Genomic DNA, 56,442 nt, shown 5'->3' with positions numbered 1-56,442 from the left:
GGTCGCATAATGGTGCTAGGGCTTTTTGCGCTTCTACAGTTAGCATTAGGCTTTATCTACGCAGTAACCGAGTGGGTCGAACATTGATCGAACGACGCCAATTCAGCGGAGGCATGAAGGGAAAAAATCTCCGCTATCTGAATGAAAACCCTGATGAGCCTGCTCGAATGACCCGGGCAGGCTTTGTGCTGCTCGAGCATTTTTCGCTGCCCGCGTTCACCCAGGCACTGGACACCATTGTCACCGCGAATCTTCTACGACCCAGGTTGTTCTCTTCGCGAACGTTCGGTTTGAACGACGGCGAGGTCATCAGCGATTTGGGGCTGGTCATCCGGCCGGATGCACGTCTGGATGCTTCAGCCATTCACGACCTGGATCTGCTGGTGATTTGTGGCGGCTACAGGACAGAGCTCAAGGCTGATGACGAGTTCATCAGCCTGTTGCGTATGGCGGCGAACCAGGGTGTCTGCCTGGCCGGGTTGTGGAATGGCGCATGGTTTCTGGGCAGCGCAGGTTTGCTCGATGGGTATCGTTGCGCCATTCACCCCGAACATCGCCCCGCACTCGCGGAAATCTCCAAGGCGACGCAAGTCACCAGTGAACCCTACGTCATTGATCGCGACCGCCTCACCGCGTCCAGCCCCTCGGGGGCATTTCATATGGCGCTGGACTGGATCAAGGGCCTGCACGATAAAGCCCTCGTCGAGGGGATCGAGGACATTCTGGCGTTCGAGGAGTCTCGCTATCGGCGCATCAAACCGGCTGAAAATATCTGTGTGAGCGCGCCCTTGCGCGAGGTGGTCAAGCTGATGGACGCCAACCTCGAAGAGCCTCTGGAGCTGGAGCAACTGGCGGCCTATGCCGGACGTTCCCGGCGGCAACTGGAACGCTTGTTCAAGGAGCAACTCGGTACAACGCCGCAGCGGTATTACATGGAACTGCGCATCACCGAAGCACGGCGACTGCTCCAGCACACCGAACTGTCCCAGGTCGACGTGTTGGTGGCCTGTGGTTTTGTGTCGCCCAGTCATTTCAGCAAGTGTTATAGCTCGTACTTCGGGTACAGACCTTCCAAGGAAAAGCGGCTCGTTAAATAAAGGCTTTCCTTCACCTCTGCGCACCTGACTTCCGGCCCGATTGCTGCCCCGTCCCGCAGGGCAGCCATCGATCGGCTTTTGACGCTATTTGTAATGCTGCTCAAACATCGCTACCTGATCCGGCGTGATCAGCTGAAAGGGTACCCAGACATCCGCTTCGACCGGCTCGCCCTTGATCATCTTGATGGCCGCTTGTACCGCGCTGGTCGCCTGGGCCTTGGGGTCTTGAAAGACGGAGGCGACCAACATCCCGCGCTTGATCGCCGCCAGGCCGTCGGGCAGGCCATCGATGCCGACAATCGCAATCTCGCCCTTGGCTTTGCCGGCTTGCTGCAGTGCCATGGCCGCGCCGATGGCCATCTCGTCGTTGTTGGCGACGATGGCATCGAAGCCAGTGCCAGCCAGCAGCCAATTGCTGGTCAAGTCCATCCCTTTGTTGCGCTGCCACTCGGCACTTTGCTGTTCGATGATTTTGATCCCGGGGTAGTCCTTGAGCACCTGTTTGACCCCTTCGGTGCGGTCGTGCGTGGAGTTCTGTGCCAGGTCGCCCATGATGATCGCGATGTTGCCTTTGCCCCCCAGCTTGTCGGCCAGGTAGCGCATTTGCAGTTGCCCGGCCTCGATGTCATTGGACGCCACCGTGACCACGCCTTTGGGCAGCACGCGTTCGTCCGGGTGGCGGTTGACGTAGACCAGAGGAATCTTCGCCTCGACGGCTGCGCGGGTCATGTTGGCGGTGGCGGCGGTATCCACGGGCAGGACGATGACGGCATCCACCTTTTGACCGAGAAAGCCCTGAATCTGATTGAGCTGGCGAACCACATCGCCCTGGGCATCCTCGAACTGGATCTGGACGTTCTCCTTCCTGGCAGCATTTTCCAGGCCGCTGCGCACATAGGTCATGAAGTTGTCGTCAACCCTGGCAATGCTGACGCCGATGCGATAGCTGGCGGCGGCCCATTGGCTGGCGAGTAATAACAGCGTGGCAAATAGAAGTGTGCAGCGACGCATGATGGTTTTCCTTTTGTTGTTATGAGAGATCCAAAACGTAGGGGCTGGTTACGCTGTAGCAGCTGTCGAGCCCCAGCGAGGCTGCGTTCGGCTGCGCAGCAGTCGTCAAACCAGAAGTCGCGGTGCGTCAGGCAGACCGCGTCAGCTGGATTCACGACGGCTTCGCCGTCGAACGCAGCCTCGCAGGCTCGGCAGCGGCTACAAAGAGAGCGACATTTCAATCAAGCGTGAAGGCTTGCCGAAAACGCTCAAGTGCCACTTCGCTGTCACCGCTGGCCCAGCCCTCGAGCCCGACGACCCCGGTGTATCCCATGCCGAACAAGGCCTTGGCAATGGCCGGATAATGGATTTCACCGGTGCCGGGCTCCATGCGGCCGGGGACATCGGCCACCTGGATTTCGCCGATGGCGCTGCCGGCGCGCTGGATCAGTTCGATCAGGTTTCCTTCGCCGATCTGCGCATGGTAAAGGTCCAGGTTCATCTTCAAATGCGGGCTGCCCACGGCTTCGATCAGCGCCAGGGTATCGTCGGCGCGAGCGAAGGGTGTGCCAGGGTGGTCCACTTCGGTATTGAGGTTTTCCAGCAGGAACACTCGGCCCGCGTCTTCGCCCAGGCGAGCGATTTTTTCCAGGGTCTTGCAGGCGCTCAGCCACATGCGTCCGGTGGTGTGGGCCACGGGTTTGACCGGCAAGCCTTTATCGCCCAGGCCGGTGCCATGCAGGTTGAGGCTCGGGCAATTCAGTTGTGCGGCGACGGCCAGCGATTCCCGTGCGCTGTCGAGCAGATGCTGGATGCCTTCGGCGTCGGTCAGGTTGCCTGAGATGTAGCCGGTCATGGAGGTGAAGTCGGCGCCGGTGGCGACCAGGGCCGGAATGTCTTTCTGGGTCCAGTCCCAAATTTCGGCGCTGAAACCCAGCGCGTGAATCCGTTTGACGCGTTCGGTGAACGGCAGGTCGAGGAATACCATCTCGGCGCTGATCGCCAGTTTGAACGGGATAAAACTCATGAACGGGCTCCTTGCACGCGCACTGCTTTGCCCTGTTGGACGGACTCGATACACGCGCGGGCAATGGCCAGTGCCGCTCGGGCATCTTCACCGCTGGCCAGTGGTTTTTCACCGGTGCGCAGGCAGTCGACAAAGTGATTGAGCTCGGCCACATAGGCATCCCGCAACAGGTCGGTGTCCATGCGTTGGGTGTCGGCCTGGATGCCATTAGCCAAGTAGCGCACCAGGTCTGAGTCATTGACGCTGCCCATGGTCAGCATGCCGGCGCTGCCGAACACTTCCCCTCGAACATCGTAGCCATAAACGGCCTGGAAATTGGCCTCGGCCGTGGCGATGGCGCCGTTGTCGAAACGGATCGTCACCACGGCGGTGTCCAGAAACCCTTTGCTCTTGTAGTCCGGTGCAATCAGCGCATCGGCCATGACATAAACCTCGACCGCTTCGGTGCCGGGATTGAGGTAGCGCAGGGTATCGAAGTCATGGATCAGGGTTTCGAGAAAAATCACCCACTGCGGCGAAGCGGCGGGATTGTTCAGTGCCGGGTCGCGGGTCAGCGAGCGCAGCAGTTGCGGCGTACCGATACGGCCGGCGACCACGTCCAGATGGGCGGTGCGGAAGCTTTTGGCAAAACGACGATTGAAGCCAACCTGCAGCGGCACGCGGGCATCGGCGGCTGCGGCGATCGCGCGGTCGGCCTCGTCGAGGGTAATGGCCATGGGTTTTTCACAAAACACACCTTTGCCGGACCGGGCCGCACTGATCACCAGTTCGGCATGGCTGCGGGCGGGGGCGGCGATCAGGACGCCGTCAATTTCCGGGTCATCGAGCAGTTGCTGTGGATCGGTATAGACCTTCTGCACCCCCAACTCTGCCGCCAACCGAGCGGCCTGGCCGGGTGTCGGGTCGGCGATGGCGGCCAGGCAGGCGCCGGGGATGTGCCGGGCGGCCGTCTGGCCGTGAAAACTGCCCATGCGGCCGGCGCCGATAAGGCCCAGGCGGATGATCTTGGACGTACTCATGAATTGACTCCCTTTTATTGTTGTTCAGTGACTCGGCCGCAGGAATGTCCTCGGCTGGCATAACCTTTTGAGCAAGCGCTGTGCCAGTATTTAAGTCTTTGATATTTAAAGGGTTAATCAATATTTTTTGAAAGAAGTGTTCATTCGCAGGACATGTCTACACTGACATGTCTAAAACATGAACATGGAAGCGGATGTCGATGATGGTCAACCCACAGGTAACAGCCTTCAGCGCGCAAGACCTCGATTACATCACCGCTCTCGGCCCCGCGTCGTTGAACGAAGGCTCGATCGCCGCGCTGGAACAGGCCTGGCTGGCGTGTCTGAACGGGCGCACCGATCGACCTGCCGGGGTCAGGCAGGTGATTTGGGATTCCTGGCGGCGCAGCGTCGGCACCGGCCTCGATCCTGAGGATGGCGAATATCGATTTGTTGCTCCTGCCGTTCTGGCCGCGACGCTGGCGGCCAATCGCACGTTGATTGCAGCGGCGGCGCAGGTCATGGGGGGATTGCTGGCCTACAACCCCAGGGGCCATATCAACCTGACCGATGCTCAAGGCACGACCCTGTATTTCTGTGGTCTGGACCTCACACCGGTGGGCAGCCGATTGCTGGAGTCGGTGCAGGGCACCAACTGCACGGGGCTGGCGCTTGCCGAAGATCGCTTGGTGTATGTGCTGGCCGAGGAAAACTTCGCCAGCGGCTTGCGTCGACGGCGCATGCACTGCGCCGCCGCGCCGATCAGGGATGCGCAGGGCAGGACGCTCGCCATGCTGACCCTGACCGCTGAGCCGGGCTGGTTTCATTTTCATACGCTGGGCACCGTCCAGGCCGCGGCCGAAGCGGTCTCGCGGCAGATGGCGCTGCAGAGCCTGCTGGAAGAACAACAAACCGTGCTTGAAGTGCTCAACGAGGGACTGGTGGTGCTGGATGAGCAGGGCTGCATCAAGGCGCTCAACCGTTATGCCCGGCAATTGTTCCGCGTGGGCCAGGATCTGCTCGGCAGCCCGTTCCGTCGTCTGGGGCAAAGCGAACTGACCGATAAGATTCTGCTGCATGGCGGGGAAGGGCTACGAGATCTGGATTGCACGTTTGAACTGCATGATCGCAGCCATTTGGCGTGTCTAGTGTCGGTGTGCCCGCTGGAGCAGGGTGGACGGATTGTTTCGTTGCGTGAGAACCGGCGCATCCGCGAAATTACGCGCCGGGTCATCGGCACTCAAGCCAGCTACACCTTCGAGACCATTCAAGGTAATTCGCGAGCGATACAAGACGCCTTGCGCCTGGGACGGATCGCCAGTCGCAGTGAATCGACCACGCTGATTCTGGGTGAGAGCGGTACCGGCAAGGAGCTGTTCGCCCAGGCGATCCATAACGCCAGCGAGCGTTGCGACGGTCCTTTCGTGGCGGTCAATTGCGGAGCCATTCCGCGCGATCTGGTGCAAAGCGAACTGTTTGGTCATGTCGAGGGCGCCTTCACCGGATCGGCTCGCGGCGGATCTGCCAGGAAGTTTGAGTTGGCCGATGGCGGCACAATCTTCCTCGACGAAATCGGCGACATGTCTTTCGATGCCCAGGTCAGTCTGCTACGGGTCTTGCAGGAAGGCGAGGTGACGCGCGTGGGGGCGAAAAAATCGCAGCAGGTGGATGTGCGCATCATCGCCGCCACCCACCGCAACCTGAGCCAGGCGGTGGCCAATGGCGCTTTCCGTGAGGATCTTTACTACCGGCTCAACGTCCTGAACCTGACGGTTCCGCCGCTGCGGATGCGCCGGGAAGATGTGCCCTTGCTGGCGCGACATTTTCTCGCTCGTTGCGCGCGGTCATTGCGCAAATCGGTGGAGGGCATCTCGCCAGAGGCGCTGGATATTCTTTCGGCCTACAGCTGGCCGGGTAATGTTCGGGAGCTTGAAAATACCATCGAGCGCGCAACCAATCTGGCGATGACCGAGATGATCCAGCCGGGTGACCTGCCACTTGAAATCAAGCAAAGGCTGCGGCCATCGGTGCCGGGAAGTGTGCCCGAACCCCGGGCTGCGCTTGACCTTGGCACCCATGAAATGAACGCGATCATCGCCGCCCTCAAGGATGCCCGAGGCAACATCCGCCTGGCCGCCCGGCAACTGAACGTTTCTCGTGGCGGCTTGTACAACAAGATGAATCGGTTCGGGCTGAGCGCCGATGCTTTTCGTGCGAGCACCGACCTCTGATGGGTAATGCTGTTCACTTAAGCCGTAATGCGATCTGTAGCAGCTGCCGAGCTTGCGAGGCTGCGTTCGGCTGCGCAGCAGTCGTAAAACCAGAACTCGCGGTGTGTCAGGCATACCGCGTCAGCTGGATTCACGACTGCTGCGCAGCCGAACGCAGCCTCGCAGGCTCGACAGCTGCTACCAGCGAACGCAGCCTCGAGCGTTCTCTGAGGTAATGATCTGCAACGGGATATGCACCCGATGCCGGAGCGGATCGAAGTCCGGCGTGGTCTGTAACTCGACCAGCAAGTCGACCAGCGCGGCCGCCAGCAATCGCGGCTGGGAGTCGATGACCAGGTCGATCAACCCTTGATCCAGTGCTTGTCGCGACAGCTCGGTCGACTCCTGCAAAATGCAGCACAGCGACGGCCGCTTCGGCAGCTGCGACAGGGCGCTGATAATGCCGTCGCCGCCACCGCCGACCACGCACAGCCCTCGCAAGTCAGCATGGCGCGCGAGGAGTTCCAGCGTCGCCTCTTCGGTGACGTCGCAGTTGTCCAGGTTGATCACCGCTTCGAGTAGCCGCAGCCCCGGTGCGCGCTCCGCCAGGTAACTGCGCAACCCCTCGACCCGAGCCTGATGACCAAGAAAACGATGACCGCCGAGCAGCACGCCGACGCTGCCCTTGCGTGCACCGCAGGTGTGGGCCAGCAGCCAGCCCATGGTGCGCCCGACCTCATGATTGTTCAGACCAACGTAAGGTTCTTCCGCCGCCTCGTGGATGTCGGACAGCAGGGCGATCACCGGCACTCCCGCTGCTCTGATTTGCGCGATGGCGGCATTGATCAGCGGGTGAGCGAAGCTGACCACCGCCAGGCCATCGCACTGCACCGCCAGTTGTTCGATCTGGGCAATGATGGCGCCGGGTGTGCGATCGAAGACGTATTCGAACTGGCAGCTCAGGTTCGCGCCGGTCTGACGCTGTGCCGCCTCGGTGATGGCGGCGGCAACGTTGGCATAGAACGCCTGGGCAGTACCGAGCAGCAGGATGCCGAAACGATAGCTGGGACGACGTTCGCGAATGCGCTGGCCGATCAGCCGGGCGGCGAAATAACCGACCGCTTCGGCGGCCTGGAACACCTGCTCGGCGGTGGCTGGGCTGACCGGAGCCCGGGCGTTGAGCACCCGGTCCACGGTGGCGACACTCAAGCGAGCGTGCTCGGCGACGGTGGCGATGGTTGGGCGTTTATTGTTGTTCATGAGGGCCCCGAAAGCGCTTTGATAGAAAACTATCAAGCTGTACTGGGCCTGGATGATAGCTTGATAGGGAATGTATTCAAGGGCTTGAGGGGGATTTGCGCGCTCCCTATATTTTCTCCAGCGATGCCATCCCGCATCGAAAGCAAGTGCTTAAACCATCAAGCTTGCGGAGAACAATAAAATGCACGAACACAACGCAGCCTTTGAAAAAACCGATAAACCCGTGCCAAGGGATTATCGATTGACCGGTCCCGAAGCCGCCCGAGCGGCGCAAAAAGGTTTGGTATCGGCAACGTGGTACCAATCGCCCATCTCCCGCAAACGCATGAAAGAATTGATGCAGCGTCGCGATGGCCCGGCCCTGCGTGATACCGCCATCTGGCTGTCGGCGATGGCTGTGACCGGCTTCGGTGGCTACTGGTTCTGGGGCTCCTGGGCCTGCGTTCCGTTCTTCTTCGTCTATGGGCTGCTCTATGGCACCGCGTCCAATGCCCGTTGGCACGAAACGGGTCACGGTACGGCATTCAAGACCCGCTGGATGAATGATGCGGTCTACCAGCTGTCGAGCTTCATGTTCATGTTTGAACCCCAGGTCTGGCGCTGGAGCCATGCGCGGCATCACACCGACACCATCATCGTTGGTCGCGATCCGGAAATCGTCGAGCCGCGTCCACCGAGTCTGACCATGATGGTGCTGAGTCTGTTCAGAATGCCTTACGCGTTGAAGACGATGGGGTCAGTTTGCCGGCATGCAGTCGGGCGGATGGGTGAAGAAGAGCAGACCTTCATCCCCGAATCCGAATGGCCCAAAGTGGCGCGAGACGCACGCGTTTGGCTGGTCATCTATGGGCTTACCGTGGGCACGGCGCTTTTTCTGCAGAGCTGGTTGCCGCTGATGTTTATCGGTCTGCCGACCCTCTATGGCGGTTGGTTGTCCTACCTGTTCGGCCTTTCGCAGCACGTCGGCCTGGCGGAAGACGTACTCGATCACCGCAGCAACTGCCGCACGATTTACATGAACCGACTGCTGCGTTTCCTGTACCTCGACATGAACTATCACCTGGAACATCACATGTATCCGATGGTGCCTTTTCATGCGCTGGCGCAGCTTCACGAAGAGATCCGCCGCGACTGCCCGCCGCCTTACGGCAGCCTGTCCGAGGCCTTCAAGGAAATCATCCCGACTATCTGGAGGCAGCGCAAAGACCCGAGCCATTTCGTCTGTCGTCCTTTGCCACAACGCGCAGCATCGGCCGCCACCGTCCAGGCAGAGCCTGAAGTAACGCCGGCCTGACACCTTCCTGTCTGTACCACTACCAGAGAAAACGCCATGACCGATCAATGGATCGATGTATGTGCCGTGGGCGATATCAACGAAGAAGATGTCATTCGTTTCGACCATGGCCCGCACACCTATGCCGTCTACCGCTCTGCCAACAGCGAGTTTTTCGCCACGGCGGGCCTATGCACCCACGAGTCCATTCACCTCGCCGATGGCCTGGTGATGGAGCACGTCATCGAGTGCCCCAAACACAACGGGCGTTTCGACTACCGCTCCGGCAAAGCCCTCGGCGCACCGGTGTGCGTCAACCTCAAGACCTATGAAGTCCGGGTCGAGGCGGGGCGTGTGTTGCTCGCCATCACGGTTTAACTGCACGGAGTCTGTGCCATGAGTCCTGCCAATGCTCCACTGGTCATTGTTGGCGCCGGGCATGCCGGTGGCCGCGCGGCCCTGACCCTGCGCGACGAAGGTTATAGCGGTCGCCTGATCCTGATAGGCGACGAGTTTCACCCGCCTTATGAACGTCCGCCGCTGTCCAAAGGGTTGCTGCAGGGCACGGTCGATCTGGCGGGCTACAGCCTGTGCAATAGCGCTCGGCTCGCTGAGCTGGGTATCGAACACCTGGCCGGCAACCCGGTAAAAGGCCTGGACCCGCAACGGCATCGTCTGCAATTGGCCGACGGCAGCTGGCTGCATTACGCCCGGCTGTTGCTGGCGACGGGAGGGTGCTCGCGCAAGCTTGCCTGTGTGCCCGAGCATCTGCGCAATGTGCTTTATCTGCGTAGCCATGACGAGGCACTGGCACTGCGCGCTTCGTTGCGGCCCGACACCCGACTGGTGATCATCGGCGGCGGCTTCATCGGCCTCGAAGTCGCAGCCACCGCCCGAGCCTTGGGTTGTACGGTGACCTTGCTCGAAGCCGGGCCGCGTCTGGCGGGGCGGGTGTTGCCGGAACGGTTGTCCAGCGTTCTGTTGGAACTGCATCGCAGCCAGGGTGTGGATGTCCGACTCAACGTGGCGATCGAGGCGGTGCAGGGCACTACTCATGTTGAATCGGTGCAACTGGCCGATGGCCAACTGCTGCCCTGTGATCTGGTGGTGGTAGGCATCGGCATGCAACCCAACACCGAGTTGGCCATGGCTGCCGGGCTTGAGGTCGGCCAAGGCATTCGCGTCGATGCCCAATTGCGCACCAGCGCGCCGGACATCTTTGCGGCAGGGGATGTCTGTGAATTTCGGCTGCACCCGCAAGGCGGTTTCCAGCGTCAGGAAACCTGGCGCAACGCCGAAACCCAGGGCCGCCACGCCGCCCTGAATCTGCTGGGCGGCGAGCTGCCTTTCGAAATCATTCCCGGTTTCTGGTCCGACCAGTACGACTGGGGATTGCAGACCGTGGGTGTGATCGCAAACACAGAACCCACGGCGAGCCGGACAACCCCGGGCGGCGGTTTCCTGCTGTTCTACCTCGATGCTGAGCAGCGTTTGCAAGGTGCTTGCGGCTGGGGCCGGGGCAATAGCGTCGCCAAGGACATCAAGTTGTGCGAACGACTGATCGCTTCGCATAACCCCCTCTCGGTAGAGGCTCTGGCCGACGCCGAAGTATCGCTCAAACAACTGCTGAGGAACTGACATGCGTGAATTCCTGGTCTTCCAGTCCCTTTGGGCCATGCAAGATCACCATGGCCAATGCGAACTTGCGTTGGAAGCGCAACTGGAGAAAATCGCTGCCGCCGGTTTCGACGGAATCACTGACCATTTCTGGGTGGCGAACCATGCCGCACGCTTGCATGCCGCCGCCAAGGCGCAGGGCCTGCAAATCGAAGGTCAGGTGTTCCCCCGCACCGTGGATGATCTGGCGGCAGCGATCGACGTCGCGTCCCGCTACGGCTGCCACCATCTCACGCTGCAAGCCGACGTCCGGCCACGCACGCTGGCGCAAGCCATCCAGTTGATCGAGGGGTGGCAGCGACTGGCCGAGCAGGTGGACTTTCCGATCCTGCTGGAAACCCACCGTTATCGCCTCACCAGTGACCTGTTGTTCACCCTCGACATTCTCGCGCAAATGCCCGATCTCAAACTGTTGGCCGACTTGTCCCACTATGTCGTGGGCCGCGAACTGCCGGAGCCGGCCGCGGCCGAAGACGACGAACAGATCCAGACCATTCTGCGCAATAGTTGGGGGTTTCACGGCCGTGTCGCCAACAGCGAACAGGTCCAGGTGCCTTTGAGTTTCGCCCAGCATCGACCTTGGCTGGAGCGTTTCCTGGGCTGGTGGCGCTATGGGATCGAGAACTGGCTGGCCCGACCGGACACGCCCAGCAGCCTGTCCTTCACCTGTGAACTCGGCCCGCCACCCTATGCCATCACCGGGGCCGACGGACGCGACATCACCGACCGCTGGGCCGAGGCGTTGATGCTTAAGGAATTGATGCGTGAGGTCTGGGATGAGTGTCGGGAACGGTCTTGCTGAGCGACGAAAACCCTGTAGAAGCGAGCGGTGCTCACTCCTACAGCCTTATCCGGCCTCGATCAAAGACAAGCAGGCAGTCTGATTCCGGCCTGAGCGTTTCGCCCGGTACAGTGCCGAGTCCGCCTGTGTCAGCAGCTGCTTATATTCGGCAGTCTCCGGTACGCAGGCATAAACCCCCAAGCTGACGGTCACCCGCCTGGCAAGGTTGCCATCGTGTGCAATAGCAAGGTTCAGCACCGCGAGCCTGATGTCTTCGGCAATGGAGTAGGCACCTTCGGCATCTGTATCGGGTAGTAATACCGCAAACTCTTCGCCACCGTACCGCGCGGCTAAATCCGATGGCCTGTGAATGCATTGTGCGATTGCCTGCGCTACGGAAGCGATGCAATGGTCGCCGGCAATGTGCCCGTATTGATCGTTGAAGCTTTTGAAATAATCAATGTCGAGCATTATCAAACTGATCGGAGAGTGATGTCTTACCGCGCGAAGCCATTCCTGCTGCAAGCTGTTTTCGAGGTGGCGTCGGTTTGCAAGTCCGGTGAGGGCATCTTGCAATACCAGTTTTTCCAGGGCTGCCCGGGTCTGCTTCAAATGATTCTCTACCGAGACGCCGTAACGTATTTTCTTGATGAGCAAGAGGCCGACAAGAAGGTTGACCAGCAGCACTGCGCCAATCATCAATGCCATCTTGATTGTTCCGGTTTTCCACTCGGCAAAAATGGCTTCCCGTGAATTGGCGGCAGCGACGACCAGCGGATATTTTTGAAGCAACCTGTAGCCGAAGAGTCGATCAACGCCGTCGATAATCGATTTGATCATGACGGTATCAGCCGGAGACTTGGGTAAATAGATGGAAAATATTTCCCCTTTGGCTAGCGACGCACCGATGAACTCTTCAGCAAATGGCCGCCTGGCGATTATCGTTCCGTCGGGAAGGGCCAGGAAAATGGCGCCTTTGCGGTCAATGGAGAACGTTGAGAAGAACTTGTCAAAGTAGGCCATTTTGATCGTGGCCAGCACGACACCCTTAAAATGGCCCTCGCTATCGTTGATTCGTCGGGAAAGAGGAATAATCCATTCGCCGGTCGTGCGGCTGCGGATGGCCCGGCCGATGCGAGGCGACAGGGTTACGTTGTTTTTGTGAAAGATGAAGTAATCACGATCGGCATTGTTGGGCGCTTCAGGTTTCGAATCGAACGAAGTCAGGATCCAGTTGCCGTTTTCATCATAGTAAAAAAGGCCGTGCAACTGTTCGGTGGTAAAGACTCTGCGCTTAAGCAGTTTTTGCGTTTTATCGAGCTGTTCGGCACTTGGGTTGTCTTTTATTCTGTCGATCAGTTCATCCAGGATCAGGTTGGCTTCATCAAACGTGTCAGTCGCTTGTTGGGCCATTGACCACGTCAAATTGCCTGATACCAGTTTTGCTTGTGAGAGTTCATAGGCTTTACTTTGGGCGGCTTGAAGCCAGTAAATACTCAGTATCGAGAGGGTGACTAAAGCCATGAACACGACGGAGATCGCTGTTGCCGGCAGTCTTCTCGGCTGCAAAGGGGAGTGGCGGGTATTGTCTTCGGAGCGGTTTTCCACAAAACCCCCTAGGATGAATTTCGACTACATTATCTGCTGATCTCCATCGGTGCCAACAGTTCATGTCATTCTCGAACTTGGGCAATTCAAGATCCATATGGTTTTTCGCGTTTTGTTTCAAACGACTAGATCAGCGTTTTCAGGTCGATATCCTCGGCCATCGCCTTGTTGCCGGCATCGCCGGGATGCAAGTGGTCGCCGGAGTCGATAGTCGGCAGTAAGCGACTTGGGTGTTCAGGGTCGCGGGTCATGAAATCAAAGTCGATCACGGCATCGAATGCGTGGCTGGTCCGTATCCAGTCATTAATGACCTGGCGCAGTTGTTCTTTCTCGGCGCTGTGATAATTCTTCACGATCGTTCCCTCCAGGGCGCCTTCGACCGGCATCAGGGTTGTTCCAATGATGCGAATGTTGTTCAGGCGCGCTTGATCGATCAGTTGCCGATAGCCCGCAATCAACTGTTCCTTGGCTGGCAGGCGTTCGTTCGGAGCGAAGGAGGAGCCTGGCCAACTGATGTCATTGATGCCGAGCATCACAATCACCGTTTTTACTCCGGGCTTGCCCAGCACATCGCGCTTGAATCGCGCCAGTGCGCTGACACCCATGCCATCTTCGAGCAGGCGAGCCCCGGATATCCCGGCGTTGAGCACCGCGAGGCTCTGCGCGGCCAAGCGTTGAGCGAGGAAGTCCGGCCAGCGTCGATTGCTGTCCAGGGTCGAGCCATTGCCATCGGTAATCGAGTCGCCGAGCACCACAAGGGCACGGGTGTCGAGCGGTGCATCCACCAGGATGTCGCTGAGAAACAGCCGCGCCTCCACCTGCTCGCTGCCTTCCAGTCGCTGAGCATCGACGTGTTTTCCGGGGGCGATAAATGCGGTTTGTTTGCCATCCCAGTGAAAGGTCGTCAACGGCGTGTGCTGCGGCAGATAAAGAGCGATCGCAAGCTCACTGAGCGCCGGCACTGCCAGTTCTATCGGATCACTGATCCGCGTTTCACCCGCAGCGAGGGTGACCTGTTCCTGATCACTGAACTTCAGCGTGTGCCCGGAGCCTGGGCGAATCTGATCGACGCCCTCAGTGAAGGCGATACGCGCGGCACCGATGACCAGCGGTTGCTTGCCATATTCGTTGGAAACCACCACCCGTAACCGGCTTCCGCCGCTGCTGATGCGCACCCTCTGGTGAAGGGTGCTATCGGTCAGCGCTTCCGGAATTCGCGTGGGCAGTGGCAGTTCATTGCCCCAGGTGGGTTGAGGGCTGGCCATCCAGGTGGTGACCCAGTTTTCCGCCGCCATGACAGGGCTTGCGGCAAGCAGGGCAGTCAAGGCAAGAGGCAACGATATTCTCGAGTGAAAGGCTTTCATCCAGGTATCTCCTTGGGCGGTAATGATTCAAGAAGGCCAGATTGGTCTATTCAAAATGCGTGTGGTAGAAGGGGAAACTGCATACAGCCCATTCCAGAATCGAATGCCCATGGACAGTCTTAGAGCGATGCATTGTTTTGTCCGCGCCATTGAGCTCGGAAGCCTGTCATCTGCCGCGCGTGAGTTAGGCAGCACTCAGCCCACCGTCAGCAAACTGGTCGCGGCCCTGGAAAAGCAATTGGGAGCCCGTTTGTTGATTCGTGGCACCACCGGGTTGACGCCTACCGAACAGGGAAAGCGTTTCTACGAGCGTGCCAAAGGCGTGCTGGAAGAGTACGGCGAGGCCGTTGCGGATGTGCGTGGTCTGACCGAACGCCCCGAAGGTTTTCTGCGCGTCAACGCTCCGGTCAGCCTCGGTGTGTTGCGGTTGAATGTGTTGCTGTTGTCGTTCATGGAGCAGTACCCGGCTATTGAAGTGGAGCTGATCCTCAATGATCGTTTCGTCGATCTCACTGAGGAAAACGTCGACCTGGCCCTGCGCCTGGGGGGCAGCCTGCCGCCGAACGCCGTTGCCCGACGCATAGCGACTTCACCGCGCTATCTGGTGGCCGCACCGGAATACCTGCGCAACCATTCCCCATTGAACAGCCCGGCGGACTTGAGCGAGCACAACTTCCTGCGTTTTGCGTGGTTGACCGCGGGCGACCGTCTGGAGCTCAACGGCCCCCATGGTGAGCAAATCAGTGTCACGACTCAGGGGCGCTATCGAACCAACAGCTCATTGGCCATTCGCGACGGTCTTCTGCAGGGTGCGGGGCTGTGTATCACGCCGGCCTGGCTGGTCAGCGACCTGCTTGAAAACGGGCAGTTGGTCCGGGTGCTGCCCGACTGGAGCGGCCCACCGAACGACGCTTTTCTGATCTATCCCGAACGCCGCTACCGCCCGCTGCGCACGCGTTTATTGATGCAGTATCTGGCCGAACGGGTAGGGCAGTTGCCTGGTTTCTTGCCTTGACGGAGCACCCTTGATTTGACGGGTATTTGGTTGTGTTATACAACTAAATGCACATTCTGTTCGAGGTGCTTGCCGTGACCCGTACCCAGTCAGACCTGATCAACCAAGTCCGTTCAGCATCGCGCCTCATGGTGCGCGAGTTGGGGTTCATGCAAACCACGCTGGCGGCGACGGACTATTCGCCTTCGTTTGTTCACACGATCGTGGAGATTGGAGATCGGGGGGCGCTGACAGCAGGGGAACTTGTGGAGCTGCTCGGCCTGGAAAAATCCACTGTGAGCCGGATGGTGCGCAAGCTCATTGAGGCCGGCGAGATCGAAGAAATTCCACACGAGGAGGATGCGCGCTCCAAGAAACTGCGACTCACGGCACAGGGCAAGAAAACCCTGCGAGCCATTGATTCGTTCGCCAGGCAACAGGTGGACGCTGCCTTGGTTTATCTGACGAATGAGCAACAACAAGCGGTGAGTGAGGGCATCGCCAACTATGCCGGCGCACTGCAAGCTCATCGACTCGGTACAGCGCCGCAGCCACCCGCGCAGCTGGAGATCGCTCGGGGCTACCGGCCCGGAATCATCGGCCGCATGGTGCAAATGCATGCCGACTACTACGCACGGCATTCGAATTTCGGCCAGCCGTTCGAAAGCCTGGTTGCATCGGACATGGCGGAGTTGATGGGGCGTTTGCACAATCCACGCAACGAAGTTTGGGTGGCGTTGGATGGCCAGCGAATTGTCGGTTCCATCGCCATAGACGGTGAAGGCGAGGGCGGCGAAGCGATTCTGCGCTGTTTCATTCTGGATGACTCGGCGCGAGGCAAAGGCGCAGGCAAACGCTTGTTGGCTGAAGCCATGAAATTCTGTGACGAACAGGGCTTTTGCGCGACGCGGTTGTGGACGTTCAAAGGCCTGGATGTGGCTCGTAAACTGTATGAAGACTTTGGCTTCAAGTTGGAACAGGAGCAAGAGGGCCAGCAGTGGGGGGCGACGGTTATCGAACAGTGTTTTGTGCGACCTGGCCCGGTTGCTGGGCCGCTAAATGGAGTTGGCGATACGCATCCACCAATTGATCTTGCGTGAACGCGCGATTTCGCCCGCTGGGATTGGGCAGGACCCAGACCGAGGCATCACCAAAAGTTTTTGACTGAAGCCCCCACGCGATGTCCCGTTGACCGGACAACGCGCTGTACGCAGCTTTGCCGAGAAACGCCACAAAGCGTGGCGCATAGCGTGCGATCTTTTGTTCAAAATCCGCGGCGGCAGCGGTGAATTCATGCACGGACAGCTGATCCGCTCGCGCCGTAGGCCGTTCAACCACTGCGGTTAATCCACATTGATATTGCAAGATCGTCCGGTCGCTTTCCGGGTGCACCTCTGTAGGCGTAAAACCGGCGAGATGGATTGTGCGCCAGAAGCGATTGCCTCGACCCGCAAAATGATGGCCCAGGGCGGCGGCAGTCACGCCCGGATTAATGCCACAAAAAATCACCGCAAGCCGTTCGGTGAGGATGTCTTCGAGTCCTTCACCCACCCTACACCTCACACACCGCAAATCACGTTGACCGCATTGCGGGCAAGCTCCGTCAATTCCGTGCGGGATTTGCCCGCCCGCGCCCGTATCGAAATGCTATGCAACAGGGATGAGGCGAGTACGGCGAGGGCGGCTGGGTCGACATCGTCTTTCAACTCACCGGCGCTGACTGCCGCGCGCAGACGTGTTTCGAGATCGGCATCGAGCCGGCTGAGCCGGTCCGCAAGAACCTCTCGTATTGCAGAATCCTCGACGGCTTCGGTCGTCGCCGTGCCGATCGCAAAGCAGCCACGCGGTTGCCCCTCGCCCGAGAAGTAGATCGACAACTGTCCCTCATAGAAGCCCATTAGCGCCTGCTCCAAAGTCAGGTCTTTGTCCATAAGCGCCTCCTGCATGGCAGCGGAGGCAGACTCCCAATACTGCTCAAGCGCCTTGATGTAGAGCGCGTGCTTGTCACCGAATGCCGCATAGAGGCTTGGGCGATTCATGCCGGCGGCGGTGGCGATGCTGTCCAGGGAAGCGCCGGAATATCCAGTGCTCCAGAAAACCCCAAGTGCCTGTTGCAGCGCTGTCTGCGGGTCATATGCGCGGGGGCGGCCTCGGCCTTTGCCCTCTGTAATCTTTTTTTGTGCCATGTTGTACAAAATCCTTGTGTGGGGATGGACTGCTCTATATTCTTACATCATCGCACAAAATTAAGGAACCAGAAGTTCCTGAACGTCAGGTTTGTTGTAGCTGAGCTCGAACTGGGTGTTGCGGCGACGAAACCGGTGCGGTGGAGCGATCCTCCCTGACCGTGCACGGGTTTGCTTTCTCACAGCAATTTTTGCCATCAGGGCCGCAGGCGATTCTCGCAGGTGCTGGCCCGATTTCCCGGTTAAAGGTGTATTCGATCATGACTAAACAGTTCGACATCCCGGCTACGCAGACCTTCGAGCACGCAAGGCCTGACGCGCCCATCAAAAAACCGTTCAAGCAGAAATTTCGGCCCTTGTTGATTGTCGGTTTGCCGGTGCTCTTCGCAGCGCTGGGCTATGCCCGCTATCAAGCAGGCGAGGCGTTCATTTCGACCGATAACGCCTACGCTCGAGTGGCGAAGGCGTCGATCAACGCGCGTATTTCCGGACAAGTCGTCGAAATCGCCGTCGAGGACAACCAACCGGTTCACAAAGGCCAGATGCTGTTTCGGATCGACCCGAAACCGTTCCAGATCGCGGTTGACCGTGCGCAAGCACAGCTGAGCGTGGCGCGGCTGCGCATCGATGGGCTCAAGGCCGGTTACCGCCAGCAGCAGGCTGAACTGCAATCGGCCAAAGAGTCGGCCGATTTCGATCAGCGCGAGTTTGCCCGCAAGAAAGCGCTGGTCGCTACCGAGTTCGTCTCGCGGGCGATTTACGAGCGCGCCGACACCGACCTCAAAGTTGCCCGGCAACGCATCGCGTCGATCGAACAACAGATCGCCAGCACGGTTGTCGCGTTGAACGGTAATCCAGACATCGAAGCCGATAACCACCCGACGGTTCGTGAAGCGAGGGCGCAGCTGGACGAGGCGCAACTCTACCTCTCGTACACGACGGTATATGCGCCGGACGATGGCATCGTGGCCAAGGTCGACGATCTGCAGGTTGGCAACTACGTCAGCAACGGTGCGCCGGCCTTTGCGCTGCTGTCCGATCGGCAGATTTGGGTCGAGGCCAACTTCCGCGAGACGCAGGTGACCCACATGCGTCCAGGCCAGGAAGCAACCATCAGCATCGATACCTATCCCGATCACGTTTTCAAAGCCCACGTGACCAGCATGAGCCCCGGTGCCGGATCAGACTTCGCCTTGCTGCCGCCTGAAAATGCCACCGGCAACTGGGTCAAGGTTGTCCAGCGGGTACCGGTGCGCCTTGAACTCGACGAGGCCGACCCTGCGTTTCCGCTTTTTTCGGGCACCAGCGCCACGGTCAAGGTCGATACCGGGTATCACACGCCATGGTGGCATCCGCTCAAGGCGCTGTTAACCGCAGGTAACTTCTGATGAACGCCAATTCTATCGGGCCTCAAGGTGCGGGAACATTGAGGTTCGCCGCGCTGCTCGCGACCTATATGCAGTCGGCGAACCTGCCGTTGCCGAATGCGGTACTCAGGTTTATCCAAGGCAGTCTGTCGATGACTGACGACCAGGCAGGCTGGGTATTCACCTCATACCTCGCGGCGAGCGCCATCACCATGCCGGTTGCGCAGTGGCTGGCCGGGCGTTATGGCTTGAAGCGGGTTTATCAGGCCGCGCTGGCCTTCTTCGTTCTTGGCTTGCTGCTCGCCACAGTTGCGACGACTCCGCTGGAGTTCGTCGGTGCGCGAATTATCCAAGGCCTGGCGAGTGGCGTGCTGGCGCCGCTGTCGATGGCGATTTCAATGGAGACGTTGCCACTGGAGAAGCGTGCGAAATTTGGCGCGACATGGACGGCAATCGTGCTCTTGGGCATCGTCAGCGGCCCGAGCATCGGTGGTTGGGTCAGCGAGCATTTCGGCTGGCGGCCGATCTTCTACATCAGCCTTCCGTTGTCGGCATTCATCTTCCTGGTGATGGCGCTTTTGCTTGCCGAGAAGAAGGCCGAGCAACGTCCGTCGTTCGATTTCTTCGGCTTCGGCAGCTTCACGCTGGCGTTGATCAGCCTGCAAATGTTGCTCGACCGCGGCGAACGCCTTGACTGGTTTGCCTCGACCGAAATCTGGCTGGAGGCGGCGGGCTGCGCGTTGGGGCTGTATCTGTTCGCCGTGCATCTGTTGAGCGAGAAGGTGCATTTCCTCAACAAGCGTCTGTTCAAGGACCGCAACTTCGTACTGTCGACGATTATCTTTTTCGCCGTGGGTTTCGTGCTGTTGTCGACCATGGCACTGACGTCGCCGATGCTGGACGAGATCCTCGGCTATCCGCCTGATACGACAGGTTCGCTGACGATACCGCGCGGTGTGGGGCTGGTAGGGGCGTTCCTGCTGATGGGTCGTGTTCCCGAGCGTTTCGACCGTCGGTGGTTCGTGGCGATTGGCGTGGCCGTGGTGATTTACGCCAACTGGCTGATGCTCGGTTATTCGCCTTTGATGGACTGGTCACCGGTGGCGATCGCCGGGGCAATCCAGGGGATTGGCATCGGCATCTTGATGCCGTCGCTCACCAAGATCGCGTTCAGCACGCTCGATCCCAAGTTACGCCCGGAAGGCACTGGTTTTTTCAATCTGTCGCGTGTTTACGGGAGCACCCTCGGCGTTGCGATCGTGCAGATTTTCTTCTTCAACAATACGCAAGCGATGCACCTGGCACTGGTCAGCCATCTGACGCCTTATCGCACCGCTGCGCATGCCGCGCCGATGTCCCTGCAAGCACTGGCGGGGCTCAATGAAATGATCACCGGCCAGGCGGCTTTTATCGCGGTGGTCGACCAATTCAAGCTGTTGATGGTGGCGATGCTGGTGGTCAGTCCACTGGTTGTCTTTCTTCGCAAGCCCGTTCCGACCAACTAGTTTTCGTGGAGTTTGCCCAATGAAATCCAATGCACGCTTCATCAACAGACAGACGTTCAACACCACGTTCGGTGCGGTGTCGGTTCTTGCGTTCCTGACGGCTTGCACCGTCGGCCCCGACTATCAAATGCAGCCGCCGAGCCTGTCGCAGCACTACGACCAACAGGCCGAGCAGCGTCTCGGCCAGGGCGGCAACCAGCCTGGCGGGCAACACATAAACCTTGGCCAGAAGGTCAACGGAGACTGGTGGACGGCCTTCCATTCGCACAAGCTCGACCAGGTTGTGCGTCGCGCCATCGAGGGCAATCTTGAGCTCGTGGCGGCGGATGCAACGATCCGGCAAGCGGCGTCGTCCGTCGCGGCGGCGGAGGGTGCGCTTTATCCGCAGGTCGACTTTGGCGCCCAGGCGGGTCGTCAGCGGGTACACAACGCGAAAGAGCCTTCGATCTCCAATTTCTACGCGATCGGGCCGCGGGTCGGTTTCGACCTTGATGCGTTCGGCGGTAACAAGCGGCGGGTCGAGCAGCAGCAAGCGTTTGCCGATCTTCAGAAGCATCGATACGAAGCGGCGTACCTGACCCTGACGGGGAATGTCGCCAGCCAGGCATTGTTGGTGGCGTCTGCCAACGCGCAGATGGCAGCCGTCGAAAAGCTGCTTGCCAATGACGCCAAGAACCTCGACCTGGTGCGCAGGGCACATGCCAGCGGCGTCACCACGCAGATCGACGTTTCGCTGGCCGAGACCCGGCTCGCCCAGGACCGCACACTGTTGCCGCCCCTCGCCCAGCAGCGTGATGCCGCGCGCCATGCGCTGTCGATTCTCACCGGCAAGGGCCCTGGCGACTGGATCGCGCCGGACTTCGATTTTGCCGAGTTCGTATTGCCGGCCAACGTGCCAGTGAGTGTGCCCTCGGAAATGGCCCACGGCCGACCGGACGTCCTGCAAGCAGAGGCGGAACTGCACATGGCCAGCGCGGCAGTCGGTGTCGCGACTGCGAACCTCTATCCCCATGTAACGCTGTCCGCCTCGTTGGTACAGGCCGCTTCCGGCAATGGTGGTGCCGCGCTCTGGGGTTTGGCTGCAGGGTTGGCGGGGCCGATCTTTGACGGCGGAACGCTCAAGGCTGAACGTCAGGCTGCCGTCGACGGTTACAAGGCGACGCTCGCCGGTTATCAGCAGACGGTCATTCAGTCGTTCGGTCAGGTCGCGGACTCGTTGCAGGCGATCAACCATGACAGCGAGCAAAACCTGGCGCAGGAAGACGCGTTACGCGCTGCAGAAACCAGTTTTCGGTTGAACCAGCAAGCCTATGCGCAAGGCGAGAACAGCATTCTCCAGGTACTGGAAGCGGAACGTGCCTACGAGCAAGCGTTGCTGGGGCAAATTCGGGTGAAGACCGCGCAGTATCTCGACACGGTGCAACTGTATGTAGCCCTCGGCGGTAATTCCGTCGGCGCGTTTGAGCAACGGATTGCCAGTCGCGAAGCACATAACCCTTCGTATCAATAACGGCTACGGCCCCGAACATTGGAGTCAAGAGATGTCTTACGAAGCTTTTCACGATGCACTTCGCGATACCCGGTTTGCGCTGAACCACGGCTCAGGTGAAATGCCGGCCGTTGGGTTTGGCACGCTGTTCAGTGATCTCAGCGTCACCACACAAGCGGTCAAGGACGCCTTGGAAGCGGGCTTTCGCCATTTCGATTGTGCAGAGCGCTATCGCAATGAGGAGAGTGTCGGCGCTGCGATAAAAGAGATGCTGGAGGCGGGCAAGATCCGCCGGGAGGACGTGTTCATTACCACTAAACTGTGGAACACCAACCATCGTCCCGAGCGAGTCAAACCTGCCTTCGAGGCCAGCTGCCGCCGCCTCCAAGTGGACTCTATCGACTGCTACCTGATCCATACGCCGTTTGCCTTTCAACCCGGTGAGAATCAGGACCCGAGAGACGAACAGGGTCGCGTCATCTACGACTCCGGCGTGACACTGATCGAGACCTGGAGAGCACTCGAACGCCTGGTGGATGAAGGCCGCTGCAAGTCCATCGGCTTGTCTGATATCACGTTGGAAGCGTTAAAAGAGATTGTGGCAGTGGCCCGGATCAAACCTGCCGTGGTGCAGGTCGAGTCCCACCCTTATCTGCCGGAATGGGAACTGCTTGAGTTCTGCAAACAGCATGGAATCGTCCTCCTGGCGTTCGCGCCACTGGGCCATGGCATGGAGCCGAAAGTGTTGGAAGATTCGGTGATTACAGGGATCGCCAAGCGCTTGCAGAAGACTCCGGCTCAAGTGGCATTGGCCTGGTCTGTACAACGGGGCGTTGCTTTTTTGACCACGTCCGCTACACCAAGTCATATCAAGGAAAACCTGGATATCTCCACCCTGCCGCATAGGGCGATGCTTGAGATCAAGGAAGATATTACGATCAGGGTACGATTCAACTCGGTCGTGGAAACCGGTGTGCCTGGATTTATTCCACGGAAAAAGTGACACGTGACGAGGAGGGCGGCCTGCTGTAAGGCCGCCCCTGTTATCCACGGCCTTGAGGTGAAAACGATGGACGTTTTCCAAACCATGCGGTTTTTCATGGCTGTTGCCCAGAGCGGCAGTTTTACCGCGGCAGCCGAGCTATTGGACACCACGACAACCAACGTCTCCAAAGCCGTTTCCAGCCTCGAGACCAGGCTTCAAACCCGTCTGATTAACCGCACCACCCGACGCCTGGCGCTGACCGAAGCCGGTGCGCGCTATTTGCAACGATGCGAGAGGATTCTTGACGAGGTACGTGAAGCCGATGAGGAAGCCGGGAGCGCTCACACCCGGCCCGTGGGCAGGCTGAAAATTCATGCCATGTCAGCCATCGGTAATCACTATGTGATCGATACCATTGCCAAATACAGAGAGACTCATCCCTCGGTCATGTTTGATTTGACGCTGTCCAATCGGCTACCTGACTTGCTTGAGGAAGGGTATGACATGTCGATTGTTTTAGCGCGGGATCTGCCCGATTCAGGGTTTGTCGCTCAGCGGCTTGGCATCACTTACAGCATTCTCTGCGCTTCGCCTGCTTATCTGAAGAAACGCGGAATCCCGGACTCTCCGGGTTCTCTTGGTACACATGATTGTTTGAGGATTGTTAATACGGTAATGCCGGTTGAACACTGGGCATTTGAGGGGCCTGAAGGCGTGGAGTCAATCAACGTCCCATTGTCTCCCTTTCACATCAATACGGCTGATGGAATGACCGTTGCGATAACAAACGGGATGGGCATCGGTATTCAGCCGATTGCTTCTGCGGTCAATGGTCTCAGGGCCGGCACGTTAGTGCGCGTGTTGCCGGAGTATCGGCTTGAAGAGTTGAATCTATTTGCAATCTACCCATCACGAAAATTCGTGGATGCGAAGACAAAGACTTGGGTGGAGTTTCTTAAACATCACATCCCGGGCATGTTGGCATCCGATGAAAAAATCGTAGGTTCGGGAAAAAATATCAGTTATTGAGTGGGTTGCACCACAGGCATGGAGTGTCGACCCTCCATCGTCCGCACGGTACTCAACCGTTTGAACATCCAGTGCCCATCACTTGATATTGCATGATATGCCGTTGATTGTGAGAGTCTTCATAGGTCATTTGCACCGGAACCGGTTTGCACTCGTCCGGAATCTCTGAGAGGTAAATGACTTTCTTAATGTCGAGCTTCGTTTCGTACGTGTAGATCTCAACAGGTGTTTTGCTGGTCGCGTTAATTGAATGGCCATCGTCTGCAAAGGCGTGTGCGCCTATACCGGCAAGTGCCAGAAGAACCGCAATTTTTAAAGTTTTCATTATCTTCACCGTATCGTCCAAGGTTTACTCGGGGGCCGAGATGATCGTAAAACTCATCTCGGATTTTCGAGTGACTACCTCGTGAGCTAATGGATACTGACGCTATTGGCTCACTGGGTAGAGACGATGTTAGGTGTCTGAACGTCTTTCAAATAGCGGCCGACTGGACAAACACTGTTGCCGGTTTTCGCATGAATGGCCGAAAGATCGCAGGCTCCTACAGGGCATGGGTACGAGGGTACTCAACCTCTGCAGGAACCTGCGATCTTTCTATTTTTGGCTACCCGACAAGGGCGGGGTGCGCGGTGGGATCAAGCGTTTCGTCCCCGTCGACTCGAACGCCGAAGCCAGGCGAAGCAGCGTCGAGTCGTCATAGGCGCGACCGGCAAATGTCAGCCCGACGGGCATGCCGATGTCCGGCATGACGCCCATCGGCACCGTGACCGTGGGAACGCCCAGGTGGCGGATGGCGAGATTGCCGTTGGCAACCCATACCCCGTTACTCCACGCGATATCGGCAGACGCCGGATCGACATCGGCATTCGCCGGCCCAACGTCGGCTACCGTCGGGAAAATCACCGCGTCGAGCCCCAGCCGATCCATCCATTCCTCCAGATCGATTCGACGGGTCTGTTCCAGCCCGCGCAATCCATCCGGCAGCGTGTCGATCTGATCCCACGGCGTAATACCGCGTTCGGCCATCCGCACGTACTCGTCCATGCCCGCGGCAAGATCGCCCTCGCGGTTGGGCAGCGTCCCCGGGTCGTGGGGGAAAATCAGCGGCCCGTTCACGTCGACCAGGCGATTGAGTTTTGGATCGCCGTTGGCTCGCAGAAAATCATCGAACGCCCAGGCCGTCAGATCCCACAACTCATGGTGCAGGAACTCTTTGGACACCAGGCCCCGGTTAAACACCGTTGGCGCCCCAGGACGATCACCCTCGCAATTGGAAACCAGCGGGAAATCGACCTCGAGCACTTCAGCGCCGGCCGCTTCGAGTGCCTTGCGCGCCTGCTCCCAGAGCCCGATCACGGAAGGGCGGGTGTTGATGCGCTGGCCCGTCGGCCCACCGATGCCAGGCGCATCGCTGGTGCCCGCGTCGGGATCGGCGTTGATGTACATACGAGGCACGCCGAAGCGCTTTCCTTTCAGCGCATCGCTTTTCGCGGCCAGCGATCCGTAGGAAGCGGGGCGCACCGAAGCGACACTCGGAATTGGCACCCAAGGTTGCATCCGCCATAGATCACCGCGTGTGTCGGGATCATCGGCCACCACCACATCGAGCACCTCGAGCAGGTCCGCCATCGTCCGGGCGAACGGCACGACCACGTCCATCGTCGGCGTCAACGGCCAGTTGCCGCGCACCGAGATCACCCCACGCGAAGGCGTATAGGCGCACAGGCCATTGTTCGAGGCAGGGCCACGTCCGCTCGACCAGGTTTCTTCCGCCAAGCCAAATGCCGAGAAACTGGCGGCGGTTGCGGTACCGGCGCCGTTCGAAGAGCCCGAAGCGAAAGGGGCGGTGAGGTAGTCGGCGTTGTACGGACTCTCGGCACGGCCATACACCCCGCGCTGCATCCCGCCGTTGGCCATTGGCGGCATATTGGTCTTGCCCAGGCATATCGCCCCGGCGGCGCGAAGCCGTTCGATGGTGAACGCATCGCGATAAGCGATCAGGTTGGCGAAGGCGGGACTTCCAGAGGCGGCGGTCAGCCCCTTCACCAGATAACTGTCCTTGGCCGTGTAGGGGATACCGTCGAGCGGGCCTAGCGTTTCGCCCTTGGCCCGACGGGCATCGGACGCCTGCGCGTCTTTGAGCGCATCGGGGTTGCGCACCACCACCGCGTTGAGGGCGGTGGGCGTGTCAGCGCCATCGTAGGCGTCGATCCGGGCGAGATAGGCCTGCACAAGCTCAACCGCCGTGGTCCGGCCGGATTCGAGCGCGGCACGCAGCTCGGCAATGGAAACCTCGGTGACCTCGATCATGCTGTTACCGCCTGCTGCAGACGGGTAGCGTGGTGAAGGTTGCTGTTACGCCGGGTTTTCGGCTCAGGGACATCACTTATTTCACAATGGGTTTTCATTTCGGTTCTCATTGCACTGCATTTGCGCGACAGTATCGGAGAACTCATTGCCCTCTGTCATTCGCCTGTGCCCTGAACCTGATGAGGCGCGTGTTTTTTTCTAATTGCCATCCGCCACCTTGCGTTCGATCTCGGCTATTTTTCGGCTGCGCTCTTCAGCTTCCTGCTTCTGGGTTCGAGTCGCAGTGGCATCTTCAACGTTGCTGTCCTCAAGCTCTGTGTCGACCACATCGATGGGTTCATCAGACGGATCGGTGGGTGGGGTGTTCGAGGTTGTTTCTGATTCGACGTCGTTGACACGGTCATCATTGTTCATTTCGCTTACCTCCGTTGGCCTACACATTGGATTCAGCGATACGGTCTGAGTTCGAGATTTTTCCGGTATGCCAGCCCAATGGATACCAGAAGCTTGATGGCGCTGATATCAAAATCACATAAGTGTGATGTGTACCCAAAAAGGCAGATTGCTGAGCTCTAAAGACGGCCGTGGTAAGCCGCTTCGAAAATTTCTGCCGCGCCATTTCGTGTCAATGGCAGCGGATTACCGCCAGCGCAGGGGTCGACAATCGCCATATCCGCGATCAGGTCGGCCTGCTGATCATCCACCCCCAGCTCCACCAGCGTATGCGGCACGCCGATGTCCTTGCGCAGTTTGAGGACGAAGGCCATAAAACTGTCGAAGCCCGGGGAGGGCAGGCGCAGATACGCCGCCAGACGGGTGATGCGCTCCTCAATGGCCGGGCGATTGAACTTCAGCACATAGGGCATGAACGTGGCATTGGTCATGCCGTGATGGGTGTCGTACAGGGCGCCCACCGGATGCGAGAGGGCGTGCATTCCTCCCAGACCTTTCTGGAACGCGGTGGCGCCCATCGCCGCCGCCGCCAGCATTTGCGCGCGCGCGTCGAGGTCGGAAGGCGTGTGCACTGCCCGCACCAGGGCATTGGCCACCAGGCGCATGCCTTCCACCGCAATGCCTTCGGCCATGGGATGAAAGCCGGGAGCGCAGTACGATTCCAGGCAATGGGAAAACGCGTCCATGCCGGTGCCGGCGGTGACCTTGGCCGGCATGCCGACGGTAAGGGCGGGGTCGCTGATGACCACCTTCGGCATCATCTTCGGGTGGAAAATGATGCGTTTGGTGTGCGTGTGCTCGTCGATGATCACCGCCGCACGGCCGACCTCGGAGCCGGTGCCCGCGGTGGTTGGCACCGCGATGACTGGGGCGATGCGGCTTTCGTCGGCGCGTGTCCAGTAGTCGCCGATGTCTTCGAAATCCCACACCGGTCGGGTCTGGCCGCTCATGAACGCGATGAGCTTGCCCATGTCCAGGCCGCTGCCACCGCCGAACGCCACCACGCCGTCATGGTTGCCGGCACGCCAGGCGTCGAGCCCACCGGCCAGGTTGGCTTCAACGGGGTTGGGCTTGAGGTCGCAGAACAACGCGACACCGAGGCCGGCGGCGCGCAAGGATTCCAGCGCCGCCGTGGTGATCGGGGCACGTGCCAGGCCGCTGTCGGTGACCAGCAACGGTCGCTGGATACCTTGGCTGCGGCATACTTCCGCCAGTTCGGCGATACGGCCGACACCGAAGCGGATGCTCGTGGGGTAGTTCCAGTTCGCGGTCAGGCTCATGGCTCAAATCTCGTGGCGCAAGTGGAAGGATTTGGCTCGGGTCAGGTGCTCATAGCCCAGGCGCGACAGCGTTACGCCGCGCCCGCTGTTCTTCACCCCGGTCCAGGCCAGGGCCGGGTCCAGGTAATCGCAGCGATTCATGAACACGGTACCGGTGGCGATCTCGTTGCCGATGCGTTCGGCGGCGGCCAGGTCTTGCGTCCAGATCGAGGCGCTGAGCCCGAACTCGCTGTCGTTCATCAAGGCGATGGCTTCGTCGTCGCTGGCCACCGGCATGATGCCCACCACCGGGCCGAAGCTTTCCTCGCGCATCACCGCCATTTGATGAGTGACGTCCACCAACACCTGCGGCGCGAGGTAGGCGCTGCCCGGCGGGCCGGCAGCGAAGTCCTTTGGATCGATCAGCGCCCTGGCCCCTTGTGCCTGGGCATCGGCGATCTGCTTGCGAACGAACTCAGCGGCGCCCGGTGTGACCATTGGCCCGAGGGTGGTGGCTTCGTCCAGCGGGTTGCCCAGCACGTATTGGCGGGTCAGGGCAGCGAAGCGTTCGACAAAGGCCGGGTAGATTTTTTCATCGACATAAATCCGTTCGACGGCGCAGCAGCTCTGCCCGGAGTTGAAGAAGCTGCCGTCCACCAGGTTTTCCACCGCATGCTCAAGGTTGGCGTCTGCCCGGACGTAGGCCGGGTCTTTGCCGCCAAGCTCCAGCCCCACGCCGAGGAAACCTCCGACGGCCGCGTGTTCCATGGCCTCGCCGCCGCTGACAGAACCGGTGAAGTTCACCTGCTGCACCCGTCCGGAGGTAATGATCGCCGCCGCATAGACATGACTGAGCAGCAGGTTATGGAACAGGCCTTCGGGCAGATGGGCGCGGCGAAAGGCTTCAGCGAAACGCTCCCCGACCAGCAGCGTTTGAGTGGCGTGTTTGAGGATCACGCTGTTGCCCGCCATCAGCGCCGGGATGATCGTATTCACCGCCGTCAAATACGGATAATTCCACGGCGCGACGACCAGCACCGTACCCAGCGGCTCGCGTTTGATATAGCGCCGAAAACCCGCGACAGGCGTGGGCTCTATCGCTGCCAACGCTTCAGGCGCAATGGCGATCATATGCCGGGCACGTTCTTCGAAACCGCGCAGTTCGCCAGCGCCGAAGCGTATCGGGCGGCCCATCTGCCAGGCCAATTCCGGCACGATCTCATCCTTCATCGCCAGCATCGCGTCCACGGCAGCGCTGCAAAACGCGGCACGCTCGCTCAGAGGTCGGCGTTTCCATTGCGCCTGGGCGGTTTCGGCCGCCGTCAGGGCTTGCTCGATCTGTACCGCATCGGCACGGCGGCGTTCGGCATAGACCCGGCCATCGACCGGGGAGATAAGTTGAACGGTCTCAGTCATGGCGTGCTCAATAGCGCTCGAAGCCGCGCTGCAGTTCCCAGTCGGTTATCCGTCGGTCGTACTCTTTCTGTTCCCAGTCGGCGGTGTGCACGTAGTGGTCGATCACTTCATCACCGAACGCCTCGCGCAACATGCTCGACGCCTTGAGGGCGGCGCAGGCCTCGCGCAGGGTTTTCGACACTTCAGGCAAATGCTCATCGACATAGGCATCGCCCTCGAACGGTGCCGCGAGTTCGAGCTTCTCGTCGATCCCGGCCAGGCCTGCGGCGATCAACGCGGCGAAGGCCAGATAGGGGTTGAGGTCGGCACCGCCGATGCGGCATTCGATGCGGATGGATTTGCTGCCCTCAGCGCACAAACGAAAGCCGGCGGTGCGATTGTCCCGGCTCCAGACCGCCCGCGTCGGCGCGAAGGTGCCGGCCTGAAAGCGCTTGTACGAATTGATGTAGGGCGCGAGAAAACAGGTGACGTCATTGGCGTATTTGAGCTGCCCGGCGACCCACGAGCGCATCAACTTCGACATGCCGAACTCGGCCTTGGAGTCGAAGAACAGTGACTTTTTGCCGTTCTTGTCCCACAGCGAATTGTGGATGTGGCTGCTGGAACCGGCCGCGTCATAGCGCCACTTGGCCATGAACGTGATCGCCTTGCCTTGCAGTTGCGCGATCTCTTTGCAGGCGTGCTTGATGATGACGTGGTGGTCGGCCATGGTCATGGCATCGGCATAACGGATGTTGATTTCTTCCTGCCCCGGCCCCCATTCGCCCTTGGAGTTTTCCACGGGAATACCGGATGCCTGCAGGTGCTTGCGAATCGCCCGCAACACCGGTTCCTCACGGGTGGTCTGCAGGATGTTGTAGTCCTCGATGTAATGGCCGGCGGTCTTCGGCTGGTGGTAATTGCGCTCGTGGATCGCCTCATAGCTCTCATCGAACAGATAGAACTCCAGCTCAGAGGCGAACATGCCGGTATAGCCACGCTCGCGCAGGCGCTCGACCTGTTTTGTCAGGATCGCTCGCGGGCTGTGGGGCAGGTCTTTTCTATGGTGATGATCGAGCACATCGCAGAGCACCAGCGCCGTGCATTCCAGCCACGGCACACGCCGTAACGTGGACATGTCGGGTTTGAGCACAAAGTCGCCATAGCCTTTGCTCCAACTGGCAGCGGCGTAACCCGGCACCGGCTCCATGTCGATGTCGTCGGCCAGCAGGTAATTGCAGCAGTGGGTTTCTTCGTGGCCGCTGTCGATGAAAAATTCGACCTGGAAGCGCTTGCCGACCAGTCGCCCCTGCATATCGACCATGCACACCAGCACGGTATCGATCTCGCCGGCGGCAGCGGCGCGTTTAAGTGCTTCGAAACTGAGAAGGGGCTCGGTCATCGCGTCAGTCCTGCGTGAATGATCTGGACCTGTCTGAAATAGCTGTTGCAGACGCTCTCCAGAAAAAACCCAAACCTGCAGACGCGAGCATCGTGAGCAATAAGCTGTTGAAAGCTTAGCCTACAGTTGCTGTGCGCAAGTTTCGGTGAGCGGAGGCTGGTGGATCCAGTGCCTGGTTCACCGCCAGTTCACCGAGCATGACCACTTGCGCAATGCCCAGCAGGGTCTTGCGATGTGAGGTCTCCAGCAACGCTGCGAAATTGTTGAGCATGAGGGTGGCCGAGCCGAGTGTTTCGCTGGCGTTGGCCAGCAGGGCTTCGGTGTTGTACTTCGGGTTGGCGAAGTACATGGGCTCGGGTTCGTGGGTGGTGGCCATGATTTGGGCGGCGGGGTTGAGGTAGTGGTCGAGGGCGCGCTCGGCGGCTTCGTGGAGTTTTTTTGAATCGAGGGATTCGTAGGGGGATGTCGGGTCTGTGGCAGGCGGATTGGGTGTAGGTTTGAACATGGATGAAACTCCTGGAAAAACTATTTGAGGAGCCATCACCCTTTGCTACCAAACGAAGGGTGGCGGCCATGCACAGGTTGGTAGACCGGTCTAGGAACCCGGCGCGCCCGAAGGAGCCCTACGCATGGCCACCATAAAAACAGAGATGAAAAACAACCTCTGTAAAAGGTGGCGCTATGCGCCTGGAAATACCGGGCTACCAAACCCGATCACTGTTTTTCAGTGACCGGGAAACGATAAAACCCGAGCCCAAAGCGCACAAGCCGGCGGATTCTGGCGCAGGCGTAGGCAGCGACGCAAGGCGTTGTAGCCTTGATGAAGTAACACCGGGTGTCTTTAAACACGCAGCTTAAACACCGTGGGTGTATGTGGTGATTCGCCCCGTCAGGAACAGACTGACGGGGCGTTTTTATTGCGTGGGGTGCAAATCTATCGCTGCTCGATACTGAACGCTTATGTGTGATGAATCTCCCGATCCTTGGTTTCCGGCAGGAAGAAAGTACCAAGGATGGACGTCATCACCGCGATCACGATCGGGTACCACAGCCCGTAGTAGATATCACCCGTGGCCGCGACCATGGCGAACGCTACCGTGGGCAGGAAGCCGCCGAACCAGCCATTGCCGATGTGGTAGGGCAGCGACATCGAGGTGTAGCGGATGCGCGCCGGGAAGAGCTCCACCAGCCAGGCAGCGATCGGGCCGTAGACCATGGTCACGTAGATCACCAGGATGGTCAGGAGCAGCAACACCATCGGGTAGTTGGTCTTGGCCGGGTCGGCCTTCTCGGGGTAGCCGGCGTCCTTGAGGGCGGTGCCGAGGGTGGCGACGAAGGCATCATTGTGGGTCTTGAAGTCAGCGGCCGGCATGCCGGTGCCTTCGAAACTCGGGATGACCTTGTCACCGATGCGCACCTGCGCGACGGCGCCAGGCGCGGCTTTCTCGTTTTTGTAGGGGATGGCCTTCTTCGCCAGCACAGTCTTGGCGAGGTCACAGGAACTGGTGAATTTGGCCTTGCCCACCGGGTCGAACTGGAACGAGCACTGGCCGGGATCGGCGACCACCGTGACCGGATTCTTCGCCTGCGCGGCAAACACGTCGGGGTTACCGAACTCGGTCAACGCATGGAAGATCGGGAAGTAGGTCACGGCGGCGAGGATGCACCCGGCCATGATGATGCCCTTGCGGCCGATGCGGTCGGACAGGCTGCCGAACAGGATGAAGAACGGCGTGCCGATCAGCAGCGAGCCGGCAATCAAAAAGTTGGCGGTTTGCGGGTCAATCTTCAGCGTCTGCAGCAGGAAGAACAGCGCATAGAACTGCCCGGTGTACCAGACGACGGCCTGGCCAGCCGTGCCGCCGAGCAAGGCCATGATCACTATCTTGAGGTTGTCCCAGCGGGCGAAGGATTCGGTCAGCGGTGCCTTGGAAGACTTGCCTTCTTCTTTCATCTTCTTGAACACCGGCGACTCGGCGAGTTGCAAGCGAATGTAGACCGAGACGATCAGCAGCAGGATCGACACCAGGAAGGGAATCCGCCAGCCCCAGGCCTCGAAGGCTTCGGTGCCGAGGAGGGTGCGGCAGGCGAGGATCACCAGCAACGACAGAAACAGGCCGAGGGTCGCGGTGGTCTGGATCCACGAAGTGAAGTAGCCGCGCTTGCCTTTGGGCGCATGCTCGGCCACGTAAGTCGCCGCGCCGCCGTACTCACCCCCCAGGGCCAGGCCTTGCATCAGGCGCAGGCTGATCAGGATGACCGGCGCCGCCACGCCGATGGTCTCGTAGCCGGGCAGAAAACCCACGACAGCGGTGGAGACACCCATGATCACTATGGTGATGAGGAATGTGTGCTTGCGCCCGATCATGTCGCCCAGTCGGCCGAACACGATGGCGCCGAAGGGCCGCACGGCGAAACCCGCGGCGAACGCGAGCAGCGCAAAGATGAAGGAGGTTGTTTCATTGACGCCCGCGAAGAAGTGCTTGGCGATGATCGCCGCGAGGGAGCCGTAAAGATAGAAGTCGTACCACTCGAAAACCGTGCCCAGGGACGAGGCGAAAATGACCTTGCGTTCCTCCTTGGTGATCCCTCGGTTGGGCATGCTGCCCGTGGCTGTAGTGTCAATCGTGGCCATGAGTCTTCTCCGTCTTGCTCTTGTTGAAGGCCGGAGTACCTCACCAACTTTATTACCGCACCCAGGCCCTAGGGCTGATGTCGTCGGATTACCAATTGCGCGAAGCAGAGGAACAGGCAGACGGCCTCGCATTGCTGCATGGTTTCTTAAAGCATAATCACCTTCGCGCAGATATCCACTCGCCAACGTGCCCGGCGATGGCCACTCCCACCGGGCACGTTCGCGGATTTAGCCCTTGGCCGCCATCGCAGTGACTTCCACACGCATGCCTTCGACCGCCAGCGCGGCCACGCCAACGGCGGCGCGAACCGGCCAGGGCTTGGCGAAGAAGCGCTGGTAGACCTCGTTGAACGCGGCGCGGTCGGCCATGTCGGTGAGGTAGATGGTCAGATGCAGCACCCGGTCCATGGAACTGCCGGCGTTCTCCAGCGCGACCTTGAGCGCCTGCAGAGTGCACTCGCTTTGCAGGGTGATGTCGCCCAGCTCCAGGCTGCCGTCGGCGCGGGTAGGAATTTGAGTGGAGACCAGCAGGCCGCCGAAACCGGCGACGTCGGAGGAGATGGATTCCGCGTCGGGATCGGGGAGGAACGTGATGTCGTGGTTTGCCATGGGGATCTCTTGTTTGTGGGGGTGAAGGGGCGCCGGGGTATTCAATGATGCAGCGCCTTTTTTGCGCGGCCAGTTTACAGCCTCGTCGTCGGACCGTTCGTGAATCAGCTCGAAAGCTCGGAAGGCAAGCAGGCGGGTGCTCCCCGCGGCATGGCAGCCGCCCAACGTAGTCAGCTGAGCGAGGTTATTTTCAATGTCGCAATAACGTCTTTTGGCTTGCGTTTATAACAACGAACCATGTGGTCACAATAATCGCCGACGGTGTAAATGGTCAGGTTGCCAGAGCTTATGGTCTTGTACGTCTCTCTGTCGCATACATCAAGAATGTCGCCTTCAATTGCATCATATTCATTTCTAGTGAATAGACCGGAAGAACGGGTGGCTTTCAAGTCTTCCCCAAATACGTCTTCTTCATTAAGAAGGTCCACGGAAATGTTGAAGAGGCTCGCAATTCTCTGTAAGGCAAATGTACGAACGATTTCATCTGGATCGCTCATGATGCACGCTCATCTTATTGCTTCAATAAACACGGTCGCCTGATAAATAGCGCATGGCTGCAAGTCATGCTCCACGAGTGTTTAAAATTATAAATAGTGAAAGTGCTAATACAAAAATAGCTGTGACTGTGGCATAGCAAAGACCAAAGCCGATTTTGATGAGGCGTATTTCATCTGCCAGGGCTTTATAGCCGATAAAACCTCCAAGCAATGCTGAGGTGGCGATTCCGATGACTAGAATGTAGTAGGTCTTATAGGTGGGTGCAAATGCCGGGATGACAACTGCATACGATCCGCTTATCAGGGTGGTGAATATGACAATAATTTTTATTGCCGAAATAATGCTGTTTTTTGTCATGCTCATTTTTTGTTTTTCTCCTGACAAAGCACCTCGGAATGTTCTAGGCCTGCTGCCGACCACTAAACACTTTCAGCCACATCAATCTGCAACGAAAGCATGAACTTCGCTGCGCTGTCCGACGCTGGATCTATCGCGGCATTCACCATGGCCCTGACCGCCGTTTGCGCCAGTGCCTCGACCGGATGTGACAGCACGGCTTGAACGATGCCGTCACGCAGGGCGGTCCCGGTGATGGGGGTCAGGTCGTGACACACCACGACGGGTAGCGCGATGTGCTGGGCTTTCAGTTCGCGCAAGGCGTTGATGACCCCCTCGATACCGCCACCTGCCACATACAGGCCGACCAAGTCGGGTTGGCTGGTGAGCAGGTCGAGCGTGCCGGCATAGGCGAATTCCTCGTCCTCCAGAGTCAGGCGCGTAGCCAGCAATTCCCAGTCCTGGGGTTGTTCCGACAGGAAGGAGCGAAAACTCATTTCACACAGTTCCTGGCACTGAAAGCGCTGGGTGCCGACCATCACGGCCACTGGCCCCGGTTGCGCTGCCAGGTGCTTGATGAACCAGCCGGCGGTGCGGCCCATGGCACGGTTGTCGACGCCGACATAACCGGCGCCGGCCGAGGCGCTCAGCTCGGATACCAGTGCGACCACAGGAATACCGGCCGCTCGCAATTGCGCCATGGCCTCGCGCACAGCCGGATGGTCGGCGGCCACCACGCCCAGGGCATCGACTTCGCCCTGCAACTTGAGAATGCGTTCTGCGGTGGCGGCCGGGGCCAAGTCGTCGATGTAGTGGATCAGCACCCGAACCTGGGCCCGCACGCTGGCCGTCGCCGCCTCGGCCAGGGCCTTGGCCAGCCCTTGATAAAACGCCACTCCACGCTTTTGCAGCAGAAACCCCAAGCGCACGGTCGGGCGCTGCTGCAGCACTCGTTGTTCGATCACATTACGCCCGTAGAAGCCCAGTCGGGCGGCGGCCTCGGCAATGCGTTGCGCGGTATCGGCGCGCACGTTGGCCCGCAGATTCATCACCCGGTCCACGGTGGACAGGCTCACCCCGGCGGCCAGGGCCACGTCTTCCATGGTTGAACGGCGACCGAGCGGGTTGCCGGCTTCTGACAAAGAATTTTCTGACATGAAATGAAAGCCTATCTGAAACTTTTGACGGGTTTTGACAGGTATCGCTCAGGGACTATAGCAGCCGTGCATCTGCCCACCTTAGGATTTCTACCAGCGAAACATCGCTACCCATAACAATAATCATCGGAGCCTGACATGACCCTCCACATCTCCACCGCGCCTTGTTGCTGGGGCGTCGACGACGTCAACAATCCTCATCTGCCGGCGTGGCAACAGGTTCTTGGCGAAGCGGCGCAAGCGGGGTATCGCGGCATCGAATTGGGGCCATACGGTTACCTGCCACTGGACGCCGATGCGGTGGGCTCGGTGCTGGTCAAACACGGCCTGCACGTGGTGGCCGGCACGGTGTTCGACAATCTGGTCGATCCCGCCAACCTGCCCAGCCTGCTGCATCAAACCCGTAATATCTGCGCATTGCTCAAGCAGTTGCCGGCAATTCCCCTGGAGCCGGGGCAACGTTTCGCCATGCCGTGTCTGGTGGTCATCGATTGGGGGCATGAGGAGCGTGACTACGCCGCTGGCCACTCTGACCGCGCGCCGCGCCTGGCGCCCGATGCCTGGCGGGGCATGATGGCCCATATCCGCGCCATCGCCGAGTTGGCGTGGACGGAATTCGGTGTGCGCACGGTGATTCATCCGCACGCCGGGGGCTACATCGAGTTCGCCGATGAGCTGGCCCGACTGGTCGAAGACATCCCCTACGAAGTGGCTGGCCTGTGTCTGGACACCGGCCATCTGTACTACGCCGGTATGGACCCGGTGCAGACCCTGCGCCAGTACGCGGACCGCGTGGATTACCTGCACTTCAAAGACATCGATCAGGCCGTGTTCGATCAAGTGCTGGGCGAACACATCACCTTCTTCGCCGCGTGCGCAAGAGGCGTGATGTGCCCGATCGGCCAGGGTGTCATCGACTACGGCGCCTTGCGCGAGCTGATCACCGAGATCGGTTACCAGGGTTACATCACGGTCGAGCAAGAACGTGATCCACGTAACGCCCATGGCAGCCTGCGCGACGTGGCTGCCAGCCGTGACTACCTGTCCCGGGCGGGTTTCTGATTTCTCTCATGCGAAGGACTTTTCGATGATCAATGGCAGCAAGCGAATTCCTCAACCAATCCGCTGGGCGATGGTGGGCGGCGGGCGTGACAGTCAGATCGGCTACATCCATCGTTCGGCGGCCCTGCGTGACCAGTCGTTTGCACTGGTGGCCGGTGCCTTCGACCTGGACCCGCAACGCGGTCGCGACTTCGGTGTGCAACTGGGGGTCGACCCCGAGCGTTGCTACGGCGACTATCGCAGCCTGATTGAGGGCGAAGCCGGGCGGGCGGATGGCATCCAGGCCATTTCCGTGGCGACGCCCAATGGCACTCACTTTGAAATCACCAAGGCCGCTCTGGAAGCGGGGCTGCATGTGGTCTGTGAAAAGCCGCTGTGCTTCACCCTTGAGGAGGCGCAAACCCTGCGCGAAATCGCGTTGTCGCGAAACCGGGTGGTGGGGGTGACCTACGGCTATGCCGGGCACCAGTTGATCGAGCAGGCGCGGGAAATGATCGCCCAGGGTGAGTTGGGTGAGGTGCGCATGGTGCACATGCAGTTTGCCCATGGCTTCCACTGTGAGGCGGTCGAGGCGCGGAGCGAGGCGACCAAATGGCGGGTCGATCCGCGCCTCGCTGGCCCCAGTTATGTGCTGGGAGACGTTGGCACTCATCCGCTGTACCTGTCGGAAGTCATGCTGCCCGAGCTCAAGATCAAACGGCTGTTGTGCACACGCCAGAGCTTTGTCAAAAGCCGCGCACCACTCGAGGACAACGCCTACACACTGATGGAATACGAAGGCGGGGCCATGGGCAGTGTGTGGTCGAGCGCGGTGAACGCCGGATCCATGCATGGCCAGAAAATTCGGGTGATCGGCTCCAGGGCCAGCCTTGAATGGTGGGATGAGCGGCCGAACCAGCTGTCATTCGAAGTCCAGGGTAAACCTGCCCAGGTGCTGGAGCGCGGGATGGGTTATCTGCATCCCCATGCGTTGCTTGATGACCGGATCGGTGCCGGGCACCCGGAAGGGCTGTTCGATGCCTGGGCCAACCTCTATTACCGTTTCGCCTTGGCCATGGACGCCGCCAACCGTGGTGATCATGAACAACTGGCAACGCTGCGTTATCCAGACATCAATGCCGGTGTCGAAGGCGTGCGCTGGGTCGAGCGCTGCGTCCATTCTGCGGACCTGGGTGGGGTGTGGGTCGATTACTGAGTAACGGGTGCCCCTGGCGGATCGGCGTGCGGCTGAGCAGTCGTGAGATAGACTGATCAGCGGACATCGGACGGTGGGGGTCACACGTGGCGCAATTCACATGGATTCGCTGATCACCGCAGCAGCGCGTGCGCTCGCGGCGGGTGATCCGCTCGGCGCGCTGAACCGCATCGCCTTGCGCAACGACGCGCCTGCACTCGCGCTTCGAGGCATCGCGATGGCGCAACTGGGTGACCTTGTGCGGGCGAAGGCGCTGGTGCGAAGTGCCGCGCGGGCGTTCGGTGCGAAGGAGGCCTTGGCCCGCGCGCGGTGTGTTGTTGCCGAGGCCGAGATCGCGCTCGCCTCCCGTGACCTTAACTGGCCGGCGAAGGCGCTCGATGCCGCGCGGGCGACGCTTCAGACACACGGCGATTGGGTCAACGCCGCCCATGCGCGCTATCTCGAGATTCGCCGCCTGCTGCTGATCGGGCATCTCGACGAGGCCGAGGGCCGTCTCGCCGAACTCGACCCGACGCCATTACTGCCCGCGTCGAGGGCTGCTTACGAACTGGTTCTGGCGGGCATCGCCATGCGTCGTCTGCAAACGAAAGCGGCGCGCGCGGCACTTGAGCGGGCCGGGCATGCTGCGCAGCACGCGGGCATTGCGGCACTCACCGCCGAGGTCGAAAGCGCCAGGCATATTCTCGATACACCAGCGGCGCGGCTGATTATCGGTGGGCAGGAACAGCCGCTGCTGCTCGATGAGATTGAAGCGTTATTGGCATCCCCCACGCTGGTGGTGGACGCTTGCCGGTATGTGGTGCGCGACGCAGGCGCGTCGGTTTCGCTCGCCCGGCGTCCGGTGTTGTTCGCGCTCGCCCGGGCGCTGGGCGAAGCGTGGCCGGCCGACGTGCCGAGGGAAACGTTGATTGCGCGAGCCTTTCGGATGAAGCACGCGGATGAGTCCCATCGCGCACGGTTGCGCGTCGAACTCGGGCGGCTGCGCGGGGCGCTGCACTTGATTGCCGACGTGATCGCGACCCCACGAGGGTTTGCACTGGTGCCACGGGTTGCGCCTGACGTCGTGGTGCTGGCGCGGCCTGTCGAAGAACAGCATGCGACGCTGCTCGCTTTTCTCGCCGACGGTGAGTCGTGGTCGAGTTCGGCCCTGGCGTTGGTGCTCGGCGCCAGTCAGCGCACCGTGCAACGAGCCCTCGACACGCTGGCGGCGACCGGCAAGGTGCAGTCGTTCGGTCACGGTCGGGCTCGTCGCTGGATGCTCCCGCCGGTACCTGGATTCGCGACGGGATTGTTACTCACGGCGTTGCTGCCCAGTGATTAGCATCCTCTTCACTACCCCAGTGAGCGCAGTCAGTAAACGAGGAGCAAGACATGAAACATTCAACGGCTGAAATCATCCGCGAATACGGGCCTTTTCCGGGCATCGACCATGTGCATGGCGTCACCCATGACGGCCAGCGTGTCTGGTTTGCCTCAGGCGATAAACTCAACGCCCTGGACCCGGCCAGCGGCAAAACCCTGAAATCGATCGATGTCGCCGCCCATGCCGGCACCGCCTTCGATGGCCAGCATCTGTTTCAGATCGCCGAGGATCGCATCCAGAAGATCGACCCGCAGACCGGCCGCGTGCTCTCCACCATCCCCGCGCCCGGTGGCGGTGGTGACTCGGGGCTGGCGTGGGCCGAAGGCACGCTCTGGGTCGGTGAGTATCGCGAGCGCAAGATCCATCAGGTCGACCCCCAGACCGGAGCGGTGCTGCGCACCCTGGAATCCAACCGCTTTGTTACCGGGGTGACCTGGGTCGAGGGTGATCTGTGGCATGGCACCTGGGAAGGTGACGAGAGCGAGCTGCGGCGAGTCGATCCGGCCACGGGCGAGGTGCTGGAGAGTGTCCAGATGCCGGCTGGCGTCGGCGTGTCGGGGCTTGAGTTCGATGGCCACGACCGGTTTTTCTGTGGCGGCGGCAACAGCGGGAAGGTGAGAGCCGTGCGCCGGCCAGAATGACAGGCTGCACCCAGCCTGTCAGAAGGTGAACGCTTGCGCCGAGCGTGAAGGACGCTGAGTCATCTCGATTTCCAGCAGATGCTCAACCAGCACATCATTCAAAAAGCGGAACTGATCGTTAAGCCCCACCACTTCGTTACTGAAGTGGTGGGTGGCCGCCGGCATCAGCAAGGTTTCGAATTGCTTGTCGAACACCAGCGCGACGGCTTTGCGAGAGACGACCTGTTGCGAATAGTAGTTGCTGCCGAACACCGGAAAGCTCACGGCGAGGTTGACGGAATAGATCATGATGTCGGCTCCTCGGTTTGACCGATATCCAGCACCAGGCGGGAAAACAGGGTCAGGGTGATGGCCGTCAGGGCCAGGCAGGTCAGAAGGTGGATCAACATGGTCTGCCCCTCCGATGCGGGGTTTGAGTGGCGATGAGTTGATCCTGCACCTGACGTTTTTTTTGCGGAAGGCATTCGCGGCGATGGTGAATATCGACGTGGATGATGGTGGCGTTCCTCGATGGACTTGCGGGTCTGCTCGCGCAGGTATTTTTGAGGGCGCTACCACACTTCCTGACGGACGGCCCCCAGCCCCGACCTATACTCAAATCAACATGCTTTTACGCGTCGAACGCTCCGTTCGACGCAGACTGTAGGACACTGCGATCTTGAACCTGCGTTCGCTGATCGTCGCTGTGTTGGTGGTACTGGCGGGATGCGTAACGACTGCGCGTGCCCCGGTAGTCGTGGCGCCGGTAGTGGTTTCCCAGAGCACCTGGCAGCAGGTTGACCAGGAAATTGTCGCGGCTTCGCAGCAGGCCACCGAACAGGCCAGGGTCTATGCCCGCGGATCCATGGAGCATTGGCGCACGCGGGTTTACGAACAGACCGAAGAAGTCTTCATTCCGTGGTTCAGCAGCTATTGGACCCAGGAATGGCTGTCGATGAAGGTCAGCTGGTACACCCTCAGTGCCGGGGGTGAGCAGGATGCCTCGGCCAAACGCCTGGCGGCCTATCTGTTGGAGCAATATCACCACAAAGTGCTGGACCCGGTAGCGGTGGAGATCGATCCCGACGAGATCCTCGGGCAGGCGACAGCGTATTACGTGCAAGCTCTCGGCCAGCAACTTCAGGTCATCTCCCAGCGTCATGGCGTGCCGATGGCGCAGCTCAACGACCGTATCCAGAAAATTCCGGCGATTTCGCTGGGACCGCCGCCCGCCCGTGACGCGTCGCTGTATCAGGTGGTGCACAGTGAACCGCTGACTAAGTTGCCGGCCTACGCGGCGTTGATCGACAAGATCCACACGGCAGGCGGTGAGAAGGGCATTGCCTCGACGGACGCCGGCATGACGCCAGTGGCCAAGCGCGCGAGCAAACGAATGGAAGCCGAAATGGCCCCACGAGGCGCGGCTGGTGCCGTGGCGGCAGCGGCGGGGAAACTGGCCGGGGCGGTGATTTCCCTGGGAGTGGCGGGGGTGCGTGCGGTTATTCAAGCCAACGACCGACCCGATAGCGAGGCGCTGATCCGCAGCAGCCTGGGCGACTCATTCGACAAGGCGTGGCTGAAGCTGGTGCAAAACCCCACCACCGGTGTCATGGCCGGAACGCTGTACATGGCCGGGCAAATCGAAGGCGGCTTGGCCCAGTCTGTTGCACAACCTGTTGCTCAGCCCGTCGAACCGTCGGTCGGCTTGGGTGCGGGAACTGTCGATTGGAGCCACGCTGGATCGACTACCCAGCAGATCAACCCATAACCCGAGGAGAATGATCATGGCTTACGTTGATGGCTTCGTCGCAGCGGTGCCCAAGGCCAACCGCGAAAAGTTCAAGAAACACGCGGAGTCCGCCGCCGCGATTTTCAAGGAAAACGGCGCGCTCAGCCTCGCTGAATGCTGGGGCGATGACGTGCCTGATGGCAAAGTGACGTCGTTTCCCATGGCGGTCAAACTCAAGGAAGACGAGACCGTGGTGTTTTCCTGGATCGTCTGGCCGGACAAGGCTACCCGTGACGCTGGCATGGCGAAACTGATGAGCGATCCGCGGATGCAACCGGACGTCAATCCGATGCCGTTCGACGGCCAGCGGGCGATTTTTGGTGGTTTCGAAATGCTCGTCAAAGCCTGAAGAGGCGGCAGGATCACTCCGGCGTCGGGGTGATCCTGCAGCTTTTGCGATTGCGAATCTCGCTGTCCGACGGCCGCTCCTTGATGAACTCGAAGCGCGGCTCGCCTTCGTTGTAATGAACCAGCCAGCCCCACTCCAGCTCGGACTCATCCTGGCCGGGCTTCGGTGGTACGGCCCACCATGGCTCTTTGCTGATGACCTGACGCATGGCGTCCTCCCGTCGATTCGGTTGCTTCAACTATAACGCGCATGCCGGCAGCTGCCAGAAATGGGCTTGCTGGCGGGGTATCCCTTTGTAAAATCAAAGGGTCCCCAAGCATTGAGGTGCCAGACATGAGCGATGAAACCCGTGAGCCGTTCAAACGGCTGTTTTTCGCCCTGAACTGCGCCCCCGAACAACGCCGGGCTATCGCCCAATGGCGCAGCGCGCTGGGGCTCAACGTCGGGCGCCCGGTGCCGGCGGAAAACTTTCATCTGACCCTGCTGTTTCTCGGCACGGTGGGCATGGCGCAAATAGCCGGTGTCTGCAAGGCCGCCGCCAATATCCGCACCTCCGGCGTGCCGTTGACGGTGGTGCTGGATCGGCTGGACGTCTGGCGTCGCTCCGGGGTGTTGCTGCTGGCGCCCGCGCAGGCGGCACCGGAGCTGCTGCGCCTGGTGTATGCGCTGGAGCAGGCCATGCTGCCGTTCGGTTTTGAAGACACCCGCCGGGAATTCCGCCCGCATTTGACCTTGATGCGCGACTACCGGGCGCCGGTCCCCGAATCCGCGACGCCGCCGGAGTTTTACCTGCGCGCCGATCGCTTCAGCCTGTTCGAGTCCCATAAAGGTCGATACATAGCGCTGGCCGAGTGGCCGCTGGTCGCTTCATAAGCCCACAAAAAAAGGCGCCCGAGGGCGCCTGAATTCACCTAAACCGAGGAAGCCAGGTGAAGCCGTTCTGCAGAGAGGAGTGCAGCGGTGGTAAGGCGCTGCGTGAACGGAAAAGGGAAAGCTGTAATGGATGATCGTTCCCACGCGGAGCATGGGGACGATCAGTGAGGCGGGATTACTTGCCCAGCTTCACCCGCGTCCAGCCCCGGGTCATGATCCGCTGGGTGGCAATCGGCATGTCAGGAATGGCATACAACGTCGCCATCACCGCTTGCGGCGGATACGATCCCGGGTCGTCACGAATCGCTTCGTCCACCAACGGCGTGGCCGCCGCGTTGGCATTGCTGTAGCCGATGCTGTTGGTGACTTCGGCGATGATGTCCGGGCGCATCAGGAAGTTCATGAACAGGTAGGCGTTGTCGACGTTGGCGGCGTCCCGAGGGATGGCGACCATGTCGTAAAAGCTGCCGGCGCCTTCTTTCGGGATGCTGTACTCGATCTTGACCTTGTCGCCGGCTTCCTGGGCGCGGGCCTTGGCTTGCAGCACGTCGCCGGAGTAACCGACGGCGACGCAGATGTTGCCGTTGGCCAGGTCGGAGATGTATTTCGACGAATGAAAGTAGGCCACCGATGGCCGGATCTTCATGAACAGCGCCTCGGCTTCGGTGATTTGCGCCTTGTCCCGGGAGTTCACCGGATAGCCCAGATAGTGCAGGGCAGCCGGAAGCATTTCCGTCGGTGAATCAAGAAAGCTGATGCCACAGGCTTTGAGCTTGGCGGCGTTTTCCGGTTTGAACAGCAAGTCCCAGGAGTTCACCGGGGCATCAGTGCCCAGCACTTCCTTGACCTTGGCCGGGTTGTAACCGATGCCGATCGAACCCCACATGTACGGGAAGGCGTGGCCGTTATCCGGGTCGCTGGCCGAGGCATTTTTCAGCAGCACCGGGTTGAGATTCTTCCAGTTCGGCAGCTTCGATTTGTCCAGTTCCTGATAGACCCCGGCCTTGATCTGCTTGGCCAGGAAACTGTTGGACGGCACCACGATGTCATAGCCCGATTTTCCCGCCAGCAGCCGTGCCTCAAGGGTTTCGTTACTGTCGAACACATCGTAGGTCACGCGGATGCCGGTCTCGTCTTCGAACTTTTTGACGGTGTCCGGGGCGATGTAATCCGACCAGTTGTAGACGCGCAGTACCTTGTCATTGGCCTGGGCGCCAGCGGTGATTGCGCCCAATAAGGACAGTGTCAGCAGAGTCCTGCCAAACATTTTCATCGGTACAACTCCATTCTTTTTATTCAAATCGCATAAAACAAAAATGCGGTGAACACAAAACCTGTGGCTAGCAGACTTACCTGTGGCGAGGGAGCTTGCTCCCGCTGGGCTGCGTAGCGGCCCCAAAATTCTGGCAACCCATACCTATTTGTGAGTGCTGCGCACTCAAGCGCGAGCAAGCTCGCTCGCCACAGGTCAGTGCTCACTTGACAGTGGCACTAGACCGTCGCTTCTACCATTTGCTTTTTCGGTTGTTGCCAGGACTCGCTGGCAGTCTGGTCCATCGCTTCCTGAATCGCTCGTTTGCGGGTGGCTTCGGCCCTGCGGCTGAAATACCAGACCATGAACGTGACGATCGACACCGCCAGCAGAATCAGGCTGGCCACGGCATTGATCTCAGGCTTCACGCCCAGGCGCACCGCCGAGAACACTTCCATCGGCAGGGTCGTCGACCCTGGCCCCGACACAAAGCTCGCCAACACCAAATCATCCAGCGACAAGGCGAACGACATCATGCCGCCCGCCGCCAGTGATGGCGCGATCATCGGAATGGTGATCAGGAAGAACACCTTGAGCGGCCGTGCACCGAGGTCCATGGCCGCTTCTTCGATGGACAAATCCAGCTCACGCAAGCGCGCCGACACCACCACCGCCACATAGGCTGCACAGAATGTGGTGTGAGCGATCCAGATGGTGACGATGCCGCGTTCCTGCGGCCAGCCGATCAACTGCGCCATGGCCACGAACAGCAGCAACAGCGATAGACCGGTGATCACTTCCGGCATCACCAGCGGCGCCGTCACCAAGCCACCGAACAGCGTACGGCCCTTGAAGCGCGTCACACGTGTCAGCACGAACGCCGCCAATGTACCGAGCGCCACCGCGGCAATCGCCGTGTAGCAGGCGATTTCCAGCGAGCGCACCACCGAGCCCATCAGTTGCGTGTTGTCGAGCAGGCCGACATACCACTTCACCGACCAGCCGCCCCACACCGTCACCAGCTTCGAGGCGTTGAACGAGTAGATCACCAGAATCAGCATCGGCAGGTAGATAAACGACAGGCCGAGCACCAGCATCAATCGTGAAAATCCGAAACGGTTCATCCCCGTCCCTCCATCTCTTTGGCCTGGCTACGGTTGAACAGCAGAATCGGCACAATCAGGATCGCCAGCATCACCACCGCCAGGGCGGACGCCACCGGCCAGTCGCGGTTGTTGAAGAACTCCTGCCACAGCACGCGGCCGATCATCAGGGTTTCCGGGCCACCCAACAGTTCCGGAATCACGAACTCACCGACCACCGGAATGAACACCAGCATGCAGCCTGCGATGATCCCGTTCTTGGCCAGCGGAACCGTGATTTTCCAGAAGTTGTTGAAGTTGCTTGAGCCCAGGTCCGACGCGGCTTCCAGCAGGCTGCCATCGTGCTTCACCAGGTTGGCGTACAGCGGCAGCACCATGAACGGCAGGTACGCGTAGACCACCCCGATGTACACGGCGGTGTTGGTGTTGAGGATCTCGATAGGCTGCGATGTGAGCCCGGTCCACATCAGGAACGCATTGAGCAATCCGTTGTTGCTGAGGATGCCCATCCACGCATACACGCGGATCAGGATCGCGGTCCAGGTCGGCATCATGATCAACAGCAGCAAGACGTTTTGCGCTTCCTTGCTGGCCTTGGTGATCGCATAAGCCATCGGGAAACCGATCACCAGGCACATCAGCGTACTTAAGAATGCGACCTTCAACGAGCCGAAGTAAGCCGAGATGTACAGCTCATCCTCGGTCAGCAGCGAGTAGTTGCCGAGGTTCAGCAGCAGCTGGAATTTCTGTTCGGCGAAGGTGTAAATCTCGGAGTAGGGCGGAATGGCCAGGGCTGCTTCCGAGAAGCTGATCTTCATCACCAGGAAGAACGGCAACAGGAAAAACAGGCACAGCCACAGGAATGGAATGCCGATGACCATTTTGCGGCCACTGGGCACCAGGCGCAGGAACTGCTGATTGAAGGTTCTCATGAGCGCAGTACCACGCCGCTGTCGTCTTCCCACCACACGTAGACCTGATCGTCCCAGGTCGGGCGTGCGCCACGGCGTTCGGCGTTGGCCATGAACGACTGGACGATCTTGCCGCCAGGCAGCTCCACATAAAACACCGAGTGGCCACCGAGGTAGGCGATGTCGTGCACCTTGCCTTCGGACCAGTTGTAGCGGGTCTCGGGCTTGAGGGTGCTGACCAGCATTTTTTCCGGGCGGATAGCGTAGGTGATCGACTTGTCCTGCACCGAGGTGCTTACGCCGTGGCCGACGTAAATCTTCTGCGCAAGGTCCGGGCTGTGGATGATCGCGTGGCCTTCCAGGTCTTCCACAACGGTGCCGTCGAAGGCGTTCACGTTACCGATGAACTCGCAGACCATGCGGCTGACCGGTGCTTCATAGATGTCGACCGGGCTGCCGATCTGGGCGATCCAGCCCAGGTGCATGATCGCGATGCGCTCGGCCATGGTCATGGCTTCTTCCTGGTCGTGGGTCACCATCACGCAGGTCACGCCGACCCGCTCGATGATTTCCACCAGCTCCAGTTGCATCTGCGAACGCAGCTTTTTATCCAGTGCGCCCATCGGTTCATCGAGCAGCAACAGCTTCGGTCGCTTGGCCAACGAGCGCGCCAGTGCCACACGCTGACGCTGACCTCCGGACAATTGATGCGGCTTGCGTTTGGCGTATTGGGTCATGTGCACCAGGCGCAGCATTTCTTCGACACGGGCGTCGATTTCGCTGGCGGGCAAACGGTCCTGCTTGAGGCCGAAGGCGATGTTCTGCGCCACCGTCATGTGCGGGAACAGCGCATAGGACTGGAACATCATGTTGATCGGCCGTTCGTAGGGCGGCATGTCAGTGATGTCGACACCGTCGAGCAGAATCCGCCCTTCGGTCGGGCGCTCGAAGCCGGCGAGCATGCGCAGCAGCGTCGATTTGCCCGAGCCGGAACCACCGAGCAAGGCGAAGATTTCGCCTTGATGGATTTCCAGGGACACATCGTCCACGGCGGTGGTTTCGTCGAATTTCTTGGTGACGCGGTCGACTTTCACCAGCACCTTTTTCGGTGCCTGGTGACCATCAAGAGCCTTCCTGTAGATGCTGGAGGCGTTTGCCATATGAAACTCCCAACAGGTTTCAGTCGTCGGGCCAACACGGCCTGACTTAAGAGTGGATTGCAAACCCGGGCTGGGCGATGCGCTGGCGCTCGGGCTTATTCGGCACCGCCGTCCTGGCTGCCTGGTCGTACTTGTTGTTATTGCGGTTCATCTATTACGCAAGCCACCGGCGCGCAAAGGCACGCCCGCCAGACTCACGGGGGCAGTCAATCGATTAGAAATGTTTGAAGTCAGCGCGTATTACGCAGCGCCGCCCGTTGCCGGCACGCCTCGCCAAACGCCTGGAAAATACTCAAGTAAGGGGGATTCGAAAGCACCTGCCATTCCGGGTGCCATTGCACGCCGACGGCGAAGGTCTTGCTGTGCTCGACGGAGATCGCCTCGATCAAACCATCCGGCGCGATCGCCTCAGCGCGCAGGCCCGGTGCGAGTCGGTCGATGCCCTGGCTGTGAATCGAATTGACCTGGAATACCTGCGGCAGGTCCAGTGCTTCGAACACACCGCCCGGTTGCACAGTCACCGCATGGGCCGCTGCGTACTGCACGGCCAGATCGGGACTGTCCGCTTCCCGGTGATCGAGCATGCCGGGCAGTTCGTGCACCTTCTGATGCAGGCTGCCGCCGAACGCCACGTTCATTTCCTGAAAGCCCCGGCAGATGCCGAGCACCGGAACACCGGCGGCGATGGCTGCGCGCAATAAGGGCAGGGTGGTGGCGTCCCGTTGCGGATCGTGATCCGTACCGGGAGCGCTGGCCGGGCCTTGATAGTGGAAAGGCTCCACATTCGACGGCGAGCCGGTCAGCAACAGACCGTCGAGCTGCGCGAGCAGCGCATCGGTTTCGGTCAGATCGCCTAAGGAAGGAATGACCACGGGCAGCCCCAAAGCCGCGACGCTGACAGCACGCAAGTACTTGTCGCCGCTGACGTGGTAGGGGTGCAGGCCAATCTGTTTGACGCACGCAGTAACGCCGATCAATGGCTTGAATGCCATTTTTATCACCTCGAAGTTTCACACTTGAACGAGCTTTTCCGGAGCTTAGCCTTGTTGATTTTAATTAACAACTCTCATGTAAAAAATTCTAAACGCCGAACGTCCGATGCTGAGGGTCTGCGCGGTGTGCAAGCCTGATATGGCACTCTGGCGCCCAAAAAAGGCCAGAAAATAAAGGCTGAAAGGCCATGTGTTCGCTATTGACTTCACTTTGCCGTTCGGGTTGACTGGCTCTCGCAAGTGAAGTGAACATAATAATTAACAGCTAATAGGTGCATCATGTCGGTCCCTCTGCGTGCCGTTCAACTCAACGAAGCAAACGCATTCCTTAAGCAACATCCTGAGGTTTTGTACGTCGACCTTCTGATTGCGGATATGAACGGCGTGGTGCGCGGCAAGCGCATCGAGCGCACCAGTCTCCACAAGGTCTACGAAAAAGGCATCAACCTGCCGGCGTCACTGTTTGCCCTGGACATCAACGGTTCCACGGTGGAAAGCACCGGCCTGGGTCTGGACATCGGCGACTCGGATCGCATCTGCTATCCCATCCCCGATACCCTCAGCATCGAACCCTGGCAGAAGCGCCCGACCGCGCAGTTGCTGATGACCATGCACGAGCTCGAAGGCCAGCCGTTCTTTGCTGACCCGCGCGAAGTGCTGCGTCAGGTGGTGAGCAAGTTCGATGACATGGGTCTGACCATTTGCGCGGCGTTCGAACTGGAGTTCTACCTGATCGACCAGGACAACGTGAACGGTCGTCCGCAGTCGCCACGCTCGCCGGTGTCGGGCAAGCGTCCGCACTCGACGCAGGTGTACCTGATCGACGATCTGGACGAATACGTCGACTGCCTGCAAGACATCCTCGAAGGCGCGAAAGAGCAGGGCATCCCGGCTGACGCGATCGTCAAGGAAAGCGCCCCGGCGCAATTCGAAGTCAACCTGCATCACGTCTCCGACCCTATAAAGGCTTGCGACTACGCGGTGCTGCTCAAGCGTCTGGTGAAGAACATCGCCTACGACCACGAGATGGACACCACGTTTATGGCCAAGCCGTATCCGGGTCAGGCGGGCAACGGTTTGCACGTGCACATTTCGATTCTCGACAAGCAAGGCAACAACATCTTCGCCAGCGAGGATCCCGAGCAGAACGCCGCGCTGCGACATGCGATCGGCGGTGTGCTCGAGACCCTGCCCGCGCAGATGGCGTTCCTCTGCCCGAACGTCAACTCCTACCGACGTTTCGGCGCGCAGTTCTACGTACCGAACTCGCCAAGCTGGGGCATCGACAACCGTACCGTGGCGGTGCGCGTACCCACCGGTTCGGCGGATGCCGTGCGTATCGAGCATCGTGTCGCTGGCGCCGATGCCAACCCGTACCTGCTGATGGCCTCGGTGCTGGCTGGTATTCACCACGGCCTGACCAACGAAATCGAGCCGGGCGCCCCGGTTGAAGGCAATAGCTACGAGCAGAACGAGCAAAGCCTGCCGAACAACCTGCGCGACGCATTGCGTGAACTGGACGACAGCGAAGTCATGGCGCGCTACATCGACCCGCTGTACATCGACGTGTTCGTGGCGTGCAAGGAAAGCGAGCTGGCCGAGTTCGAGAACTCCATTTCAGACCTTGAGTACAACTGGTACCTGCACACGGTTTAACGGGGGCTGACACTAAACCTGTGGCGAGGGAGCTTGCTCCCGCTAGGTCGCGAAGCGACCCCTCCTTCTACCTGAAAAGAAGGGGACTGCTGCGCAGTCCAGCGGGAGCAAGCTCCCTCGCCACAAGTTCTCATCGCTTGCCCATCGGTTAACACGATCACTTATTCCTCTGCGTAGAGTCACAACCATGACAAACACTCGCAGCGACTGGGAGCAACGCTTCCAGTCCTTGACACTAGAAGGCCGCGCATTCATCGACGGCCAATACTGCCCGGCACTCAGTGGCGATACCTTCGAATGCATCAGCCCGGTCGACGGCCGCTTTCTGGCGAACATCGCCAGCACCGACGAAGCCGACGCCAATGCGGCAGTCACCGTCGCGCGTCGTGCATTTGAATCCGGCATCTGGGCGCGGTTGGCACCCGCAGAACGCAAGCGCATCTTGATTCGCTTCGCGGACTTGATCCTGGCCAACCAGGAAGAACTGGCGCTGCTGGAAACCCTCGACATGGGTAAACCGATCAGCGATTCCATGGCCATCGACATTCCAGCGGCCGCCAACGCGATCCGCTGGAGCGCCGAAGCCATCGACAAGATCTACGACGAAGTCGCCGCCACCCCGCACGACCAATTGGGCCTCGTCACTCGTGAGCCGGCAGGCGTTGTCGCCGCCATCGTGCCGTGGAACTTCCCGCTGATCATGGCCAGCTGGAAGTTCGCCCCAGCCCTGGCGGCAGGCAACTCGTTCATCCTCAAGCCCTCGGAAAAATCACCGCTGACGGCGATCCGCATCGCGCAACTGGCCCTCGACGCCGGCATTCCCAAAGGCGTGTTCAACGTGTTGCCGGGCTTCGGTCACACCGTCGGCAAGGCGCTGGCGTTGCACATGGACGTCGACGTGCTGGCCTTCACTGGCTCCACCGCGATTGCCAAGCAACTGATGATCTACGCCGGGCAAAGCAACATGAAGCGCGTGTGGCTGGAGGCGGGCGGCAAGAGCCCGAACGTGGTGTTCGCCGACGCGCCGGACTTGCGCGCAGCGGCTCGGGCAGCGGCCAGTGCGATTGCCTTCAACCAGGGCGAAGTCTGCACCGCCGGCTCGCGCCTGCTGGTGGAGCGCTCGATCCGCGAGCAGTTCATTCCGTTGCTGGTGGAAGCGCTGCAAGCCTGGAAACCGGGGCATGCGCTCGACCCTGAAACCACCGTCGGCGCCGTCGTCGATCAGCGCCAATTGGACAATGTGCTGCGCTACATCCAGGTCGGCAAAGACCAGGGCGCGCAACTGATTGCTGGCGGCAATCGCACCCTTGAAGGCACCGGTGGCCTGTACGTGGAGCCAGCGATTTTCGACGGCGTGACCAACGCCATGACCATCGCCCGGGAAGAAATCTTCGGTCCGGTGCTGTCGCTGATCACCTTTGACACCGCCGAAGAAGCGCTGCAGATCGCCAACGACAGCATCTTCGGCCTAGCCGCTGGTGTGTGGACCAGCAATCTCAGCAAGGCCCACACCTTCGCTCGCGGCTTGCGCGCGGGCAGCGTCTGGGTCAACCAGTACGACGGCGGCGACATGACCGCGCCGTTCGGCGGGTTCAAGCAGTCGGGCAACGGTCGGGACAAATCGCTGCACGCGTTCGACAAGTACACCGAACTCAAAGCGACCTGGATCAAGCTCTGACACCTTTACAGCGGCGGTCGCCGGCATAGGCCGGCGGCCCTCGGAGAAATGTATGAAACACAGCTCTACACAAAATCATGTAAACAGCTACTACGCCGCAACCCGCAACCAGACCGGCGATTACCCGATTCTTGAAGAATTGGTGGAATGCGACGTCTGCGTGATCGGCGCTGGCTACACCGGCCTGTCCTCGGCGCTGTTCCTCAGCGAAGCGGGCTATAGCGTCACCGTGCTGGAAGCCGCCAAAGTCGGCTTCGGTGCCAGCGGTCGCAACGGCGGCCAACTGGTCAACTCCTATAGTCGCGACGTCGATGTGATCGAAGAGCGCTACGGCGACAAGACCGCCGAAGTCCTTGGTAGCATGATCTTCGAAGGCGCCGACATCATCCGTTCGCGCATCAAGGAGTACGACATCAAATGCGATTACCGCCCCGGCGGCATCTTCGCAGCGCTGAACAAGAAGCAACTCAACGGCCTGGCCGAGCAGAAGCGTAACTGGGAACGCTACGGCAACAACAACCTGAAAATGCTCGACGCCTCGGACATCCAGCGCGAAGTCGGTTGCGACAACTACGTCGGCGGCTTGCTGGACATGCAGGGCGGCCACATCCACCCGCTGAACCTGGCCCTCGGCGAAGCCGCTGCGATCATTCGCCTGGGCGGCAAAATCTACGAACAATCCGCCGCCGTGGACATCTCCTACGGCGAGCCAATCACCGTGCGCACCGCCAAAGGCGTGGTGCGGGCCAAGTACCTGCTGATCGCCGGCAACGCCTACCTGCCGCAAGACCTCGACAACCGCGTGACCCGCAAAAGCATGCCCTGCGGTTCGCAAATCGTCGTCACCGAGCCGTTGTCGGAGAAGATCGCCCGCAGCCTGATCACCAATAACTACTGTGTCGAAGACTGCAATTATCTGCTCGACTACTACCGTCTCACCGCCGACAACCGCCTGCTGTACGGCGGCGGCGTGGTCTACGGCGCCCGCGAGCCGGACGACATCGAACAACTGATCCGCCCGAAGATCCTCAAGACCTTCCCGCAACTCAAGGACGTGAAAATCGACTACTGCTGGACCGGCAACTTCCTGCTGACCATGTCCCGCATGCCGCAATTCGGCCGCATCGAGAAAAACGCCTACTACATGCAAGGCTACAGCGGCCACGGCGTCACTTGCTCGCACCTGGCTGGCAAACTGATCTCGGAAATGATTCGCGGCGACGCCGAACGCTTCGACGCCTTCGCCTCCCTGCCACACATGCCGATGCTCGGCGGCCGCACTTTCCAGGCCCCACTCACCGCCATGGGCGCGGCGTATTACGCCTTGCGAGACCGCTTCGGCATCTAGGTTGAACCTGCCGGCGGTCTCCGCCGGCCAAGGCTACGCATCACTCCTGTGGCGAGGGGGCTTGCCCCCGTTCGGCTGCGAAGCAGTCGTAAAATCAGCCCATTCGGTGTATCTGATACGCCGCGTGGGCAGGTTTTGGGGCCGCTTCGCGACCCAACAGGGGCAAGCCCCCTCGCCACAGTTTCTAAACCAGAACTGACTGACATCAGAAGCCGACAGCTTTTTTGCCAGCCGTTTATCGAACCTGCTGAGCAACACCCACAAACGTGATTTAATACCCGCCTTCCACGGTTCCGGGACGGGAAACGGCGTAATCCGCGGCCACCAGTCGCCCGCCACCCACCCCCATTACCCCTTAAGTAGTTCTCACATAAGGCTGTCATGGACACGGGCTCACGACTCAAATTAGTACGCGAAAGCTACAAACTGTCCCAGCGCGAGCTGGCCCGGCGTAGCGGCGTCACCAATGCCACCATCTCCCTGATCGAACAGAATCGCGTCAGTCCCTCCGTCAGCTCCCTCAAAAAACTGCTCGAAGGCATCCCCATGTCCTTGGCGGACTTCTTCACCTTCGACCAACCGCCACGCGAGCATCAGTACGTGTTTCGCGCCAATGAACAGCCGGATCTCGGGCGTCATGGGCTGCGGTTGTTGCTGATTGGCGCTTCGGTGCCGAGTCGGCAGATGCGGCTGTTGCGCGAGCAGTACGCGCCTGGGGCGAGTTCGGGGGAAGAGCCGATTGTGCACGCTGAAGGGGAGGAGTGTGGGCTGGTTACCCGTGGCACGGTTGAGTTGACGGTGGATGGGCAGATTAGTGTGTTGAATGCCGGGGATGGGTATTACTTCCCGACGACGCTGCCGCATCGGTTTCGCAATATTGGGGCGGATGAGGCAGAAATCATCAGCGCCAACACCCCGGCTAACTTCTGATACCTGAAGCAGACATTAAACCTGTAACTACCTCCGGCGGGGCGACCACTACTTTCGGTCGCCCCTACCAGCGATTACCACTCCATGCCTCAGGTGAGGGCGTCCGCGACGCCGTTCAAAGTGACTTCAAGTAGTCGAGAAGCTGTGACCGTTGGATGTCATTGAGCTTGCCCACGCCATAGTCATGGCCTGCGTTGCTATTGCCCTCAAGCTTGGTGTCGAAAAGAAACCAGTTCTTGTCCGATTTCTCGGTCTTGAATCCAACTTTTTTGTCATCGAACTCATTGGTCCCTGTATAAAAAGTCGAGGGGCGCTGGTGGGGTGGCAGGAGAAGGTCGTTGAGGGTCGGTACAGAGCCGTTATGCAAATAGGGAGCGGTGGCCCAGATGCCGGTCAGGGGTCTTGCTTTATAGGCGAGAAGAGGAACGGTAGAGCTGGCACGGTAGCAGTTGTATAGCCGTAGCGCTTTCTCATCCAAACGACTGAACAGGGCACGGTCCTTGAAGCCAGGGACTTTTTGAGGTTTGGTATCTATACCAAGCAATCCATCGAAAGCCAGTTCGGCGACATCGCGTCCTTTACCCAGTAAAGTCTCCAGGACGGTCACACCCAGCATGTTGTAGAGCAGGTCATTTGACTTGATGGTTCCTGATTTATCGACTTTGGAATAACCCGTCAACACTCCCGCATCCGCTTTAAATTGATAGGCATTGCACGCCATCCAGGGATCCGTGCCAATGGTCGAGTCTTGTGGGCTCTGGGCATTGAAATTGTCATTCGCAGAGATTGGAATCATGACCGCTGTGATGGCCGTGGTGAGATCGTCTCTACCAATATGGGTATGGCAGCCGGAACAATTGTCCTTAAACAATTTGGCGCCAAGCGCAAGGTCGTTTGGCAACTGCCCAGGCCACCGCGGAGGCTTCAGGCTATAAAGAGAACGCTCTAGAACATCCAGATTTTTCACATTCACACTGGAGACAAACCCTGCCTTGGCCGCAGATTCTTTAACCGGTCGAACGTCGGCGAACACACCGATGGCCTCTCCAGCATTACGCCCCAGACCTCCAGCATCCAGGCCGCCGTCATTTTTAATCGAAGGGAGTTGGTCTTTACTGACCATTCCGTTCCATTGGAGGACGTTGTGTTGATGCGTATTCCAGAGAAATGGATAACTCACCGGCGCATCAGAGGGGTTAGGGGTAGGCGGTTTCGCTTGGGTGACTTGACTGATTTTGTTGAGAATGTGGCCCACGGCATCAAGGCGACCTGGGCCATATTGCAGATCTGTGGCATTCAGTGTCTCGTTTTGGGCATAAAACGCATTCAAGCTATCCAGGGATTTTTTCAACCGTTGGCGATTCCCTTTCGACAGATCATCACCCAGGACGCTCTTTGCAAAGCGTTCAAATTTTTCAGGGTTGGAAGCCGTTTTGCTTAAGGCCTCTCTAAAATATTTAAAGAAATTTTGAAAGTCGGCGTTCGTTGGCCCGCCATTGATCACAAGATTCTGCTCTTCAAATTTGATCTGAGCCGTGTGACAAGCAGAACAGTTCATCCCCACCCACGGTTCTCTCGACCCTTGTCCAAAAAACCAGCGGAGTTTCGTGAAAGACAACTTGCTGTCGTGACTGTCATCCAAAACGAAACCCATCGGCAACGTAAAGCGCTTACCGTTATAAGACGGACGATAAGGCGTGTAACCGTAGGCGGAGATCGTTTTGTCACTCATGAACTTCTCCTCTGAACCAGGCTCTTCCAATGCAAGCGCCCAGGAGAGAGGGAGAATTCTCGATCCTTGTGAAAGTTCAAGCCAATTGGACTGGGTGGTGTCACTCCATCCCTGATCCAGAATGTCGGCAGCCTGAGCCATGGAATGAGCGCCGAAAAACAACAATGCAGCGCAGGCAAACGGGGGGGCTTTTAACGTGTTCATCAGATTCCCTTCTATTTGTAATTCCTGTTGAGACCCATCACGTTGGTAGCCAATAGCTACCAGCCATGAGTGTAGCCACAAAAAATACGGCTCTTTAATTTTGTTCGATGCCCCGTACCCGGACTGAGCCCGGGTTGTTCATTACGTAAAAAAGACCTTGCCGTTTGGCACTCGGCTTTTTCTCTGCGGACTACAGCGCCTTGGTGTTGTGAGCATTTTTCTACACCACATCAGGAAACGTCCTGCGCTCTCATCGGAAGCGCCCGATTTAGCCATTACAAGTCGTCCCTTAACCTTCTCGAATGGATCCATTCATTGACGCCAGAATAA

52 protein-coding genes are annotated in these 56,442 nt (G+C 59.6%); 24 read left to right on the top strand and 28 right to left on the bottom strand.

The genetic code is table 11. From position 1 onward, the window contains the following. The first annotated feature begins 113 nt into the window (after positions 1-113). Positions 114-1,097 carry a GlxA family transcriptional regulator gene (locus tag AC07VO_RS26790; protein ID WP_026331794.1) on the top strand — a complete coding sequence of 328 codons (984 nt, stop codon included), beginning with the start codon at positions 114-116 and terminating at the stop codon, positions 1,095-1,097. A gap of 84 nt (positions 1,098-1,181) precedes the next feature. Here the strand turns inward: AC07VO_RS26790 and AC07VO_RS26785 are convergent, their stop codons facing one another. The 3 genes from AC07VO_RS26785 to AC07VO_RS26775 form a co-directional block, all read right to left on the bottom strand. Then, positions 1,182-2,108: a sugar ABC transporter substrate-binding protein gene (locus AC07VO_RS26785; protein WP_064618544.1), complete on the bottom strand. Its 927-nt coding sequence runs from the start codon at positions 2,106-2,108 to the stop codon at positions 1,182-1,184. A gap of 217 nt (positions 2,109-2,325) precedes the next feature. After that, positions 2,326-3,114 (bottom strand): TIM barrel protein, encoded by a 789-nt coding sequence (locus tag AC07VO_RS26780; protein ID WP_064618542.1) that lies wholly within the window; start codon positions 3,112-3,114, stop codon positions 2,326-2,328. Then, positions 3,111-4,133 (bottom strand): Gfo/Idh/MocA family oxidoreductase, encoded by a 1,023-nt coding sequence (locus tag AC07VO_RS26775; RefSeq protein ID WP_086944899.1) that lies wholly within the window; start codon positions 4,131-4,133, stop codon positions 3,111-3,113. Before AC07VO_RS26775 ends, AC07VO_RS26780 begins: the two co-directional genes overlap by 4 nt. Positions 4,134-4,327: 194 nt before the next feature. On the opposite strand from AC07VO_RS26775, the gene AC07VO_RS26770 reads away from it, so the two are divergent. Further along, on the top strand, positions 4,328-6,343 hold the full coding sequence (locus tag AC07VO_RS26770; protein WP_173861169.1) for a sigma-54 interaction domain-containing protein: 2,016 nt from the start codon (positions 4,328-4,330) through the stop codon (positions 6,341-6,343). 177 nt (positions 6,344-6,520) lie between these two features. Here AC07VO_RS26770 and AC07VO_RS26765 read toward each other — a convergent pair whose 3' ends face one another. After that, positions 6,521-7,582 carry a substrate-binding domain-containing protein gene (locus AC07VO_RS26765; RefSeq protein WP_086944898.1) on the bottom strand — a complete coding sequence of 354 codons (1,062 nt, stop codon included), beginning with the start codon at positions 7,580-7,582 and terminating at the stop codon, positions 6,521-6,523. A gap of 181 nt (positions 7,583-7,763) precedes the next feature. Here AC07VO_RS26765 and AC07VO_RS26760 point away from each other — a divergent pair, with 181 nt between their 5' ends. From AC07VO_RS26760 to AC07VO_RS26745, 4 genes are read left to right on the top strand one after another with little or no spacing between them, the layout of a single operon-like run. Next, positions 7,764-8,876, top strand: a complete 1,113-nt coding sequence (locus AC07VO_RS26760) for a fatty acid desaturase family protein (RefSeq protein WP_086944897.1) — start codon at positions 7,764-7,766, stop codon at positions 8,874-8,876. Between the two features lie 36 nt (positions 8,877-8,912). Continuing rightward, positions 8,913-9,233, top strand: a complete 321-nt coding sequence (locus AC07VO_RS26755) for a MocE family 2Fe-2S type ferredoxin (RefSeq protein WP_018930065.1) — start codon at positions 8,913-8,915, stop codon at positions 9,231-9,233. 18 nt (positions 9,234-9,251) lie between these two features. Further along, positions 9,252-10,493, top strand: a complete 1,242-nt coding sequence (locus tag AC07VO_RS26750; RefSeq protein ID WP_086944896.1) for an NAD(P)/FAD-dependent oxidoreductase — start codon at positions 9,252-9,254, stop codon at positions 10,491-10,493. Between the two features lies 1 nt (position 10,494). Next, the gene (locus tag AC07VO_RS26745) at positions 10,495-11,334 is read left to right on the top strand and encodes a sugar phosphate isomerase/epimerase family protein (RefSeq protein WP_018930067.1); all 840 of its coding nucleotides are present in this window, start codon (positions 10,495-10,497) and stop codon (positions 11,332-11,334) included. 45 nt (positions 11,335-11,379) lie between these two features. Here AC07VO_RS26745 and AC07VO_RS26740 read toward each other — a convergent pair whose 3' ends face one another. Together AC07VO_RS26740 and AC07VO_RS26735 are read right to left on the bottom strand one after the other, a co-directional pair. Beyond that, a complete protein-coding gene (locus tag AC07VO_RS26740) occupies positions 11,380-12,921 on the bottom strand; it encodes a sensor domain-containing diguanylate cyclase (RefSeq protein WP_173861170.1) in 1,542 nt (513 codons plus the stop codon). Positions 12,922-13,046: 125 nt separating this feature from the next. Further along, positions 13,047-14,285 carry an SGNH/GDSL hydrolase family protein gene (locus tag AC07VO_RS26735; RefSeq protein WP_086944894.1) on the bottom strand — a complete coding sequence of 413 codons (1,239 nt, stop codon included), beginning with the start codon at positions 14,283-14,285 and terminating at the stop codon, positions 13,047-13,049. Between the two features lie 109 nt (positions 14,286-14,394). Here AC07VO_RS26735 and AC07VO_RS26730 point away from each other — a divergent pair, with 109 nt between their 5' ends. Beyond that, the gene (locus AC07VO_RS26730) at positions 14,395-15,300 is read left to right on the top strand and encodes a LysR family transcriptional regulator (RefSeq protein WP_064618530.1); all 906 of its coding nucleotides are present in this window, start codon (positions 14,395-14,397) and stop codon (positions 15,298-15,300) included. Between the two features lie 47 nt (positions 15,301-15,347). After that, positions 15,348-16,379 (top strand): bifunctional helix-turn-helix transcriptional regulator/GNAT family N-acetyltransferase, encoded by a 1,032-nt coding sequence (locus AC07VO_RS26725; protein WP_086944893.1) that lies wholly within the window; start codon positions 15,348-15,350, stop codon positions 16,377-16,379. Here AC07VO_RS26725 and mug read toward each other — a convergent pair. Together mug and AC07VO_RS26715 are read right to left on the bottom strand one after the other, a co-directional pair. Next, a complete protein-coding gene (gene mug / locus AC07VO_RS26720) occupies positions 16,291-16,830 on the bottom strand; it encodes a G/U mismatch-specific DNA glycosylase (protein WP_086944892.1) in 540 nt (179 codons plus the stop codon). The two genes, AC07VO_RS26725 and mug, sit on opposite strands and share 89 nt — an antisense overlap. Before the next feature lie 8 nt (positions 16,831-16,838). Next, positions 16,839-17,465 (bottom strand): TetR/AcrR family transcriptional regulator, encoded by a 627-nt coding sequence (locus tag AC07VO_RS26715; RefSeq protein WP_086944891.1) that lies wholly within the window; start codon positions 17,463-17,465, stop codon positions 16,839-16,841. A gap of 260 nt (positions 17,466-17,725) precedes the next feature. Here AC07VO_RS26715 and AC07VO_RS26710 point away from each other — a divergent pair, with 260 nt between their 5' ends. The 5 genes from AC07VO_RS26710 to AC07VO_RS26690 all read left to right on the top strand — a co-directional run bounded on the left by AC07VO_RS26710 (position 17,726) and on the right by AC07VO_RS26690 (position 23,840). Further along, the gene (locus tag AC07VO_RS26710) at positions 17,726-18,853 is read left to right on the top strand and encodes an HlyD family secretion protein (protein ID WP_018930073.1); all 1,128 of its coding nucleotides are present in this window, start codon (positions 17,726-17,728) and stop codon (positions 18,851-18,853) included. Beyond that, entirely contained in the window at positions 18,853-20,337 is a 1,485-nt protein-coding gene (locus AC07VO_RS26705; RefSeq protein ID WP_086944890.1) for a DHA2 family efflux MFS transporter permease subunit, read from the top strand. Before AC07VO_RS26710 ends, AC07VO_RS26705 begins: the two co-directional genes overlap by 1 nt. A 19-nt stretch (positions 20,338-20,356) precedes the next feature. Beyond that, complete coding sequence (locus AC07VO_RS26700) at positions 20,357-21,847, top strand: efflux transporter outer membrane subunit (RefSeq protein ID WP_086944889.1); 1,491 nt, start codon at positions 20,357-20,359, stop codon at positions 21,845-21,847. A 31-nt stretch (positions 21,848-21,878) separates the two neighbouring features. Continuing rightward, a complete protein-coding gene (locus tag AC07VO_RS26695) occupies positions 21,879-22,829 on the top strand; it encodes an aldo/keto reductase (protein WP_086944888.1) in 951 nt (316 codons plus the stop codon). 66 nt (positions 22,830-22,895) lie between these two features. Then, on the top strand, positions 22,896-23,840 hold the full coding sequence (locus AC07VO_RS26690) for a LysR family transcriptional regulator (protein ID WP_086944887.1): 945 nt from the start codon (positions 22,896-22,898) through the stop codon (positions 23,838-23,840). Positions 23,841-23,892: 52 nt separating this feature from the next. On the opposite strand, the gene AC07VO_RS26685 is transcribed toward AC07VO_RS26690, so the two are convergent. From AC07VO_RS26685 to AC07VO_RS26630, 12 genes are all read right to left on the bottom strand, one after another. After that, entirely contained in the window at positions 23,893-24,165 is a 273-nt protein-coding gene (locus AC07VO_RS26685) for a DUF2790 domain-containing protein (protein WP_086944886.1), read from the bottom strand. Positions 24,166-24,435: 270 nt separating this feature from the next. Next, a complete protein-coding gene (locus AC07VO_RS26680) occupies positions 24,436-26,151 on the bottom strand; it encodes an amidase (RefSeq protein ID WP_086944885.1) in 1,716 nt (571 codons plus the stop codon). Positions 26,152-26,349: 198 nt separating this feature from the next. Continuing rightward, positions 26,350-26,565, bottom strand: coding sequence for a hypothetical protein (locus AC07VO_RS26675; protein WP_018930080.1), 216 nt, complete (start codon positions 26,563-26,565; stop codon positions 26,350-26,352). A 158-nt stretch (positions 26,566-26,723) separates the two neighbouring features. Further along, positions 26,724-27,884: an iron-containing alcohol dehydrogenase gene (locus tag AC07VO_RS26670; RefSeq protein ID WP_086944884.1), complete on the bottom strand. Its 1,161-nt coding sequence runs from the start codon at positions 27,882-27,884 to the stop codon at positions 26,724-26,726. Between the two features lie 3 nt (positions 27,885-27,887). After that, complete coding sequence (locus tag AC07VO_RS26665; protein WP_086944883.1) at positions 27,888-29,279, bottom strand: aldehyde dehydrogenase family protein; 1,392 nt, start codon at positions 29,277-29,279, stop codon at positions 27,888-27,890. 7 nt (positions 29,280-29,286) lie between these two features. Further along, complete coding sequence (locus AC07VO_RS26660) at positions 29,287-30,660, bottom strand: glutamine synthetase family protein (RefSeq protein ID WP_086944882.1); 1,374 nt, start codon at positions 30,658-30,660, stop codon at positions 29,287-29,289. A 115-nt stretch (positions 30,661-30,775) separates the two neighbouring features. Beyond that, on the bottom strand, positions 30,776-31,165 hold the full coding sequence (locus AC07VO_RS26655; RefSeq protein ID WP_086944881.1) for a DUF6124 family protein: 390 nt from the start codon (positions 31,163-31,165) through the stop codon (positions 30,776-30,778). Positions 31,166-31,618: 453 nt separating this feature from the next. After that, on the bottom strand, positions 31,619-33,295 hold the full coding sequence (locus AC07VO_RS26650; RefSeq protein ID WP_086944880.1) for an MFS transporter: 1,677 nt from the start codon (positions 33,293-33,295) through the stop codon (positions 31,619-31,621). A gap of 228 nt (positions 33,296-33,523) precedes the next feature. Then, positions 33,524-33,904: a RidA family protein gene (locus AC07VO_RS26645; RefSeq protein ID WP_019580252.1), complete on the bottom strand. Its 381-nt coding sequence runs from the start codon at positions 33,902-33,904 to the stop codon at positions 33,524-33,526. Positions 33,905-34,074: 170 nt separating this feature from the next. After that, complete coding sequence (locus AC07VO_RS26640; RefSeq protein ID WP_064618512.1) at positions 34,075-34,401, bottom strand: hypothetical protein; 327 nt, start codon at positions 34,399-34,401, stop codon at positions 34,075-34,077. 64 nt (positions 34,402-34,465) lie between these two features. After that, positions 34,466-34,765 carry a hypothetical protein gene (locus AC07VO_RS26635; RefSeq protein ID WP_064618510.1) on the bottom strand — a complete coding sequence of 100 codons (300 nt, stop codon included), beginning with the start codon at positions 34,763-34,765 and terminating at the stop codon, positions 34,466-34,468. Between the two features lie 56 nt (positions 34,766-34,821). Then, positions 34,822-35,895 carry a LacI family DNA-binding transcriptional regulator gene (locus AC07VO_RS26630; protein WP_086944879.1) on the bottom strand — a complete coding sequence of 358 codons (1,074 nt, stop codon included), beginning with the start codon at positions 35,893-35,895 and terminating at the stop codon, positions 34,822-34,824. 138 nt (positions 35,896-36,033) lie between these two features. On the opposite strand from AC07VO_RS26630, the gene AC07VO_RS26625 reads away from it, so the two are divergent. From AC07VO_RS26625 to AC07VO_RS26610, 4 genes are all read left to right on the top strand, one after another. Then, positions 36,034-36,957, top strand: a complete 924-nt coding sequence (locus tag AC07VO_RS26625) for a TIM barrel protein (protein ID WP_064618506.1) — start codon at positions 36,034-36,036, stop codon at positions 36,955-36,957. A 25-nt stretch (positions 36,958-36,982) separates the two neighbouring features. Continuing rightward, a complete protein-coding gene (locus tag AC07VO_RS26620) occupies positions 36,983-38,152 on the top strand; it encodes a Gfo/Idh/MocA family protein (protein WP_495007683.1) in 1,170 nt (389 codons plus the stop codon). A gap of 100 nt (positions 38,153-38,252) precedes the next feature. Continuing rightward, a complete protein-coding gene (locus AC07VO_RS26615; protein WP_086944877.1) occupies positions 38,253-39,473 on the top strand; it encodes a helix-turn-helix domain-containing protein in 1,221 nt (406 codons plus the stop codon). A gap of 50 nt (positions 39,474-39,523) precedes the next feature. After that, a complete protein-coding gene (locus AC07VO_RS26610; RefSeq protein WP_064618500.1) occupies positions 39,524-40,156 on the top strand; it encodes a Vgb family protein in 633 nt (210 codons plus the stop codon). An 18-nt stretch (positions 40,157-40,174) separates the two neighbouring features. Here AC07VO_RS26610 and AC07VO_RS26605 read toward each other — a convergent pair whose 3' ends face one another. Further along, entirely contained in the window at positions 40,175-40,444 is a 270-nt protein-coding gene (locus AC07VO_RS26605; protein ID WP_064618498.1) for a hypothetical protein, read from the bottom strand. Positions 40,445-40,814: 370 nt separating this feature from the next. Between AC07VO_RS26605 and AC07VO_RS26600 the strand changes: the two genes are divergently transcribed. Both AC07VO_RS26600 and AC07VO_RS26595 read left to right on the top strand, forming a co-directional pair. Then, a complete protein-coding gene (locus AC07VO_RS26600; RefSeq protein WP_086944876.1) occupies positions 40,815-41,903 on the top strand; it encodes a hypothetical protein in 1,089 nt (362 codons plus the stop codon). Positions 41,904-41,919: 16 nt separating this feature from the next. After that, positions 41,920-42,273: a DUF1428 domain-containing protein gene (locus tag AC07VO_RS26595; protein WP_018930098.1), complete on the top strand. Its 354-nt coding sequence runs from the start codon at positions 41,920-41,922 to the stop codon at positions 42,271-42,273. 13 nt (positions 42,274-42,286) lie between these two features. Here AC07VO_RS26595 and AC07VO_RS26590 read toward each other — a convergent pair whose 3' ends face one another. Next, on the bottom strand, positions 42,287-42,481 hold the full coding sequence (locus AC07VO_RS26590; RefSeq protein ID WP_018930099.1) for a hypothetical protein: 195 nt from the start codon (positions 42,479-42,481) through the stop codon (positions 42,287-42,289). 125 nt (positions 42,482-42,606) lie between these two features. Here AC07VO_RS26590 and thpR point away from each other — a divergent pair, with 125 nt between their 5' ends. Then, positions 42,607-43,146 carry an RNA 2',3'-cyclic phosphodiesterase gene (thpR, locus tag AC07VO_RS26585; protein ID WP_086944875.1) on the top strand — a complete coding sequence of 180 codons (540 nt, stop codon included), beginning with the start codon at positions 42,607-42,609 and terminating at the stop codon, positions 43,144-43,146. A 175-nt stretch (positions 43,147-43,321) separates the two neighbouring features. Here thpR and AC07VO_RS26580 read toward each other — a convergent pair whose 3' ends face one another. From AC07VO_RS26580 to AC07VO_RS26560, 5 genes are all read right to left on the bottom strand, one after another. Further along, the gene (locus AC07VO_RS26580; RefSeq protein ID WP_018930101.1) at positions 43,322-44,419 is read right to left on the bottom strand and encodes a polyamine ABC transporter substrate-binding protein; all 1,098 of its coding nucleotides are present in this window, start codon (positions 44,417-44,419) and stop codon (positions 43,322-43,324) included. 218 nt (positions 44,420-44,637) lie between these two features. After that, complete coding sequence (locus AC07VO_RS26575; protein WP_086944874.1) at positions 44,638-45,522, bottom strand: ABC transporter permease subunit; 885 nt, start codon at positions 45,520-45,522, stop codon at positions 44,638-44,640. Continuing rightward, on the bottom strand, positions 45,519-46,400 hold the full coding sequence (locus tag AC07VO_RS26570) for an ABC transporter permease subunit (RefSeq protein WP_167331203.1): 882 nt from the start codon (positions 46,398-46,400) through the stop codon (positions 45,519-45,521). The genes AC07VO_RS26575 and AC07VO_RS26570 overlap by 4 nt, the downstream gene beginning before the upstream one ends. A gap of 29 nt (positions 46,401-46,429) precedes the next feature. After that, on the bottom strand, positions 46,430-47,572 hold the full coding sequence (potA, locus tag AC07VO_RS26565; RefSeq protein WP_018930104.1) for a polyamine ABC transporter ATP-binding protein: 1,143 nt from the start codon (positions 47,570-47,572) through the stop codon (positions 46,430-46,432). Positions 47,573-47,802: 230 nt separating this feature from the next. Then, positions 47,803-48,564, bottom strand: coding sequence for a gamma-glutamyl-gamma-aminobutyrate hydrolase family protein (locus AC07VO_RS26560; RefSeq protein ID WP_086944873.1), 762 nt, complete (start codon positions 48,562-48,564; stop codon positions 47,803-47,805). A gap of 279 nt (positions 48,565-48,843) precedes the next feature. Here AC07VO_RS26560 and AC07VO_RS26555 point away from each other — a divergent pair, with 279 nt between their 5' ends. The 4 genes from AC07VO_RS26555 (at position 48,844) to AC07VO_RS26540 (ending at position 54,176) form a co-directional block, all read left to right on the top strand. Continuing rightward, the gene (locus AC07VO_RS26555; protein WP_018930106.1) at positions 48,844-50,220 is read left to right on the top strand and encodes a glutamine synthetase family protein; all 1,377 of its coding nucleotides are present in this window, start codon (positions 48,844-48,846) and stop codon (positions 50,218-50,220) included. 187 nt (positions 50,221-50,407) lie between these two features. After that, the gene (locus AC07VO_RS26550) at positions 50,408-51,898 is read left to right on the top strand and encodes an aldehyde dehydrogenase (RefSeq protein WP_086944872.1); all 1,491 of its coding nucleotides are present in this window, start codon (positions 50,408-50,410) and stop codon (positions 51,896-51,898) included. Positions 51,899-51,950: 52 nt separating this feature from the next. After that, on the top strand, positions 51,951-53,246 hold the full coding sequence (locus tag AC07VO_RS26545; RefSeq protein ID WP_086944871.1) for an NAD(P)/FAD-dependent oxidoreductase: 1,296 nt from the start codon (positions 51,951-51,953) through the stop codon (positions 53,244-53,246). Positions 53,247-53,627: 381 nt separating this feature from the next. Further along, positions 53,628-54,176, top strand: coding sequence for a cupin domain-containing protein (locus tag AC07VO_RS26540; RefSeq protein ID WP_008011722.1), 549 nt, complete (start codon positions 53,628-53,630; stop codon positions 54,174-54,176). 115 nt (positions 54,177-54,291) lie between these two features. Here the strand turns inward: AC07VO_RS26540 and AC07VO_RS26535 are convergent, their stop codons facing one another. Continuing rightward, on the bottom strand, positions 54,292-56,112 hold the full coding sequence (locus AC07VO_RS26535) for a di-heme-cytochrome C peroxidase (protein WP_086944870.1): 1,821 nt from the start codon (positions 56,110-56,112) through the stop codon (positions 54,292-54,294). Positions 56,113-56,442 lie beyond the last annotated feature (330 nt).

The organism is Pseudomonas sp. GW821-FHT03E01 (assembly GCF_059420765.1).
The sequence above is the reverse complement of the archived record's forward strand: the minus strand, read 5'-3'. Positions and strand labels throughout refer to the sequence as shown.

Coding starts and splice junctions, on each gene's coding strand:
- AC07VO_RS26680 (WP_086944885.1), bottom strand. CDS start 26,151: ATGATCGAGGTCACCGAGGTTTCCATTGCCGAGCTGCGTGCCGCGCTC.
- AC07VO_RS26615 (WP_086944877.1), top strand. CDS start 38,253: ATGGATTCGCTGATCACCGCAGCAGCGCGTGCGCTCGCGGCGGGTGAT.
- AC07VO_RS26700 (WP_086944889.1), top strand. CDS start 20,357: ATGAAATCCAATGCACGCTTCATCAACAGACAGACGTTCAACACCACG.
- AC07VO_RS26580 (WP_018930101.1), bottom strand. CDS start 44,419: ATGAAAATGTTTGGCAGGACTCTGCTGACACTGTCCTTATTGGGCGCA.
- AC07VO_RS26735 (WP_086944894.1), bottom strand. CDS start 14,285: ATGAAAGCCTTTCACTCGAGAATATCGTTGCCTCTTGCCTTGACTGCC.
- AC07VO_RS26730 (WP_064618530.1), top strand. CDS start 14,395: ATGGACAGTCTTAGAGCGATGCATTGTTTTGTCCGCGCCATTGAGCTC.
- AC07VO_RS26630 (WP_086944879.1), bottom strand. CDS start 35,895: ATGTCAGAAAATTCTTTGTCAGAAGCCGGCAACCCGCTCGGTCGCCGT.
- AC07VO_RS26695 (WP_086944888.1), top strand. CDS start 21,879: ATGTCTTACGAAGCTTTTCACGATGCACTTCGCGATACCCGGTTTGCG.
- AC07VO_RS26655 (WP_086944881.1), bottom strand. CDS start 31,165: ATGTTCAAACCTACACCCAATCCGCCTGCCACAGACCCGACATCCCCC.
- AC07VO_RS26555 (WP_018930106.1), top strand. CDS start 48,844: ATGTCGGTCCCTCTGCGTGCCGTTCAACTCAACGAAGCAAACGCATTC.
- AC07VO_RS26775 (WP_086944899.1), bottom strand. CDS start 4,133: ATGAGTACGTCCAAGATCATCCGCCTGGGCCTTATCGGCGCCGGCCGC.
- AC07VO_RS26755 (WP_018930065.1), top strand. CDS start 8,913: ATGACCGATCAATGGATCGATGTATGTGCCGTGGGCGATATCAACGAA.
- AC07VO_RS26575 (WP_086944874.1), bottom strand. CDS start 45,522: ATGAACCGTTTCGGATTTTCACGATTGATGCTGGTGCTCGGCCTGTCG.
- AC07VO_RS26650 (WP_086944880.1), bottom strand. CDS start 33,295: ATGGCCACGATTGACACTACAGCCACGGGCAGCATGCCCAACCGAGGG.
- AC07VO_RS26605 (WP_064618498.1), bottom strand. CDS start 40,444: ATGATCTATTCCGTCAACCTCGCCGTGAGCTTTCCGGTGTTCGGCAGC.
- AC07VO_RS26645 (WP_019580252.1), bottom strand. CDS start 33,904: ATGGCAAACCACGACATCACGTTCCTCCCCGATCCCGACGCGGAATCC.
- AC07VO_RS26770 (WP_173861169.1), top strand. CDS start 4,328: ATGTCGATGATGGTCAACCCACAGGTAACAGCCTTCAGCGCGCAAGAC.
- potA (WP_018930104.1), bottom strand. CDS start 47,572: ATGGCAAACGCCTCCAGCATCTACAGGAAGGCTCTTGATGGTCACCAG.
- AC07VO_RS26685 (WP_086944886.1), bottom strand. CDS start 24,165: ATGAAAACTTTAAAAATTGCGGTTCTTCTGGCACTTGCCGGTATAGGC.
- AC07VO_RS26535 (WP_086944870.1), bottom strand. CDS start 56,112: ATGAACACGTTAAAAGCCCCCCCGTTTGCCTGCGCTGCATTGTTGTTT.
- AC07VO_RS26545 (WP_086944871.1), top strand. CDS start 51,951: ATGAAACACAGCTCTACACAAAATCATGTAAACAGCTACTACGCCGCA.
- AC07VO_RS26595 (WP_018930098.1), top strand. CDS start 41,920: ATGGCTTACGTTGATGGCTTCGTCGCAGCGGTGCCCAAGGCCAACCGC.
- AC07VO_RS26640 (WP_064618512.1), bottom strand. CDS start 34,401: ATGAGCGATCCAGATGAAATCGTTCGTACATTTGCCTTACAGAGAATT.
- AC07VO_RS26705 (WP_086944890.1), top strand. CDS start 18,853: ATGAACGCCAATTCTATCGGGCCTCAAGGTGCGGGAACATTGAGGTTC.
- AC07VO_RS26540 (WP_008011722.1), top strand. CDS start 53,628: ATGGACACGGGCTCACGACTCAAATTAGTACGCGAAAGCTACAAACTG.
- AC07VO_RS26560 (WP_086944873.1), bottom strand. CDS start 48,564: ATGGCATTCAAGCCATTGATCGGCGTTACTGCGTGCGTCAAACAGATT.
- AC07VO_RS26670 (WP_086944884.1), bottom strand. CDS start 27,884: ATGAGCCTGACCGCGAACTGGAACTACCCCACGAGCATCCGCTTCGGT.
- AC07VO_RS26765 (WP_086944898.1), bottom strand. CDS start 7,582: ATGAACAACAATAAACGCCCAACCATCGCCACCGTCGCCGAGCACGCT.
- AC07VO_RS26760 (WP_086944897.1), top strand. CDS start 7,764: ATGCACGAACACAACGCAGCCTTTGAAAAAACCGATAAACCCGTGCCA.
- AC07VO_RS26690 (WP_086944887.1), top strand. CDS start 22,896: ATGGACGTTTTCCAAACCATGCGGTTTTTCATGGCTGTTGCCCAGAGC.
- AC07VO_RS26635 (WP_064618510.1), bottom strand. CDS start 34,765: ATGAGCATGACAAAAAACAGCATTATTTCGGCAATAAAAATTATTGTC.
- AC07VO_RS26665 (WP_086944883.1), bottom strand. CDS start 29,279: ATGACTGAGACCGTTCAACTTATCTCCCCGGTCGATGGCCGGGTCTAT.
- AC07VO_RS26625 (WP_064618506.1), top strand. CDS start 36,034: ATGACCCTCCACATCTCCACCGCGCCTTGTTGCTGGGGCGTCGACGAC.
- AC07VO_RS26710 (WP_018930073.1), top strand. CDS start 17,726: ATGACTAAACAGTTCGACATCCCGGCTACGCAGACCTTCGAGCACGCA.
- AC07VO_RS26780 (WP_064618542.1), bottom strand. CDS start 3,114: ATGAGTTTTATCCCGTTCAAACTGGCGATCAGCGCCGAGATGGTATTC.
- thpR (WP_086944875.1), top strand. CDS start 42,607: ATGAGCGATGAAACCCGTGAGCCGTTCAAACGGCTGTTTTTCGCCCTG.
- AC07VO_RS26785 (WP_064618544.1), bottom strand. CDS start 2,108: ATGCGTCGCTGCACACTTCTATTTGCCACGCTGTTATTACTCGCCAGC.
- AC07VO_RS26715 (WP_086944891.1), bottom strand. CDS start 17,465: ATGGCACAAAAAAAGATTACAGAGGGCAAAGGCCGAGGCCGCCCCCGC.
- AC07VO_RS26790 (WP_026331794.1), top strand. CDS start 114: ATGAAGGGAAAAAATCTCCGCTATCTGAATGAAAACCCTGATGAGCCT.
- AC07VO_RS26550 (WP_086944872.1), top strand. CDS start 50,408: ATGACAAACACTCGCAGCGACTGGGAGCAACGCTTCCAGTCCTTGACA.
- AC07VO_RS26590 (WP_018930099.1), bottom strand. CDS start 42,481: ATGCGTCAGGTCATCAGCAAAGAGCCATGGTGGGCCGTACCACCGAAG.
- AC07VO_RS26750 (WP_086944896.1), top strand. CDS start 9,252: ATGAGTCCTGCCAATGCTCCACTGGTCATTGTTGGCGCCGGGCATGCC.
- AC07VO_RS26675 (WP_018930080.1), bottom strand. CDS start 26,565: ATGAACAATGATGACCGTGTCAACGACGTCGAATCAGAAACAACCTCG.
- AC07VO_RS26745 (WP_018930067.1), top strand. CDS start 10,495: ATGCGTGAATTCCTGGTCTTCCAGTCCCTTTGGGCCATGCAAGATCAC.
- AC07VO_RS26725 (WP_086944893.1), top strand. CDS start 15,348: ATGCACATTCTGTTCGAGGTGCTTGCCGTGACCCGTACCCAGTCAGAC.
- AC07VO_RS26610 (WP_064618500.1), top strand. CDS start 39,524: ATGAAACATTCAACGGCTGAAATCATCCGCGAATACGGGCCTTTTCCG.
- AC07VO_RS26660 (WP_086944882.1), bottom strand. CDS start 30,660: ATGACCGAGCCCCTTCTCAGTTTCGAAGCACTTAAACGCGCCGCTGCC.
- AC07VO_RS26620 (WP_495007683.1), top strand. CDS start 36,983: ATGATCAATGGCAGCAAGCGAATTCCTCAACCAATCCGCTGGGCGATG.